We start from the raw sequence: 57,050 nt of genomic DNA, 5'->3' as shown, positions 1-57,050 counted from the left end.
GTCGGAACAATATCGACAACGCAAGTAGTTCCTTGCGTCCGGTCTCGCGGCTGCCAGCGTCCTCTGTTCACCCCGTCGAAACAAACCCGCGCTTCCTGGAGCTGCGTGAAGCTCACATTGTCCAGCCTCAAATCACTGCCAACAGTGAGCGGCATCCAAGCTCTTCACACATCAACAAATTGTCCTTGCGGCGTACCTTCGAGTGGATCGAAAAGGTCAAAAAAGGCTGGCTTCAATCTCCAGCAGGTCAAGCTTGGTTAGCAGATGAAGCCCGTGCGGGGCATGAGCTCAAATTTGACAGTCCCAATGAGCAGGAGCTTGCGAGTATATGGAGAGCTCGCTGTAGGCGCTGGCACGAACGCGTGAGTCGCATGTTGCTGCGTGCGGCACCAGACTCCGCCACTGCTAAGCGCTGGGCAGCGCTTACGGGGCGTGACCCTTCAAGTTTCACTAGGGAAGCTCTCGACCCAAAAGACCGCATCATTGGCACAGGGATCGTTCACCAGTGGGCTGAATTGATTGCGTTGTCGGCGAACGTTCACAAGGATGGCCTTGGGACACCCGTGGTTGTAAGGCCTGACGGAGCAGGATTTGCCATCGTGGGAGGCGAGCGGCGCTATTGGGCTTGCTGTCTGGCGAGCATTGACCATATACCTTGCGTAGGCGGCGAAGCTGACGAGTTGACAGCTTTCAGCCTCACTATTCACGAAAACCTTGATCGCGAGGACATCGCCCTCCGTTCCCAGGTGCGTGCCATGCGCAAATTCGTGGAAATGTCGACCAAGCAGCCTTGCGGCCCTGGCAACAAGCAAATCAAGCTTTCCTTCTTCCAGACGGAGTATGGCCGCTCGAAAAGCTGGTGCCATCGCTGGCGCGTCATCTGCCTGTTGCCGGAAGGGTGCGAAGTCCTAGACAAGGTGTATAACCGTGACTTCACCTCGATCATTGAGGTAGACCTTGCTGCTCGGGCATTCCTGAAAAAACTCAAGGACGCGCCCAAGGACCAGGATGAGGATGAGCAGGTCGACAGCAACTCTGGAACTCCCCCAGGCAGTGGTACCGGCCCCAGCACCCCTCCACCACCCCCGAGCACCCCTTCACCCCGACCAGCAGTTCAGCTGGCGCGTGCTAAGGTGCGACTTCCTGGCACTGAGGCTGGCAAACGAATCCTCTCTGCGCTTAAGAACACTGAGGGGTTGAATGAGCAGAGTCAGGAAGCAATCGATGTTGCTTTGAGGGGTTGGGCTGCAGCTCCAGAAAATCAGCGAAAAAAATACCTGGAGAGCGTTATCGAACAGATGGCCCAAGGACTCGACTACCTTGACGAGGTGGACGATTAATATGGCCCGCCAACCAGCATCTTCATCGAGACGACCGGTTGCTCCAGCCGTGCCTACAACTTCCTACCCGGTGTGGCTCCCTAATGATCAGTTTGACCTGATCTTCGAAGCCCAGCAGCAGTCGGGCAAAGAATGGCCAGTGTGGATTGCAGTTGCGATTGCAAGTTTCATGAAAGAGCCGCATGAAGAAATCACCTCTCTCCTCACCACATTCGTACGTGATCGGAAAAACAAAACCCGCACCAACCTTCGCATTTCTAAAGCAACACTCGAATTGATTGAGACCGTTTGCAAAGATCATGGCGTCGGGACCAAACAGGCCTGCTTGCAGCATGCCTTGTTCATGTACGCACTGCGGACTCATAAATCTGGAAACTGAACTTCTACCTAAACCACGCTGTCTCATGCTTTGCTATACTTGCAATTAGTTCTACGCCCCATCCTGTGCCTCTGGACAAGAGGTGTTTATCGAAGACGACATGCCCTCCCGTGTCGACCTTCAAATCCGCCGCATAGGCGGGTGAAAGGTGAGCTCCCTTTGGGGAGCGATCCTGACATACCTACTCTGCCGAATAGGCAGCAGTGTAGTCTTAAGCTGCCCCAGGCCCGCATAAGCAACAACGTGCGGGCTTGGTGGCGCTCTACCCTGCCGTTGCTACTAGCAACTGAGTGGTCTGCTGAATAAGCAGTATTCCAACCACTGAGAACAAATGCTGTGAGTCTTCGCTTTTCAACTACTGATGCTGTCTCACGCGGGATGATCACACAAGAGCAAGCCGATCAGATTGATCTAGCTGGAAAAGGGCGCCCGACTTTCGAAAGCCTTGGGTTAGCCAAGGGTAAATTAGCTCGAAAGAAAGTTAGTTTGCCGCCAGCGGCTGCACAATTGGCTGCGCTCTCCAAAGAGACGAATGAATACCCTCAGAGAAAGCTATATGAAGTCCTCTGCAAGGAGTTACCTGGTGTCCCAGTATGGGAGAAGAAAGGACTGATACCGGGTCGGAAATATAGGGCTGATATATACTTACCCCCCTCTTCTATAGTTATAGAATTTGACGGCTACCAGTTTCACTCCAGCCTGAGTGCGTTCCAATCCGATCGGTTGAGGTCCAACCTTTTTACGCTGCATGGATATCGAATGATCCATACCTTTGCTAGACAGGTGCTGGACGATGAACAGCTGCGAGATCTTGTTGATCTGATTGTTCAGGCGCACAACACACCAGTTCTAAACTCCCGATAGATGGTGACTAGAAATAGAAACGCCAGCTCCGAATGGAGCTGGCGCTAGCCACTTATTCAGCGGATGCTTTGATTTTTCTGCGCCCTTCGTGTGATGAAGGGAGAGCAAAACCGCTTACGCAGCGGATTTGAAAGCTACCGCATATTCTGCGGAATGACTCATGGCCACGAATCCTTCCTAGCCTGAGACAGATGCTCTTTCGGGGGGCTGTAGACATCGTGGATGTTTCCAGCGGCCAGCATGGTAACAGCCTGAGCCAAGATGGGGAACTGCTACGGAGTGCCCTGTGTATCAAAAACGGGGTATTGGCACGCCCAACCCGTAGGTGTTTGGCTCAGCAAAGTCTAAATCCAAATGGCTTGGCCTTACTCGCTGGATGTCCAGTGGAAAGTACATATCTGTTGTCAGCGAGAGGACCATGAGGGTGTGTGTTTCCAAGAAGACTGGATCGTATGTCTTTGGGGTTTCACCGCGGGCGATGGCGCGGCGCTCGTAGCGCCTGGCCTGTGCCTTGCTGCGTACTCGCTCGGTCTGCCTGTTACGCTTGAACATCCAGGTGGCTTTTGCCCCCTCGGGTACGTCCTTGACGAAGCCCAGTACAAAAGGTTTTTTGCCTTTAGCGTTCGTTACCTTGGCGACGTATGACTCCAGAGCGCTGCGCACCTGCGTCAGCTCGACATCGGTACCGAATATGCGCATGACTGACCCGAAGTAGTTGGAAGCGGAAGCCCACTTTGGCCAGTCGAGCGCGATTTTGGCGCCAAGACTGTTCAAGCTATGCACCACCAGCATGACCCGCCGGTACTCAGTGCGAGTTGTAGGACCTTCAAGGCTTTGAATTTCAAAGTACTTGGTCAGATTCAAGGGCATGGGCAAGGCTCGTTCAGCAGTGTAGTCGGGTGGGTGGCTTCGCCACGATCAGGGGAAAGCCGCTTAGTGCGGTTCATTTTCGATCAACCGCGAACAACGTGCAATAGCATTGTACGTTGTTATCTTGTCTCATGCAGAAAATGAGCCCCTCGACGAACTTTTATCCATCAAAGCCCAAAATGAGTCACATGACCTGGTTAAAAGCCATCGGCTATCGCATCATTGATACCCCTGACCCCTCCCCTGCCACCCTTCAGGCGGTGATGCCTGCGTTGACCACAGCAAGCCATGTTTGACAGTCGATCAAGCGACGATTCGTCGGGCATTTGAAGTTGCTTTGTAATAGCCATGTTCTTTACCATAAAGGGTAAAGCACATCATTCACACGTTCACACAAGGTTGATTCTCGATGGTTGATACGGATTCAGGGCTGATCGCGGGCAAGGTCGATCTCCGGCATTTTGAACTTCTTCTGGAAGGTACTTCCATTCGTGCTCCGGCGCTGATCAAGGCGCTGCGGGAGCACCTTGTTGAAGGCCTGACCGCCAGTGAGGCCTGGACAAAGCATGGTGTGAACATGAGCCAGTTCTCACGACGCCTAGACGTACTCCGGGCAGAGCATAGGCGCGCAGCAGCACTCACAGAATTTTACCTTTAAAGGTAAAGCAAAGCTTTGATTGCTTTACCATATAGGGTAAAATTACCTCATTGAAGCAAATCACTGAGGATAAGAAAATGTCACTCGCTCCCCCCAAGACGGTTTACCGCACCTTGCACCAGCTGACCACCAAGCTCCACGTTTTCAAGTCCCGCGTCGAGTTCGTTGTTCTCGCGTTCAAATACAGTCTGGTAAGCGAAATCACCAGCTACGAATTGTGGGATCGCGGTTATGAGGGGTTAGGTGAGCGGCAGTTTGATACTTGCTTTGAAATGGGTGACTCGGAAGAGGTGATTGCCGAGCTTATCCGAACGGCGCGCAAGGAAGGCTTTATCGATAACATCAAGAACTGGTGTGGCAATGAGAGCTTTGCTCGCTGGTGTTCGTATGCTGATCGTCAAGCCGAGCTGTTCTAACCAGATATCGGCACGGTTCGCGGGGCCAAACCACCAGTTCAAGGAAAACGCGGCGGATCTCCCACCCCAGGTACTCCACAAGCCCAGCCGTCAAACGCTGGGCCAAGTGCTTAGGAGCAGGGCGATTTTCGCGCCCGCGAAACAAGGAGCCGCCGATGGCCATCACCAGCACTACAGCAACTGCCGCACAACGCGCTTGGTTGCAGCAGTATGAAAACACGACAGGCTTTGAGCCGTTGCACCAGGAAGAACTCGACAGCGGTGAAATGACCTTTGCTGCTGTTGCTCGGGCCAATATTGACTGGTTTGAAGCGTGGTCGAACGATGCGCACCTTACCATCCAGAAGGACAACCCGGCAGCGTTCGACGAAGATGACACGCACGCTGACGGTTAGTAGGAAACGCGAACGTGAACGATGAAGGTCTGAAGAAAACGCTCCTTATCACAACGATGATCCGGAACGGCGCTCTTTGCGTGATTTCCATTGTTGCGCTTGTATGCACGCTTTACATCATCTTCTCGCCTGCTGATGAGTTGTCGGCTGTGAGGGGTACAGGGGGCGGCATTCCAGTGATCGACCTAAGCGAAACTCACAGCACTGATAGTTGATGGAACACGAAGATGAAAACACCATCTGTAGGTACGTTAGTCATTGGTGCGGAGTCACGATCCAGCGGCAAAGGCAAAAGCCCTTTGAGTTATGCCCAGGCGAAGGGCGAGGTAATGCTTTCCGAGTACCGGCATGCTTTGAATGACGGGCTCGGCGCGGCGGAGGGTGAAACGTTCGAACTCGCATGCCTGAAATACCTTGGCGACCACAAAAACGTGGGGGTTGCATGGAGTGCTTCGCAGCAACGCATCTATCTGCTTTTTGGAGGTGCTGATCGGCCCGAGCCCGAGTATGTGCCGATTTGGTTACTGGACATGGCCAAAGAGCTGACTCTGTACCTTTGCACGTTTGTGGTACCCGATCAGAAATCGGCTGGGAAAACGTTTTGGGGTGGAATAAATCACGGGCCGATAGTCGCTTATCGATTCAAACTGGCCGATTCACCGACAAGCGTTAACATCTAGGCAACCTGTCATGAGCAGCTGGAAAGGCATCAAAGTTAAGAACGCAGATGGCCGAGAGGGCATGGTTGCGACGGACTACGAAGGCTATGGTCACCGGGTTCTGACCGTGGTCATTGAAGGCAAGCCTGATGCCCATGTCCAACTCAATGCTTGGGGTCATGACTCTGGCGAGGCTGGCTGGTTTTGGCTCTGTGAGGACTTCCAGGGCGGCCCCAAGTGGCTGAAGTTGGGTGACCACAACGTGAAGGGTGGATGATCAAGGAAACCGCATCAGCAACATCCAAGCCTCGGCCTCTGCCGGGGCTGGGTCAGTAGAGGCGCACCGGTTAGGCCATGCGCGATGAGGGAACGAACAACCATGAAAGTTTGCATATCTCTGACGAACGCTGCGCTGGGCGTGTTTGCGCTTGCCGGTTTAACGCTCTTTATGAGCGCAGCAAATGCGAACGCTCTCCCTAGCGGCGTTCCTGATTTTGGCGTTGCTGCCGACCGCTACGTGCAGTCGGAAGTAAGTTGCAACGGTGGCCAAGCTCTCGCTGCTGTTCGTTCTCGCGTTAGCGGCATCGAGCAAGTTTCTTATGCGTCTATCAACGTCCGTCTTGGCAAAGACTCCAAGCCACTTCCGGTCACATGCAGCGACGGTGAGTATCGGCTAGACGGAAAGGCGCTGACTAACACCGAGGTAGCGACCTACGCGATTGCGAACCGTCCTTACACGGCTGATAGCAAGGATTGGGTGCTGATCCTCACTCCCCTCAATCAGTCAGCGACATACGTGCCTGGGTTCAGCTCTGAGGTGGCTTGCAAGCAGGCTGTCAACATCTGGCAAGGCCGGGGTCACGCTAAGAATGATCTGCCTGGCCATGCTGTTTGCGTTCAGCGTTAGGAATTCGCCTAGCTATGAACAAGGCCCGACGCAAGCAGCTCTATGAAATTGCCGAGCAACTGCAAGAGCTGCGTGAGCGCATCGAGCAGCTGCAGGAAGAAGAACAGGAAGGCTTCGACAACCTGCCAGAAGGCTTGCAACAAGGCGAGCGTGGGCAGGCAATGGAGGAAGCCGCCGAGCAGATGGGTACCGCCCTGGAATCAATAGACGAAGCCTTGCAGGCCCTGGAAGAAGCCCAGGTGTAATCCGGTGGCACTGGCCGCATTCGATCCGGCGAGCAAGGTTTGCACTATGGACTGCGGTCCGCACGGACTTGACCCGCGCAGTCGCGAGGAACGGAATTATGAGTCGCTTTGGATACTGGGCCTACAGGCAAGGGTATTGCGGAAAAGGAATCCCTAGGTTTGTCCGGAAACTCTGCGCTAAGACTACATTACACCGCGCATGGCTTTCCGGTCATAACTATTGCAAATGGGGTTGGAAAGCTGACAAACAGCTTGAGGCCGAAAGCTTTTTCGACCACATGTAAAATTGAGGGAATCGCCCAGGTGTTCATAAGCCCAGCACATGCTGGGCCGATGCTGTTGCTGCACAGCAGAATTTGGCAAGGAGCCCCGCCCATGGCCGAGTATTTCCGCTTGTCCGACCGCACCACCGGTCACCGCATCAAGCTGTACAACAGCATCACTTTGATCCTGGAGGGCGAAGCCCTCCCGCAGCTGATCAACATTACAGGGCACGACTGGACCGACGAGCAGTTGACCCGCATCGCCGAGGCTGCCGTGGGCGTTCGCCAAGAGTGGCATCTGCGCAGCATAGCGAGGGGTATGGTGGGCAAGGACCTCGCCTTGGCGAGGTGTGGCGGGAAGAGCAAAAGCAGCATCAGGCCTTTATAAGGCGGGCCCGACTGCCACGGTTTGGTTCGCAGGTACACCAGCTGCCGCTTCCACCTTGATCGACGGTGAAGCACCCACGAGCTTGGCCGCGACACGGTCGACAAGGTTGCGATATGCACGCATATCTTCACCCGTTCCTCGGTCCGGGTACACAGCGCCAGGGATCCTCACAAGCGGCGTATTGAAGTGTTTAGCATAGCAAGATTTTGCACCCTCTGACCCAGCCCGCAACGCACTCCAAATGCGGCGGGAGGGATCCAGTGCACCGCGTTGGATCCTGCTATTCAGGCCTAGGTGGACAGCGCCGCCTTCTGCTCGCAAGTGACGTAATCAACAAGTATCCGCAGACGTGCCAGATGGTTGAGGGCGGCCCAATTGTGGGCGCCCATCTCGGTTAAGAACTCTGCGGCTACTGCGCCGCATCGAATTCCGAGAACTCCCTGAATCAGATCGAGAGCGTCGTCCAGTTCATGAAGTTTTGCTGCTGTGCTCAACAGGGCAGGCGTGGCGTTGCTGCTGATGAAGGTCATTGGGGCTCAATCCGTTCAGCCTTGAAGACCAACATAGTACGCCTAGTAAGGCGTACATTCAATCCTAAATAAGGTTGTTCTCCTGTTGACTGTACGCCTAGGCAGGCGTACAATAAAACACATAAAGCAGCCACTATTTGACACGAGGAACCCAACATGCGCGAAGCCGAATTCACCTACGTTTCCATTCTTGAAGCATACACGCGCCTGCTGGCCGATCACCCAGGCCAAGCCCTGGAAATAGGTGAAGACTGCTACGCCGTCATGGTTGGCGAAGAGGTGCGCTGGGCAATGATCGACAGTAATGGCTCAGTGGGAACAGAGGTTACCTACCCATTCATCGAGGACTTCTGGGATCAGGAATGCGAGTGCTGGGAGGGTGATGTTTCCGGCACCGCCACCACATCCTGCGTTGCGAGCCCGAGCTACGTCAGGATCACTAGCTAGGCCCTCCTAGCATTCACCTCAGCCCCGTTCAGGGGCTTAGGCAGTACAAGCACATAGCCCCGGAGGGCAAGTCGATGATCAAAGAAACTACTCCAATTTCTAAAGCTGCCGAGCTGGAATCCTTGGCCATACAAGCGGTTGATGCCATGGCTCAGGCCGGTCAGTTCGATCTGAAGATCACCGCACCAGGTATCCGGTTCGCTGTATTTCTGCAGACGCAAGATGGCCGTGTATATCAAAAGGACAAACTCTCCGAGCACTGGACTACCAACAGCAGGGTGTTGGACATGACTCGCACCGAGGCTGATGCCGTTGTTGCTCACGAGCTGGCCAAGCACACCACCAGCACCTACGAGATCGTTGACCTCGATGAGCGGGCGCAGGTGATCAGGGTAAGAAGCGCGGCGGCAAGAGCAGTGTGCGCATCGGTTGGTTATGAGGACTGGACCAAAGAGAAGCGCTTTGGCCCCGAAGGTGAATTCATTCGAGCGGCATCGCGACTGGCTGCAGATCTCGCAGAAGCGCGTGCACGCACCTGATCCCACCCCTTAGAGCAACCCCCTTTCACTGGGGGTTTTGGCAGTACCAAAATCCTGTCGGAACTAGCCATATGACCACCCCTCAAGACATCAATGCCCAGATCGATACCTTGATCGCAGCTGGCGCCCTGTTTGTTGCCAACCACTCTGGTGGCAAGGACTCGCAAGCGCAGCTGATCCGCTTGTTGGAGCGCGTGCCTGCTACGCAGATGATTGTTGTGCATGCCTCCCTAGGACCGATGGAGTGGACTGGCGCAATGGAATTGGCGCGTGACCAGGCTGCTGAGGCAGGTCTGCCATTCATCATCGCTGAGGCCTCTAAAACCCTGCTAGAGATGGTCGAGCGCCGCTTCCAATCCCGTCCAGAAGTACCGAGCTGGCCATCTGCATCGACCCGCCAATGCACAAGCGACCTGAAGCGTGGGCCCATTCAGCGGGAGGTGAGGCGGTACGCCAAGGCACATGGCTTTAAGTTGATTGTGAACTGCCTCGGCCTTCGGGCGCAGGAGTCGCCTGGCCGAGCCAAGCGTAAGGAGTTCAGCCAGATGGGAATTAGTAACAGCGTCAACACCTGGTATGAGTGGTTGCCCGTGCATGACCTCTCCACCGATCAGATTTTTAGCATCATCAAACAGGCAGGCCAGCAGCCGCACTACGCGTACGCTCTTGGGAATGATCGCCTGAGTTGCGTCTTCTGCCTTTTTGGCAGCAAGGGCGACCTTCGAAATGGCCGCCGTCATCGCCCGGAGTTGTTGCAGCAGTACGACGCCATGGAAAAGCACACCGGCTACACCATGCACATGAGCCGCATTCCATTGGTCGAGCTGGTTGCATAACGAAAGCAGCGCCATGTTGGGATGACGCTGGGGTCATCCCTTACTGCGACATTGCTGACGATTCAAAGCAGGGAGCAAATAACATTGCACCACACCGCGCAATGGACAATGGCCGCCTCGGTACTGGCAAGGGGCGGTAATGCTCCAGCGCATAGCAGCAATAATTCCGCTTGCCCTTGATGGTTCGGGCTTTTCCTAACCTATCCGGAGTACAACTGATGTCCCAAGCTTTTCACCTCAACGAAGCCATGATCTGGACAAAAGGCGCGCTCAACTGTTTCCTGGCTGCAAAGCTCGATGGCCAGGAATACATCGGAGTGTATGTTGCTAGCCAGGTGCGGCTTGTGCGTGGGCATCTTGATGCAGCCAAGTCGCTGCCCAGTCCCCGCTTGCCCTGAACGGCAATCCCGGTTCGCCGGGGTGTTGTCGAAAGCCTGCTAGCACGAGCCGGTTTTCAACGCGATATGACGACCCATGTGGTAAAGCGCAGCTACGGCAAGAACGGCCAGAACCATGACTACCTGCACGATTGGTGCAAGCGCTGGGGCACCGCCTGCATGCACTCAATCCAGAAGGCTATGTCCTTCGACTCCCGAGAAGCTGCTAAGGCTGCCGCCCGCAAGGCTCAAGTCGAATGCAAAGGCCGCAATGGCCCTGCGGTCGGCTTCACGTTCACAGTTGTGTCCGTTTAACCCTTCACCATGGAGTAGCATCATGGCTACGCTTGGCAAGTTCGCTGTAATCAATGAGGCCGAGCTGAATCTGCTGCGCAAGGAGGCTGCCCGCTGGCGCTTCTTTGCGGCACGAGTGGCCGCCCAAGCGAGCACAACAGTGGAAGCAGTGAGCCGCGAAGTCGACGAGGCAATTGCAGCTGGTCATCAGAAGGAGGTGGCAATGGCCACCTCGGAAGGGAAGAACCATGAACAATGATGAAAGCGACGGACGACGAACTCTTGAAGTTAGCCGCCAAGTCAGCGGGGTACGAGTTTTACGACGTTTCGTTGCTTGGCGGGATACGTCTTTGGGGTTCAGGCCGAGGGCAGACAGCTGGCCAGGAAGGTCGGCCTGTCTTCTACTTCGATTCACTGCAGGACGACGGCGATGCATTTCGCATGGCCTTGGCTCGACCAGGCATCGATCTCACGATGGTCGTCACCGAAGCATGGCAGGCAACCAATGATGCTGAACAGCGCGCCAGTTTCGATCGTCGCGCTATCACAACCACCATGGCCAAGGTCGGCAAAGGCTTTCGGTAAGCTTTTCGGCTTAGGATCACCACCAAAAATCACCACCTCGATCCTTGAGCCTCAGCTTCGATAGCTGGGGCTTTTGTCTTTCTGGCTTGACTGTAAAATCTTCCAAGGGGTATCTAATTGTCTTGATTGTACTCCTTTGTAGACGTACAATTAATTCACAAACAGCACAGAAGCTAGATCCGCATTTACGGGCCTCCTTCTGCCCCAGAACAAACCACCAAAGGATTGAAAGAGTGAGCGCCAACGACGAGTTCCGTAGGATCGCCAAGCCATGCCCAAGCTGCCCATGGCGGGTGGATAAGGATGCGACCCACATCCCGAATTTCTCGCTCGAAAAGGCTGAAGGTCTCGCTCAAACCAGTCCTTGCGAACGTGGGTTTGGCCCCAGCTACACCGACAACATGTTTGCCTGCCACCACTCGAAGGAGGGTGAGGAATTCGCCTGCGCCGGTTGGCTCGCTACTGTAGGCAGCAACCATCCATTGGTGCGGCTGGCGGTTGCAACAAATAGGCTCCCCCACTGGTCGCTTCAGCCTGGCGAGGGGTGGCCAGAATTGCACTCTACCTTCCAGCAGGTTATTACCAAACTGCGCGCCAGCGCTTTGCCTGTCTGTGCTGGTGCAGGGTCTGGAGCCTGATCGCCCGGCCCCAGTCCGGGACTGGGGCAGCTGGCTGAATTCGGGTTATGACGTGATATCGAGGGAGCCATGATCATCAAAGGGAATATGACGCTTTTCTTCTCAGAGAAAGACCAGTTTTCCAACTGGTTCATTTCAGAGTTTGAAGTCAAAGGCATACGTTTCAGCTGCGTGGAGCAGATGATGATGTTGGCGAAGGCCAGGCTATTTGGTGATGCAGTTACCGCTGAAAAAATCCTGGCAGCCTCTCACCCTCGGGATCACAAGGCGCTCGGGCGGGGCGTCTCTGGTTACGATGATGAGGTTTGGAAAGAGCGGCGAAGCCGCATAGTGGCGCACGGCTGCTATGCCAAGTTCAGCCAGAACCAAGTGCTTCGTGAGGCGTTGCTTGCAACTGGAGATACACTCCTGGTTGAGGCAAGCCCGTTTGATTCAATATGGGGTGTAGCCCTCGGCCAGCATGATCCCAGAATCCTAGACCCACGCCAGTGGAGGGGGCAGAACCTGCTCGGAATCGCTCTCATGCAGGTCCGAGATAGGCTCCGAACTGAGCCGGGAAAGATCAGCTAGCAAGACAAAGTGCTGCAGTTGCTACTAGCAACCGCACCCTCAACCCCTTCGTCCCGACAGCGTTCGACGTGTGGGCAGGCCCCGGCTTCAATAGCTGGGGCCTTTTTGTATCTGGTGAAAACTCAATCAAATCACACCAGAAAGCCTTGATTGTACGCCTTCGTGGGCGTACAATTGGGCGCATGAGTAAGGAGATGTTACCTACCAGATTGAGGTAACGCCAATCAATGAGCGAGCCCGAAGGCCGCAGGTGGATTGGCTCAGGGTTCAACCTCGCTACAGGCCATATCCAATTTCCTCATATGGAAGCACAGCAATGTCCCGAATTGAAAAACTCAAAACACTCTTGTCCTGGATTGATCAGGTCGATAGCGAAGCTCATCTGGAGGCAATGCCGGGGTTCGATCGCGATCATGTGGATTCCCTGATTGATCTGGGTCAGGCAGCTGATCCCGAGGACCTGAACGAAGCACTCAGCATGGCCCGTGAATGGATCGCTACGGTGCCGGATGCGATCAAGGCTGACGTAGGCCCTGTACCTGCCGCGTGCTGGCCCATTTTCAATGGGCACGCCGAGGTCCTGCACACTATCATCGCGGCGTTGCGCTTCTGGCAGAGCAATGGAATGTGTGATCCCTACAAGCGAACCCCTGAGTTTCAGGACCTCGCCACAGGCGGCGATGAGGTGACATCGCTGTGCGCAGAAGACTTGGATGAGCTTATTGAGCAGCTCAATTTTGAGTCGGGGGTTCTGTGAGTAAGTGGGCACGTCAGCAAGCCATACGCACCTTCATAGCGGCGAATTACGTTGGGCTGGCTGCCAACCTTGTTCAATTCCGCAAGTCTCGTGTCTGGCCACAAGACTGCAGATTCCACGACCTAGCCTCACTGTGCGTGCCGCTGGCCGCTCCGGACGATGAGTACAAAGAGGCCGAACGTATGCTCGTGACTCATTTGCTTGAAAATGCTGCAACTATTCCCTCTGACAGGGGATTCAAAAAACCGTCGCAGCTTGATCCCTGTCTAGTACATCCCTCCCTGGACGATGCTTCTGAGGCAGCAGCACGGAGGTGGCCCGGAGTGAAGCTGGGTTACATCGGTACTGATCGAAAGACGTTCCGGCATCACTTTCAAGAGTTGGGCAATCCACGTCAGTTTATTCTGTAGTAGAGGGCGGCTGTGCCAGCATTCTCATGACTGGCACTGCGTCCACCCTTAAAGGCCTGACGCATTATTTCTGGCCTTCAGGGGGAAGTGTCATAGGCTGGCGCTGATAACGGTCCAAATCGGAAGAGGGAGGCCTGCATAGGGTCTCTACTTTTACTGTCCGATCATTCCTTGACCAATGACGCAGGCTACAGAAAGCCCCAGACCGTCGCGCACAAAAAGGCCTTCTACGGGGGCGGTCTCTTGGCACTCCGAATGGACGGTCGGTGTGCGGCTGGTTGACAGGATCAACGGGCTCTCTCTGATTCCAGGCTGTTCCCTTCCACAGGCAGGCTCTATCAGAACCCTTCGGCTTCTTCCTCAGGGATGTCCTGTAATGCGGCGCCGTCAAAGACCATCATGACGGGCTCGTGTTCTTTCTTATCGGTACCAGCACACAGTATCCGCATACCTGGCTTACCCCAGGCATTGCCTTTGCAGGTTTTGACCGTGCAGCTGTACTTGCTCTTGTTCGCTTTCTTAGCCGAAGCTCGGGGCTCAATACCGATCTGAGCGAGAGCCGCAGCTGGCGCTTGCGCGAAGACCTTCATGCGCGGGGCATCGTCGACGTTAGGATCAAGTTCAGGGGGCGTCTTGAAGGCGTTCACAGGCTTCGGTGTGATGGTCGTGCTACCACCATCAGTCTCGCTCCCCTCGTATGCGCCTCTATTGGCAGGAGCGACATCCCCCTCCATCAGTTGATCCAGCGGGTTTGCTTTGGCTTGTGCTGATTGAGCAAGCTGTGCCGCTGCTGCTATGTCACTGTAGTCATCGGCATCGCTATCAATGGCAGTAGCCATTGCTGGCACTTCAGGTGGAAGAGCTGGAGGGAAGCGATCGACCCAGGACAACTTGAATTCCGAGTCGACCAGCTTGGAGCTCGCAATGTCGAAGGCGCCGCCATCAATGATGTAGGTTTTGACATTGTCACCCACCCGCTTACCGCCAGGCTTACCAGTATCACTAGGCATCAGGCCGATGCTCTCGCTCATCTCAGCCCATTCTTTGTTGCGATACCGCCGACGCGGTGGTTTCCCTTCCAGAAGCTGCAACAGGCTGACCATCTCGCGAACCATGACGCTAAGGTTCTCGGGAATCGACCGAATAGCAAAGTACATTGGATTGAGGGTAATCTCGTGGCAGGTCAACCCTTTGTCGGCCCCTTCGAGATTTACGAACTGGTTGGCCGAGAAATAGCCGTCTGTGTCGTGCTGGCGCGATAGGGTAATCATGCACAGGGGCAGCTTACTTTCGAAAAGCTCCGCGTTGTAATGCAGATAGGCCTTGTGCAGCTCTTCGTAAGTATCAATCGTGGGATTCAAATCGCCCCTCCGTCCAGGCACCCTTGAGGGTCCCCATCAAACCATTTTTGCAGTCGTTTGTAGATGCCGTATCACCGGGTGAAGGCACAGATTTGCAACGTATAGTATTCTTGTACCGTGCGAATTATCAAAAGATTTGACCTTTTTCGTGACCTTTGGGGAAATTGAGCATGATCAAAACAACAAGCCAGCGGTTCTCCCTGCTGGTTGGCTGGCGCCTACTGGAAAGCCTGTGCATCGCATGGGTGATTGTTGGCCATAGCCTGGGCTGTCTTGCCTTTGGCTGGGCATTGCTCAAGACCGTCTATTCGATGACGGTCACAGTCGAGCATTTCTCGTTGGCCTACCAGGATGCGTTCACCTTCCTGGCAGTGGCAGCAGCTTGTTCGTTCTCAGCAATGGTGGCAAAGACACTGGCAGCGCTGGCTCGTGCGCGCCAGCACCAGATTGGCAAGCAGGCCTGCTGCAGGCCGTCACGCGTCGACCTGTTCCTGATGCTTGTGGTAGGGGTGGCTGGGGCTGTACAGGCGCCCGCACTGTTTGCCTACATCGGGAGTGACTGGGCGGGTGTGATCGTCTCTGGTTTGCTGGTGGTGGTTAGCATCGTCATTGTCGCGATGCTCCCCACCGCATTCCGCCTGCACGCGCCAGCACCTCAACACAATTGAACTACTTGCGGGTAACGCCCTGTTGCCCGCGCCCTCTCAAGCCCCTCCCCTGCTTACTTCCTACCACGCTGTATCTCGCGGCGAATGATGACCCTTAACCAGTTGTAGCCGCCGAAGGCGCGGACCTTTTCCCACTGATCGTCCGTAGTCCGTATTGTGGTGATGACTGTCGCGGGCTCAAGCTCCGTAGAATCTAGTCCCCGCTTTGCACGATTAATCCGCTGTCGAAGCCAGGCTGCGCCGCCGAGCGTTCTGAGCGCGTCCGCCTCATCCAGGGCAAGGCGGATTGTTCTGTTGCGTTGCAGCGCCGCCTGTTTGACAGGACGTGCGCCACGCCTTGCGAAAGCGGAGACCTGTTGACGCAAGATCTGCTCAGCCTGATCTGGACCTTTCATCCGCTGCCAAACTTTTTCGCCTACGGTCTGAAGAATGACTGTACCGAAGCTTTCCACCCTTAGAGCCTGCCGGATGTGGGCAAGGTCGTCGGTGCACTTGGCGCTTAAGTCGATGTTGGTGACCCCCCGCCTAGTAAGGACACCTACCGAAACCCCTAAAAGGGTGCTAGCCATGCTTGCAGACAATGCAGCCACTGCATGGGTGCCCGCATCTGTGAACAGCGCATAACCAGCAAATCGAGCGTGCAGCTCCGCCCTTGACCATCGAGCCAAGAGCTTCCTGCAACTGGCGCAGGACACCTCCTCGATCGACTTTTGCAAGGGCTCAACCCCATGGTTGGAGGCCCCACAGAGCAGCTGACCCGCCAGCCTGGCAAACGCGCCAAGCGAGAAAGCCTCGACAAGTCTGGCATGCACAGCGCTACCGCTGCTGGTGCCCCTAATCCTGGCAACAGGCTCGATAACAATTTGGAAAATTAAGCCTGATGAGTAAGTATGCGTCGTCATATCAACTCTACTTCCCCTGCTTGCAGGAGCCAATAAACGCGGAGGATACAAGTGTTCAAATGAAATGCGCAATTAAATTACTATGCATTGCTCTCACCCTTGAGATACCTCACCGCTCTGGCTAGAATCACCTCATTACAAACACATTGGAATCGGTCAATGTCCATCAAAGTTGTTTGCGTCACCAAGGTCGATGGCTTGCTCACCCGAAACGTCATCCTTGAGAAGGCCACCACCCCAGAGAACCTGATCCAGGTAGCTGATCGATTTATTCCACTCGCTCGTGAACACGGCATTGCCAATGGTCAGAACTTTGATGGCATTGAATGCCTCATTGACGAACGGCCCGTCCAGTTCCGCTTCTTGGTTGAGCAGGTAGCTACTGCCTTCTATCTGCTTAAGACTCAGCTCTACGGTAGCGCCGGATACGCGATGTTGAAGCATGAATCCGAAGCGAAGCGCTTTTTAGATGTCGTACTAGCTGGAAATCTGCCTACCTACCTGGTGCCTCCCAAGTGGAGAGGTCACCGACCCAAACCGTCCCAGATGCAGCGCGCCGATGAGGCTGCCCTACAAAGTGCGATCAAGAAACAACGCGGCAAAGGCTCTGGCCAGCTGGAGCAGTCGATCGCGCCTGATGCCGATAGTGTTCCAGTAGCCTCCAGCCAGCCATCCCTGGTTCAGGTTGAAACTACGGAGGCCTCTTCGCAGCGCAAGCGAAGAAAATTGACGGGTGCGAATCTAGGGCTTGGCATGCAATCATTTCGGGACTAGACAGAGGAACATTAAAAAACCCGCCTAAGCGGGTTTTTTTGTTGCTGCAGCAGTCATGGTTGGCGGAGAGTACTAGTCGTATTTATTCCCGCGCCATCCCCTTCCCGACCGTCCGAGACCACCACCTGGTGGTAATCCAATCCCCTGTCCAGTGCGATCTCTTCGATCACCTGAGCGGACACCTGGTCACCGACCATTTCCACCATTCTTGAGCGGCTTACCTTGCGGCCTAAGCGCAACGTCAGAAACCTGACCCGTTGAGACTGTAGGGCGTAACTGGTGAAATCCTGGCTTCGATTCGCCATAAGAATGGGTACGCCGCCCTCGGCAATTTCCCCACAGTGCCACCGTGTCAACATGGCTTGTCCGCTGATAAGTACGCTGATTCCGCGCCATCCTGTAGTGCACAAGACAGTTTCGGTACTCTCCTCCTTACGGGTAAAAGTGACTACCTCAATACCGAAGATCTGAAAGCCGAAACCGCGTCGCCTGGCGGTGGCGCCATGCTGTAGCACATCAAGGTCTTGATGTTGAGTCATGCTGCGCCTCCTGAATGGAACGGTGTATTAGGGGAGAATTGAGTACGCCGCATCAACAACGTTTCCTATTACGATACCTTACACACAAATCACGAGCACTGTTTAAATAAACAGTAATGGATCAGTCATTATGTGCGTTATCCTGCCCGGAATTGTACCACGCAGGACGTTTGATCGTACCACGCTGGTACGCGAACCAAGAGGGCCAGAGCCCCAGGTCGCAAGACTCAAGCGCTTTTAGCGGAGCGCTGTAAGTTCCAGTTTGGAACTTCTACATGGTGACCATAAGGTCTCATGCACATGACTATGCCGATTATTAATGTCGGCATGAGGGGGATGTAGGGGCAAAAAAAAACCGGCAGAACATTCAGGACCTCAAAGACGCTTGCAGGCGGGTTTAGGGGGTCGAAATGCAAAGCCGGATTATGCGATTCCCAGGGTTTTTAGCGAAACCCTGTAGGACGCATATTCCGCTATCGTGGAACTCTGGTCAATACCAATGCCACGAAAAATTGTCATTTCCCTCCAAAAAATTTCACTCCTTCGCTCTTTAGGTCACTGGTCGTTCAGCTAGGTGCTTATGAACCCCGTGCACCATGGCCTCCTCCAATCCTAAATCACCGCAAATGAGCGTTCTCGCCTTCAAGCAGACTCTCAAAGACCGTATCAGCCTGTTTGCCACTGATCCGACCGTGTTCACTGAGCTGGCGTTCTTGCGCACCGTTCGGCGCCTCCGCTGGGACGCTTCGCTTGATTACTACGGAAATCGAAAGCACGCCTCAGAATATCGAAAGATCCGAGAAGCGAAAGAGGCAGGGTTGCCAGTTCCACGCGGGAACTCTAAGTGCACAGACACCAGCTGCTATCCTTTAAGCTCCCGAATCAGGCTTGAGCGGGAAACCTTCGGCAACCACCAGATGCACGCCCAGTTGCGGCGTAGCATCGTCTCGGTACTCAACTACCTCGTCGACAAGCTGGACCTGGTGAGCGGTGTATGCGTTAACGTAAAAAAGAAGCGATACCGCGAAATCTATGTTCGTGAGATTGCAGTGGGAACTGGCCTTGGCAAACGGACTGTACAGCGGGCGCTTTCAAACCTATCTAGGCATCGTCTCCTCAACCGTGGCGTAGCGTTGATCGGCATCACGCCTACTCTCTATAAGGCGCTCGGACTCTATTCCCTGGCGCGAGCTATGGCAGCATCCCTCAAAGCCCTGATGCAGCATGGTGGTTATCGCGGGGCCAAGATCAACCCAGAGCACATAAAGCTGCACCCGAGTTTCCATCGCTTTATTCTCAGGTCACCTGCTACGCCGTCGCTAAGAAAGCTGCTTGCGAGCGTCAACCTAGCTACGGACGCGACAGTTGCTGCTGTCTCTGCGACGCCAAAAGTTCCAAGCAGGAACAATTACACGCAGCAGTCGGCTCCACCCCCCACCACGGGTCCGCCGACATCTAGCGAGGGCGCCTTTGAAGCCGAGCGCAGGAAAGTTGGCCTCGACGCCCTCAGAATGCTGAAAGCTAATCTCTCAAAATAAATTTGGTCGCAATGACCAGATACACCCCTGCCCCGATTTCAGCATTCTCGCTTCAATCTAAGATGCGAACCCGTTTCTTGGGCTTTAACTGCCCCTTCCACTCTTAGCTTTCCAGTCTCAACCGGCCATCTGCCCTTGCCGACAGGCAAATCATCCGCCTCGATCATTGAAATGCTGAACCTAGAGCCTTTGGGCTGCTTGAAATCAGGCACCTCGGTATATCAATTACAGGCACTCTATAAAGCGTAGCTTCAAGAGAATAGGAAGAAGGAATACCGGCTCAACTGCCACCTAACTAGACTTTACTTGAGTCTCCCCGCTGGCAATCGAAAGTGACGCAGGGCACCCATTCAAGTCAGCGCCGAGAATTCCTAGACGACTCTCAAAACGCCTGCAGCAACCACTCGGATTGCTGTTCTGAGTTAGCGTCTAAGGCTCTGTATGCACGCATAGGCTGCGTATCTCGATAAGATACGTTGCAGAGTTTACTGATTGCTGTGAGCCATTTTAGAGTCGCCCTAATCCGTAGCTACCCACAGCGCTACAGCACTGATCTCTCCCTCGCCGCTGTGCTCAATCTAAAAAGACCACTCGCTAGATCCCTCGCAGAGTCGACTGAGCACCGACGAGGCTATTCAGGGTTTAATCCACTCCCTACACCGATCCTTCGACTTGGCACCTGCCATCATCACCTCGATGGAATGCCAAGCAGGAATATTCAATTTGAATGATCGACGTGTGAGCTACTACTACTCCCTGTGCCGCTGATTTTTAAGAAGCCTAGCTATGGACCAGTCCCGCGATGAAATCCAACTCGACTTGTCCTGGCCCCACCAGAGGAATGCCTTTGCCAGCGCTTAGGCTGAGAAATTTGGGACTGGAGTTGCACATCATTTTGAGAGTTCGATTATTTGATCAATACACTCCGATGACTTGACGACCAGTGTCACTGTCCGCCATCAATCGCTTGGGCGCGCCTGCAGTCCATTGCTGTGCCAGTAGAGCAACAATGACTTCTGCTGCAGTTTGGGGGTAACAGGGCACTTGAAACATGTCACTGCATTGCCGCTCAGCGACAAATCTGAGGCATGAAGCTATGTTTCATTTTCGAACTCCGGCCGCTGAATTTAATCATTGAGTGTCTGTTGAAGCGTCGATTGCAGAGACTGCTCATTCACCTGACCCAGAAGTCTTTTTATAGCCTGTCACCAAAAGCGCGTAACTCTGCTTCTGCATCACCGCCGTCAATCTTGGCTGGCTTGCTTTGGTTCCGTGGTGACTTGCTTAGCGACGGCAGTTGTAGCAGGCGATGGCCACTCGACGATATCTGCCGCAGAGTTCCAGCATGGAACTTTTGTGCCTTAACAACGCAGCCTGAGTTCTTCACCAGTTGCGCAAAATTGAGATGTAGCAGGGCTAGCTCTGGTCAAAGCAGGCTGAATAGCTTCTTGGCTAGGTCTGAACATGCTGGGTCTTTCTACGCTATAGGCGCTGCAAGTTCCCATCTGCCCATTCGCTGACGCTAAGAGCTCAAGAATTCCATAGTTCCAGCTTGGAACTCATATGGGCACCACCGGCTTGATTGAATCCCTATGAGCAACGATCCATACTGCATCGAATCCCCCAAGCCTAGAGATCGGCCTTCGTCCCTTGAGGGTGCCGCCAAGCCATCGAGAGCGGGTTTCCAACCTAAATGTATCGAAGAGCTACCGTCCCGCTCGGCCTTCACATGAATGATATCCAGCATTCTGAAGGCTGACCTGGGAAATGGGCTCACCGATATGCGATGGCGTCACTCTTGAGTCGTCGTGAGAAGCTCGAACTAGACCCGCATGAAGTTCATGCCCCCTTCTCAAGGGACGCGCCAAAAGTTCCATGGTGGAACTCCGCACCCAACCTGAGTAAATGGGTGTACCTACAGACTGATTTCTCGGGCTGCTCAGGCTGGGCGGCCAGAAGTAATGCATTATATTTCGCGGTGGCAGGCTCCAAGCTGGAACTTCCATGCGTAGCCCTTAAAAGCGATCGTACGGCTATTTATAGTACCAGTGAGATGGCTTGGAACTTTCGTAAATCCAGATCCTGCCATCCTTTTTTTTAGCTTCATCCTGCAGGTATGTTCGTTTTTATCGAGCCCATTAAAGTTTTCACAATGAGGTCTTCTTAATCCGGCTCCAAAATCTTTCAATGGTGGGGTTCTTGACGGTCAAGCTGCTTAATTGAGCAGGGGGTTACTACGAGGCACACATCGGAGGTTAGGTTGGATTACCGAGTGAGCGAATGTAGGTAGCGATACCAAGACATCCATGACGCGCCCAGATCTATATAAAGGTCGCCGGATCGGGAGGGCTGCATCTTGCTTGAGCTACTGTGAGCTAGCAGGAGGTAGGAACTCAATTCGCCATTCACAAGCAGATATGGCTATTCAAGCCCCTTCAGGAAATACCTAGTCCCACCGTCATTGCTAGCGAGTGATGCTGGCGCTGAATTTGATTTCTAACGGGCAGGGGCTGGTTTGATCACGAACACTCAAGGGGCAGCCGTCCTGGGAAATACCCTCTCCGCAACGAATTTGCACATCTGCAGGGCACTTGCGGTAGGTGAGAGTGTTCGCCAAATTTATTCCTCCGGCCTCTTTCGATACGCCAGGCGTCATCCCCTGGTGTAGCGAATCAGGGATATCCGTTCCAGAAGGATTTTGATAGTCCTCTAGAGTCTGTATTTGCGCTGATTTGTGAGAGACCCCTCTGGGATAGATGACGGCACAGACGGATCCGTCCGTGGCAATGGTTAGAGTGGGGCTCATAGTTTTGAGGATCCATGTATAGGCTGTAGCACTTCTGTGAATGCATTAGCCCGTCAAGTCATCTACCTAGCGTAATTAGATGCGAGTTGCTGATCATCCAGCCACTGGGATTGGATGCTGGCGGAGATCGATGGTGAAGCTAGGACTTAAGTGAAGACTCTCGACGACAATTCAACATATCCTGGCCCGACCTGCACTTTGGATAAATGCCAACCCCGCAGCGATCGAGGCAAGGCATTCCCATACAGCTCACGCGTCCAACTATAAGCTTCCGCATGACTATGGTCATGCACCTTGGTTGGCACCGCATGAGCAACCGGCAGGACTCAGCCTAGCAATTCATAGAAAATGGAGCACTGGTTGCATACGCTGCAGGACCTCTAAGTGCAGACCAACTGACCTGAAGGGGCGCGTGCCTGTGGATCTCATCACTGTCATGTGTCTCCAGTGCATAACCCGCCGCTGCACTATGTGTCACGTATATCCCTGGTGATTCATGACTGAGGGCTGACCTATCATACGATCCGCAAGCGGTTGAGGTGTCATAACCACACCAGCCCCCCACGCCGGGTACAAACCTGACGGATGTGACCGTCAAACCGGCACCCGGCTTCGTACTTTATAGCAAGTTCCAACATGGAACTTTAGACATACGCAAAGATGCGATGCACCAAATACGCAAGGATTCGAAGGGGGGAACGTTCCACCCCGAGCTGCGTTCGTAACGATCACCCTGATCCCAGCAACATTCAGCGTTATCTCAGAACGGATGTTCGAGTCAACGCGTGGAAGCCTTTATCGTGTACTCAAAGAGCTTTTAGAGGGAACGCTTCAAAGCGTTTGGGCGTCAGCGCTGAAAGCCCTTTGACGACGACGCACTATTCTGTGCTGCGGGGCGTGGCATAGGGTCCAGCACTTAGAATGTGGGGTACCATCCAAACGAAAATCCTTGATGGATCGTACGATCCAGTTTTCGTTTAATTAGGATAGCTTGGAGGAGGGGGTATGCTGTGGATCGTACGATCCATTTCGGAAGGAGCCCTGTTTCGAGGGCGCTGGGGGATTATGCTGCAGCCAACGTGATAATGGAAGGGCCCTGCAGACCCCACCACTCAAACATCACAGACCCAGCCAGAAGCTAGATATACCGTCGACATCCTCACGGTTTCTGTTCCTTGTCTCCGTATCCAAGACCGACTGAGCGAGGTCGTCCCTGTTCATGAACCGTCCTCGCAACGGGTTTGCCGTCTGGTCCCACATTGCAATGGCGTCAGACTCCCCAGGCCATGGTTTGGGCAATGCATACCTATGCTCACGCTCCAGGTGCTCATTCCTTGGGCCGTAGTAGCTTTGGTTGGTGATCATCGAATGTCCAAGCAGAGCGGCAATGTCATACCTACTGAATGAACCACTGCGACGGGCCTCTTCGGCGAACACATGGCGGGCAGTGTAAAAGCAGAGGGGCTTGCCATCGAGTACGCCAGGGCTGCTCGTCGAAGCGGCCATCAGTTTTAGCTTGGCTTTATTCGATGGTGAGACTGCGACCCCGAGGTGCTGGATAGTACCTCCATGGAACTTTAGAACTCTGGCCCAGGCGCGCTGCAAAAGCTTCCTGCGCCGGTCGTAGAACTCGCCAAACTCATTAGCATCCTCGTGCTTGTAAACGATGTCCAAAAACATTTTCAGCACGTTGACCTGGTTGTCTGGCCAGTCATCCATAACCAGGTAGCGCTTGTCCTTGAGAGGGTTGTCCTCGCGTCTACCAGACTGCTTGAGCGTATGAACCTCCAGTACACGCCTCATGGACAGGTGCGTATCCGGATCGTAGTGATCTTGAAGGTAGCGGGCAGTTGGCCATTCGTGGGGACGCAAGCCGGTCCATAGAGTGCAAACAAACCACAGCGCGGTCTCCATGCCAGCAATCCTGTTCCTGGATGGGTTCTCTTCCTCCAATTTGGTGCGCGCTACCGGAAAAAGCTCATCTTTCAATAGCTCCCAAACGCTCTCGCTAACGTACGAGAGGTATCGCTGGTTCCTCTTCGTCAGCGCTACGAACAGCTTGGCATCGTCAATGCCATTGAGTAGCACGTTCTCGAGATTTTCGGCCGCCTCAACTTTTAAACGCTCACGCCTGCTGGGGGGGATCCACGCTCGAAGCTTGGAGGTTGACTCATGACCCTGCTCCTCAAGGTAGCTCGCCACCCATTTGCGATAACAAAGGGCAGTTTGCTCACCAAGTCCTTTCACGGCGATGCGGCGGTCAAGCCAGCGAGTAAAGGCTGCGACGTCAACGCTTTTGATATCGCTGGCGGAGGAGGGGGCGTCAACGCTGAATGCTGCAGAGGCGCCCCCCAGGCCTGGCGTCAACGCTTCTAATTCGGGGCGCTCGCTCTGGAACGAAGTGAGGATACCGATTGCTCGTAGTTCAATGTCGCTACTGATTGGCATAGATGGCGCTCGTAAAAGAGTTAACGCGAGCCTGATCTCAAGCTGACGTTTCCCACTGATTGCTGGCAAATGTAGCGCTGGCCGGACGTTTAACTATTTTCCGGTGTACCACCTTCAAACCGCAAAACGTAATAGATTCGGGACTTTTTGAGAGACGTCCGGACCCTGGTACAAGGGCAATCCTAACCTAGGTACAAGAAAAGTCCATCGCTAGGTACATAAAAGGTCCAAAGCCGGGTACAAGCGGCCCTACATCCGCCACGCAGGCCTGAATACGCAATTCGCTGGGAAGCTAATTGATGAGGTTAATCGATCTCAGGATCTCACCCTGGCGGTCCATGACTGGTCAATTGAATGATCCTAGGAACATGCTTGGTAGGCGCGGCGTGCGGTCCCGTCTGTGGAGCAGGCCGCAAAAATGCCTGGACAATGTCGCCGATACCAGCCTGGAACCCGCCACCACTGCCAGCCGCGCAGAATGCTAACCCGTCCTCTGTATGCCACGGAAACGCCACAAGAAATGTATTTAGCTGCCACATGATTTCATGATGCATTCCCGTGCCACAACAGCACCACGTAATTACCACCTTGTGTCGGCAAGTAAAGAGTAGGGTGAGATAGGGAATATCGTAGTCATTGCGTGGCTATACTGACACCATCCTAAAGCCATGCGAAGTGGTTGTTGTGGCACGGAATGGAGCAGGTAGGACCGCAAGCTTGCCATTTCGGTGGCACAAGAATTACTATGCTGTGGTACCGTACCACAGAGGTTCCCTTTGAAGGCTTACCCTTGAGGTGGGATAATGCCCACAGTGACAACGTCTAATATCTTGATACGGAGTTGATATGGTGGATTTTCCTATTGCTGAGATGCCTTCAGCTCAAATCCAGCCTTCAGTGGAGCTCAGGCAGATCGGCGAATTGAAAGGTCGCGATCAGAAGGAGCTATCTAAGGATGAGGGTGGCAAGTTGCGAACTGATGCGCTGCGCCAGGAAGGGCTGCGGGTTGGTGCCCAATCCGGTCTGGCATACCGGTACGGCATGATCACTGACTACCTCGATGCTGTTGAGCCCAAGCTGAACGTTGCGTTCAACTTGGCCCAATTCGTCCGAGATGGACACCTTCTAATCCCTGCCATCACAGAGACCCGTGACCAATTCACGAAGGAAGATGGCGCAGTCCATAAGGTGAAGGTCGCCTACACAGTTCAAGAAGAGGCAAAGATTGTTTCGTCAGTCCCCACCTGGCGCGACTACGTCTACCAGCGCTTCGAAAAGCCCGAGCTGCCACATGAATCGCTCTACCCACGGGATGACTACGAGGCATCCGAGTGGAAGAAATCTCTTATGGAAGGATGGAATGCTGGTGTGTATCAGGCGGATGAAATGTTTCACGATCGAGTGAATCAGCTGGCAAAGGCTGTCGAAGGGCGTCATCAGTACCTGACACTAGAATCGAGAGGCATGTTCAAACCCGCCGATCTGACCGTGGTGAATTCCAAAGTGACATTCCAGGGCCGCACCATGAATGTCGGCGAGCAAATCATTGGCATCGGCCAGTTGGGTAACTTCACCCAAAGCCAGACATGGGCGCCAATATGGACAAGGTAACCAGTCACGCAGAGGCCGCCGAGGGGCGCCGCGAAGGTGTAGTCGAGTCGTTGGTAGCCAACACTGTGCTTCAAGCTCCTCCGTTCCCGATGCCAGCAAAGATCGACCTTGATTACCTGGACAAGCTTCTCGCCTATTGCGTTGAGAAAAAGGTATCTGACCTCATCATTGTGACGGACGACACTATCGTCATGAAGACAGGGGCTAGCCTTTACCGCTTCGGGGAGCGCCCATTCTATCTATCCGAGGTAGAAGGCTTGTTGGCGGAAATGGTTAGAGATCCTAACGCCCCGCTTGAGGTATCGCGGGCAGAGCCTAGAGATTTTGCTTACGTGCTTGAGCGTGTGGTTACCAGACCAGTCCGTATACGCGCATGTGCCACAGCTTGCTTGGGAAGGAATGGAAGCAGTGGGCTAGAGCTGATCTTTCGACCAACGGGTAAGCCCATCCCTCCTTTGGACGCGCTCGAGGTAGAAGATTACATCAAGGATAATTCAGAACCCGATTCTGGAATCGTGATCGTCACCGGCCCCACAGGGTCTGGCAAAACAACGCTTCTAGACTCGATCCTGATGCGTAACCTTACACGCTACCCCGCGAAACGAATCGTCACCTACTACGCGCCGATCGAGAATGACCTAAACAATATTCCTGGTCGGGTGGGTCAGGCGGTCCAGTCAGAAATCGGGATACCGGGCCAAGGGGCTCACTTGAAGGACTTCGCACTGGCAGTTCGTAACATGCTGCGCAGAAACCCAGACCAAGTGGTTTTCGGTGAAGCGCGGGACCGCCCTACAATCGCTGGCGCTGTCCTCGCTGCAATGTCAGCTCACACCACTTACACGACATCCCACACGTCGAATGTGCATATGACGATCGCGAGGATGGTCGACGAATTTCCTGCAGATGAAAGGATTCGCATGACGAATGCCCTCATCGATAACTGCAGGTTGATCGTACACCAGCGCTTGGTGCGGCATAAGGATGGGATTGGCGTGGTCGCTATTCGGTCTGCACTGGCTTTCACCCAGAGCATTCGCAATGAGCTCCTTCGCTGTGACATTGAGAAGGTGCCACTGCTTATCAAGGAAGCAACGGAGCGAGAGGGAATCAGCTTACTCGAATCTGCAAAGCGTCAGTTTGAGCTGGGCAACATTGATGAGGCCACGCTGGGGTCGCTGGAGAGAGAGATGAAAGCGGAGATTTTCTGATGCTTTTAACCACATCCAAGGGGGAGCAGATCAACACGGCATTCTGCAGCAAGCAGTCAAAGATCAGCGTCAAGATTATGGAGGCTCACACGAGCGTACTCGTTCCATTGCTGATCCTGCCGTTAGCGCCGTTTCTGATCACACTGAAAATCAGCTCTTCCATCGTCCTAGCCTTAGTGCTCCTGGAGCGTAGGGGATGGACCGTAATGTATGCACTCAAACGGCTACGTCGCAAATGCGCAGGCTCGATGCGCACCAGATCGACTAAACGAAAAATGGCCCGAATGGCCAAATACTGAGATAAACCATGAAACCCATTGCTTCCAGAAAGGCCCCCGAAATGATCATCGCTGCTGACGACAACGGCTATGCCTCCCATAAAACCGCCTACTACAATGCGGAAGGGAAAATCGAGTGTACGAAGGTCGAAACCAACATCCAGGTGGGGGGGTCGACCCTCACTGGTGTGGGCGGTGAGAAAGAGGATTCCTACCACGTGTATGACGACGGCGGGTCTATCTTGGCCACATACACCTGTAGCCCAGCGAATACTTCCCCACTGGAACTCCGTAACTCGGACTATCCGTTTGTGGAGGCGAATCGAGTGCTGATGCATCATGCTCTGGTCGCCTCTGGCCTGGCGGGTAAGTCAGTTTCAATTGGTGTGACCCTGCCATTCCGCGACTACTACGGTCAGGATGGCTCGATCAAGACCAACTATGTAGAGCGTTCCCAGCTTAACTTCATGCAGAACAACGTTGTGGCAGAGAAGGGCCAGCAGAAGGTAAATATCATCTCAGCGAAGGTCTACCCTGAGGGCATGAGCGCCTTTTATGATTGGGCCATGGATGATGAATGCAATACTACGGCTGGCTATGACGACCTCGACGGGAACGATGGCAATGCATTAATCGTAGACATCGGCGGTTCAACAACTGACATCGTTTGCATCCGTATGGTCAACGGCAACATCAAGATCGACCAAGGGCATTCCGGTACTGAAAAAATTGGCGTTCACGATGTGCGCGAGCAGATCAATAGTGCCTATCAAAAGAAGTACGGCGGAGGGCACGAGTCTTCACTTTCGCCTCGTGCGATCGCCAGAATCATGGAGACTGGCTCTCACAGAGCAGGAGGTGAACCACGAGATCTCAAGGGGGATGTAGCCTTTATTATCCGTGGGGTGACTCAGCGAATCGTGAGCTATCTCCGTACCAAAGCAGGCGACATCAATAGCTTTGATGTGATTCATTTTGTGGGAGGTGGTGCTGTCTTGTTCGCCGAGGAGCTACAAAAGGAAGTCCCTATCGCAACGGTCGGCGACGAGTTCTCCAACGCTCGTGGAGTGTTGAAGTACATGAAAGCTCAAGAGGCTCAGCAGGCCTCGGCCTGATTTATTCCCACCTTGGTAGATGGTTAGATGACAGGACGTAGGAAAGTCGAATCAGCGCGAAAAGTAGTTGCACGCGTACAGGTCATGCTCCGTGCAACAGATCAAGACGTCGCCCTCAACACGGAGCGCAACCGCTTAATCACTATGATTGAAGGCATGCAGGCTTCTAACACACTCCTCGAATTCGTGATAGATGCACTCAAAAGCAAGCTTCGCCAGGAGGAGGGGCAGCCTGTTATCGGCTTTAGCGTTCAAGTACCAGGTGGGGTTGTACCTTCGCAACAAGCAGTCCAGCAGCATGCTGCTCATGTCGGTAACGGGGGGGAGTACCAGCAGGCTACCCTGGCGCCGCCGAGTATCACTGCTGCTCCAAGCGAACCAGCAACACGCAGCAACCAGTCCCGGACTTCCCAAAGTTCCAACCTGGAACTCTCTCACGCTGGGCAGCATGAGTTTAGCCATCCGGTTAACAGCGAAGATCGAGCGGAAGAGCAGGTCCGAGCTCAGCCAGCTTCCAACGCTCCGAAGCCGAGAAGGCCAATGGGCGGAAATGCATTGAGCGCGATGGGGCAGTAATAGACGCATGAAGGGGCCTTAAAAGGCCCCTTTTTTTACGCTTGTAACCAGCAGAGAGCTTCGCTCTGGGGGAGGATAGGACCCGTTGAGCAACGCCTGGTTGAGCTTTTGGCCAAACAGCTTCACCAGTAGATTCATTACTGCAGTGGGATTGAAGTCCATTGTCCAGTCCAAAGCTTGGCCAGCGCACTCAATTTTTCTGAGGATGATCCGATGTTCATCCGAAATTCTGAGGCTCACGCGGACAGCCCCGTCCGTTGGCTGTATCACTTGCGCAATGGCTGATGTCGCATGGGGGTTCCGAGCCTGTAGAGATGGGACTGGCTCGGAATCCGAATACATACCCCAACGCAGATTATCAATGTCGAGCTCGATCGAAGCGAACTCAATCAGCACTCGCAGCCAGTGCGCCCTGCTTGGAGATGGGGCTCGCTTTTTTGGGTGTAGCTCACAAATTCTCCGAGCCAGGACTGAGGCTCCCTCTATCAGGGTATCGAGCAATTCAGGTCTGATCTGGAAGGCGGTGGGAGAGACATGGGTGCCTTCAATGCTTGGTCTTGCCATGGGTAACCTTGCTAACGGGGTGGGCGAGCGATACCCAGTCACTTTAACAGGGAACTTGCCCTAAATATATATGATTCTAGGAATCATATATTGACGTTCTGGGGGGGTTGCCTGCATCATAGGATCAGGGCAAACCCAAGATGCTTTGAGGATTAAGGGATGAGTGTAAGGAAGCCACGGGGCTATTCTGTTTGCAATGAACTGCTGGATGAAGCGGCTCAGTCGGTCCACGTTGACCCGCATGCCCTGATCGTTGTTCCTTGGAAGGCTGGTGCCCTTGGCATAGAGTCGAAGGTTCTGGTCAGCCTGGCGCAGCGTTATGGCGCACTGGGCCTGACTTCGAAAGGGGAAGGTAGTCAGCGGAAATTCAGGTTCTATTACAACCGCACAAGCGCTGGTAACTGGTTCACAGAGGTGTGGCCCTTATGGAAAGTCTCAGCCTGGTTTTCTGCCCTTGTCTTTTTTGGTATAGGCTTCCAAGAAATGAAGGTCGGTATGGGCTGCTTTGTGGTCGGCGTTCTATTGCTACTGGCCTTTGGCCCTAGATCGATCGCAGCACTGCGCAACTCTGTTGTTGCTGGAAAGCTTTCGGCTTACGCCTATGCACGAGAGAGTTACCCTCTAATAATGGCAGGCGCCATCCTCGGTGTGATCATGCTTGAGTGGGCCTATGTGCTGCCTTGGCAGGCGGGTAGGGCATCGGAGCTAATGAGCGGGGTCATAGATGTTTTCACCCTGAGCTATGGGTTGGGTGACTTTATCTCCAAGGCCCTCAAGTGTGTGTCAGCGGTCGCGGTTCTGGCGGTAGTGTCTGTATTGGCCTTTCAGGTAGCTGGGATAGGCATGATGCGCTTCTGGCTTCAAACCGCAAGCAATGATGGGATCTTGTTTGACCACCCGGAGCAAGGGACCTGGTTCTACAAGTTGATGGTTGTTGGGTCCAATCCATTAGCAGGATTTTTCTCGTTCGGCTTCTTTGTGATGGCGGCATCGGGCCTTGCAGTACCATTCTTTCAATAGTTCTAACCTCATGTGGCAAAAAAAAACCAGCCCTACTAGGGCTGGTTTTTTTGTTCTTTTCTCCTTCTTCTATCGTCCTCCTTTTGCTTCCCCGGCTTTGCCAATCCCGCTTGGCGTATAGGACATGTTCATAGGTTTGGAGCCAGCATGCTCGCCCTTGGAAACGAAAGCCATGAAGTTGCCCCGAGCCTTCTCCTCGCTGTGTCCGTCACCCGTCACCTCTTGACCGCCGTTCACCCAGCGCAAGCCCTTCTCGAATAGTTCTGATGGGAGCCCAAACACACGGACAATGGCTGAGTATGCGAAGATAATGCAGATTACAACAGCACCTATTGACGAGAACAACATTACAAAGCCGGACATTAAAACGCCCTGAACGTAGTCAAAGAACCAGGCAACGAGGTATGCGATTGGTTTAAGAGCAATGAAAATGGCGAAGAACCCAGCTACGCGTAGAATTGGATTGAGGTACAAGCCAATCATCAGCATATACCCCTGACGGGTGTGCTCGGTGCCCCAGCCTTCCTTTTCTGCAGTGCCGTGAGCAGCAAGCCAGAATGGAGAAACCAGCAAGCATTCGATGTAAAAGAGCATCCAAGAGATCACGCCCATAAACCAGATGCTTAAAGGGATTGTTGGAAGGATAACGCCTCCCACAAAGCCAACACCAATTAGGATTGCAATCATCTGGTCAATCAAAGGAAATAGGAATCGAGACAAAGCTTCAATGCCTGCCGCTGCTACAGTCCCCACCCCCCCAGCTGCCTTCGCCCCCATCCCAATTGGTAGAATCCAGCTGAAGAGGTTAGAGGACACAGCTTCGCCTGCTGCTTCGGCTGCTTTAGCAGCCATAACCGCACCAACAAAAATACCGCCTTTAGTTAAATACAAAGCTTCAGCTGTTGAACCAATTACAGATGATATGTACTGAACATTAATGATCAAGTCATCAGGTGAGTTCATCTGAAGTGCGGCTTTAGTTATGGCACTCAGCCCGTTGTACAAAGCCATCTTAGCCTTTTCAAAAATATCTCCACCATCGGAACCAGACATTGCAATTGCCGATAATGATGGGATGGTGCCACCTGTAGTTTGGTTGCTAACAGAGGCCCCAGATGCTGCATAGCCTGTCTTCAATGCGTTGATGCGCTGCGAAAGCTCTTGCAGACGCTGATCGGTAGACCACTCACCATCAATCTGAGGGTCAGTTGTAGTAGCCTGCATGAATTGGGCCAGACTGTTGATTTGAGACTGGTTTTTGTTGATCTGCCAGAACACCGTTCCTAGGCAAGCCCACCCGCACTCGATGGTTTGCTTCTTCCAGTCATTACCATTTTTTGCAGCAGTGTTGGCGCTATTGACGGCTTGTGCGACGATACTCTGACGACCTTCATTGTACTTTTGAAGAATCGATTCCAAGTCTCTGATAAGTCCGCTAGATTGCCCCCTTGCTTCTTTGAGAGCTTTTTCGAAGCTTGATTGTGCTCCAGAACCATTAGACTGCATCGACTTGAGCGCGTTTTGGTCAGACATGATCTGGGACGCGACCTTGGCAACTGATGGTTGTAAGGACTTCATGAGTTCGAGCACTTTTGCTTGTGCAGCGGAGGATGTCTTTTGGGAAATATCTTCCTTCTTGGAAAATTCAAGAACACCTGTGCTGTCTGGAACTTCGCCCTTAGCAGGTGCTGCAATTGTGATGGAACCGCAATATTCGGTGCGCGGGTTGGCAGCGCGATATGAGCTGGTGGACTCGTTATATGGATAAGAGAACTTATTGACAAAACCAGTTGAAATGTTACCCGTGGTAGTTACCGCATAACCAATAGTCTGATCGCCGGTATATGAGTTAATATACTGACGGCAAACTTCAGACGCCACCCAGCTAAATACTACATCCTCGCCGTTAATCAGTGCTGCGGACCTATATACGCCAAAGTCATATATGTAGTTTAGTCCAGCTTCCTGCAATACGTTCGCATGCGTGTTGCCTGTCTCGGCGATGCTGGTTACGCCATATTGCAGTCCCGAAAAACCGGATGTTAGCGGAACCATTAGAATGCTTGCTACAGCCATTCGCAGGGGCATCCAGAACGACGAGATGACCTGACCCCCTGGTACCCCCTTGTTCGCAGTCTGAATGATGTAGTTGGCGCCACCCACAACAAGAAGTACGGCCATCATGAAAGCGCCGATCGTGTTCAGGGTCAGCGATAGGACAGATAGGAGAGACTTCTCGCCGTGGGAACCTGTGTCTGCGCCATACGTGATCCAGTTGATGACTTTCTGCCCGAAGTCATAGGTGGCATTTGACGTGGCCGATAGCGAGCTGAATTTGAAGGTGTCGTCCGCCAAGGCCATCTGGGCCGCAACCAGGCAGCTGACTCCTATGATCAATGTAAGAGTTTTCAGAGAAAAAGCCCTCGTACTACTCATTGGGCTCTCCTGACTCTCCTGCTCTACGTCGAGCATTTTCCTCATTCAGGGCTTTCAAAACCTTAGTGCTCATCATGAGTCGCATGCCCGAGTAGAGAAGCAGTGGTACACCTAAAAACAGGTTGGAATTCATCCAGTCACCAATCTTCAGCCCCATGGCAACGCCACGAGGTATCAAAACCAGCCCATAGATAAGCGGGATTGTGACTGCGGCCACCATCAGGCGATGGCCGATTATCGACTTGGCGATCAGATGATCACTGATCACCTCCGTGGGGATGATGACCCTGTTTGAGACAACGTTGTTATTAAGGACGGTGCGCAGCAGGGGGAAGGATCCTCTTTTCTTAAGGATTGACGCCTGGTTGGACCAGGCTTTGGTGGCAAGCACAAACTTGACCGATCCCATGAGCGCGCCCGACTTTTTGGGGGGTGGTGGCTGTGCAACCTTGTCTTCATCAGCCTCAAAAGGCTGCGATTGATGCTCGCTTCTTACCATGATCTATCTCACTGGGGGCGTTTAGGCTAGCCTTGCGATTATGGTATAAGAATACGATACATTGTTAAACGTCTTGAGGTGGTACCTTGCTCGACCAACCCAGCACCCGAGGAGGCGGCTACGAACCAAGCGTTTTGGACGCTTCGGTCGTGGCTACAAGATGGCAGGAGGTCGGCGCGTCGATTGCCCGACTTATGACCTGGATGGATCACCAAGAGGTGTGGTTGAGCCAGGATGGCGAGGCTGAACTCATCCAGATGCTCAATCGCCTCATTGAGCTAAGCGAACAGGAATCATGGGTCAAGGATGTGCACAAGCCCCAGAACGCATCGGCCTTAGCCGAGCTGCTGGCCTGGGTGACGTCGTCAAGATTCTTTAGGGTGCTCGAAGTTATGGATCGCAACTCTCCAAATTTCGTTAACCGCCTTGTGCTGGCCCTAGGTCGCATTGGTGGTGATCCTGGCCGGTACGTTGATCTGTTCTATGAGCGGGTTCTGGTGGTTCATCGTGGCGAACTTCTTGGACTAGTTTTTGGAAATAGCCGGTCCAGTGCAATTACAGAAACCATCCGAACGATTAGGAACACGAGAAATGTCTAAGTTAAAGCCAGCTGCATTTTTGCTGTGCGCCAGTTTGGCTATGAGCGTGCAGGTGGCTGCTGCAGCAGACGAGGCGATGGTCGACTCAGCATGCGATATAGATGAGATGATGGCGGCTAATCAAAAAAAGATGAACGAGTTGGCAGTAGGTATTTACAAGGTTAATCTTGAAGAGCCGCTTGCCAAGCAAATTGAAACTGCTCCCTCTGTAAAAGATGCAAGCTGCCTTCCGATTCTAGATACTTTGGATACATTGTTACGCATGCGGATTCCCTCTACGGGTGCGATCATGAGCGGAATCATGGCGAAGATCCGAGACATGGCTTGCAAGTACGCCAACGATTTCATCGGTGGCGTGGTAGGGAAAATGCAGTTTAACGTATCTGACCCCTACGGCATCGCCTCAGTTGGCATCGGTGCTACCACTGGCGAGGGCGGCACTCAAGTCGAGCAATACGACTTTGGTGCTGTCGTGCGGGATAAAGTCATGGAGGCAGCTGCTGCAAAAGCCCGTGAGGTAATGAACGAGCAATCTCGCGGTGTTGCTGACAAGATCCCAACTGTTACACCCGATCGACTCCCGCGTGTTGAAAACAGTGTTAGGGACGTTGTTAAGGATGCTGCGAATGGCCTCTAAGTGTTTACTCAACATTGCAATTTCTGCGGCCTTGCTGGCTGGAGCTCAGTCGGTAAGTGCAACGGGCATTCCTGTCTACTGCTATAACTGCCAAGATGCAACATTCAACGCTGCACACAGCATCATTGATGCTATACGTATTCAGACTGAAGCTCAGATGAACGCTGCCGATTACGTGATGCGCACGGAGCTTGCCCTCCAAACAGCGATCGCAACTGCAGATGGCGTTACCAAGCAGCGCATCCAGAACGCATATGTGTCTGATCCTTCTATCGCTAAACCTCGTTTGGCCTGTGCACAAACCGCAACTGCAAACATCCGATCGGGCGCTAAAGGAGCAGCAAATACTGTTCGCAAAGCCTTGAGCAAGAAATCCTTGCAGTACAATGAGCGTGGCGTAAACCTACCACCTGGCGAATCTCGAAAAGAGTATTCGGTTACCAAGGTAATCGAAGTTTTTGCAAAAGACGATACGGATCCTACGACGGTCATTGATGATGCTCCAATTGCCAATGATGCCCAGGCAATTGCCAAGCACAGAGAAATACGGGACGCTACTACCAATCCGTTCCCTGTTGAGCTCCCTCCCGATGAAGAAGTCAAGCGCATCGAGAAAAAGGGCTCGCAGGGTGAACGGGAGGGGCTTTCCCAAATGAAAGTCCTGGCTGCGCGACAGCAAGCCGCACAGTTCATTTTAGACAAAGACGAGAGTAATCGCATTCAGTACATCAATTCAGGCTCGTTTAAAGAGCAGTTGGATTATTTAACTGAAAGCATGGACCCTGACACCAAAAAACTTTGGACCACAGGGAAGCTCTCGAAATACCAAGTGGACGAGCTAGGCTACAGCTATCGCGCTTTGTCTCAAACTTGGATCAAACAACAAAGCGCAAGCGTTAGCCAAATTCAGTTGCAAAAAGAACAGTTGCTCGCCACAGCAGAGCTTCTGCATCAGCAGGGTATTGCGAATAACCTAGCTTACGAACGTAATAAATTGATGGCTATGAAAGAGCTTCGCGAAGTTTCTAAAGACGGTCTGAAAACACGCTAAGGGGCGTTGAATGAGTGTTGAAAACGAATTGGCAGCCAGATTATCTGAGCGAATGAGCACTGAGCTTTCGGCAGATGAGGAGCTCGACGCTGTCCGAGAAATGGAATCTCTTTCTCGCGAAGATGCAGGTTCCCGCGTTGAGCCGACCCTGGACCTGAACGATGTCGAATCGCTGTTGGATCGGGCTTTTGAAAGCGCCACTGAAGAGTCGTCCGATCACGCTGGAATGGACTCCACGCTCTCAGAAGACGATTTGCTCGACTCTGCATCATTCGGAGAGGACGATCTTTCAGACGATGCTCTGCCAGGGGCAGACTCCTCTGAGGAGATCGCGGACGAGACCACGGCAGGACCTGGTCCAAATGAAAGCCTGATGGAGCGACTCGGAGAATCATTCGGGGACAAGTCTAAGGGTCCGGGCGGAGAGCCCGATGTTGCAGAAGATGCTCATGGGATGAGCCTCAACGCCAAGGATGCCTCTGTCAACGCTGCAATTAATGCTGCCATGACCCAACTGGGAAACGACACCGATGAAAGCGTCAAGCGAGCTATGGCGCAGGGAGACCGAGCAAGTCCGCAGGTACAGCAGGCTCAGCAAGCTCAGTTCGGCATTATTCAGGGCATGAGTTTACTGGGTGGGGCTGGTTTGATGGCGTTGGGGAACATGGTCAAGGCTGGAAGTGCTAGCATTTCCAATGGTGTTGCCAGCAACAAGTACCACCGCCTGTCAGGCGAAATCAGTACGCTGACCGGCGACATGGATACCATACTCAATAATCTCGACAGCGCTGGATTCACCTCGGCATTGAATGGGCTCAAAGACGAGCACAAAGTAGAATTTGTTAAGGAATTCATGTCGAGGCCTGAGAACAAACAGCAAGTTGATAACCTCGTGCAATCTGTCGGCAACCTTTCGACGAAGGCTGAGAAAGCACTTGTCGCTGGCGCAGCTGCAGGCTTTTCTGCAGACCAGCTTGATGTTGAAGTTGGTCGGAAAATTAAGAGCCTCAATGACAAGCACAAGCTGATTCTTGACTCGCTAGAAGATCACAATGGCAAGAAACTCAGCGAACGCTTGGACAGCGTGCTCAACAGGATCGGCGAGATGCTTCAACAACTGTTCAGAGCTGTGACGGACAAGCTTGGCTTCAACCAGCGCCCTGGGATGTAACCAATGGGCAAGGTTATGCGCGATGTCTCTATGCCAGCAATTTGGGGCGTACACCCGGAGGCTCAGTTCAATCCCATTGTCGTCAGGGGACAGCTTGTAACGACGGTGGAATGCGCACCCGCTGAGTGGGGTGCGCGGCTCGATGATCTTGGTTTTAAGAAGGGGAGCCGTGCATGGCTGCGTCTTGGCCCGATTACTGAATCCGAATTCCAATACCTCTCGCCTGCAATCGTCCTAAAAGGTTTTCGGACTGATGACCTGGTTGGCGATGGACTGGAACTCGTTGAACGAGCTGTACCAGCAGCCCTGCAAGACGAAATCGCCAATATCTGGCAAAAAAATATTGACGCCATTCTATTTGAGCTGAGCTTTCATGGAGTCAAGTCAAAGGCCGCTGCCTGGTCGCATGTTGAATCTGCCATAGAAGGCGACACAACCCCCGAGGCCGATTCTGTCGTTGAACTCGCGTTTGCGCGAATGCTTCACGAAGGACGATTGACGGGTGACTCACTAGAATATGCTGTGGCTATGAAATGGGACGGTGTGCCTGTCGATGAGCTGCTGCCTCGCGGTAAGCTGATTCTTGGTACTGGTGACTCAGTAAACTGGAGTGACGCATCGGATATCATAAAGTCTGGCCGCCTGGCTTCTCCCATGCGTGCTGGGGATCAAGAAGCGTGGGTGTACGAGAATGGTCCTCGATTCGTAGGTGGCATATGCGTGTCTACCCTTGGCAGAATCGAGAGGCACCAAATTCAGAACCTCGACATTGAACAGCCCGTAATCCTACCGATCGAGAGGCCCCAAGTCGAAGGACCCACAGAACCAACAGTTCCAACGAGTTTGGACTTCTCCAGCTTCACAAATGAGGTCCGGAGTTCTGCGCTGGCATTTGTGTGCAATAGCATCTACTTCCCAGGAGACCATTGGCGGTCCGATCTAGCTATAGCGGCTAAGGATGAACCTGAGCTAGCTGAGGTAGTGGAGTCGGTAGAGCAGATGCTCAATCAAATTGAAGGCGCCATACAGGCACTCTCACAGCATTATTACGGCTCAATAGGGGTTGGATTTTGTCTAGGGCGTTCTCGACATGGTCTGGACGACAATGAGGTCATGCTGCGGCTAGGAAACTTCAATGAGCATGGCTTTTACATGGTTGCCAGTGGAGTGAAGTCAGTGCCCGTCATGGATGGCGCTGTAATGGATTTAGGGAAGTCGGCGAATCTAGTCGACATTGACCTTCGAGCGACCCTGAGAGCATTCGAGGTGCAATCCAAAGCGCTAGGGCATGCAGTTGGTGTAGAGCGCGCTGTGCCGCTGGCGCTTTGCAAAGGACACAGGTTCACCAATGCGCTTACATACGTTAGCGAGGCCGACCTCGGCGCAGGCGTATCCGCTGAACAACTGATGTTGCTCGCAGCCGTAGCAAGTGCCAAGTACGGTGTCGCAAAAACATCCATCCATGGTCCAATGATGGAGTCGGATACCGACCTCAAGATTTTTAGCCGACCTGTACCCAGTGACTCCGATGGTGTTGCATACAGTGAGCTCAGTCTTGGCCTCACCCGTACAACTCTTGAATTAGTAGACTTTAGCCAAATACTGACCCAGATCCAGAGCGGCTCAGCGAATGGATCCATCAGCATTCTTCGAAAGGAGTTGTCTTTTGCGCACCTCACAATGTGGCGTGAAAGCAGCGGAATAGCCGAGGTTATTAGGACTGCAGAGGGTATTTCCAGCGTGTCAGGCGCCCACCTTCGCTTTTCACCTCATGTTGAGCATGAGGCAGCCGCGAAGGCCATGCTCCATACCATTGAAAAATTAGCTGTGAACGGCCTAGCCGGGGATAACGATAGCGAGCTACGCCTGGCGAAAAGGAGAGTTGAGACATTTACTCTACTTCCGCGCCTACACAAGGCAATTGAAGCCACACGTCAGGCGGACAATACTTCGCTCGTAGAGTGGGTGAGAAACCAATTAATGCGTTCCTACCAGGGGCGTATTTCTGGGTGGAGCGAAAATGGTTTGAAGCGAGCATGCACCACTGTCGCCAATGAGATCCGAGGCGGTCAAGGAGTGGTGGTGGCAGTTGGCATGGGTGACGGTCGTAACAAGTTGAAATGCTGGCAGGTCCGGGTTAGTGATGACGCGGTGCTTGAAAGTCGTGACGCCACTCTCGGTAGGGCTCTTGTGGAAACGAAGGAGCGGTACCGACTGAGGGCAAAGTTTGCCGTTTTCGATGCTGTAGCATTCTCAGACCCTGACTTATGTACCCTCCTTGCGGGAGAACGATCCAGCATCGAGAAGGTGATCGAAAAATCAACCGGCGTCTACCAGGATACCGGCGTGGTAGCCGGCTATGCGCGGAAGGACATTCGGGGCTTCAGTCGCGTTGACCTGCTTGCGCATGCTCTAGAAATGAGTCCTGAGCAGAAAGCTATTTACATTAAGCGGGAAATGATCTGGCCACGCGTAAGTTTTGAGGAGATGAAAGAGCAGGGGATTCACCTGCATACTGCCATCGCAATCGACACCCTTTGGAAGGCCATGCCAAAGACACCAAAATCATTGTCGTCGCAACATGTCAGGGCCTTCGCTGACCTAGTAGCATCCATTCGTGACGGGGTCTTTGAGCTAGTTGGGAAGATAAGGCGAGGTGAGATAGAAGATAGCGATCTTTATGACACTAAGCACATTAACGGCGCCCAGCTCGATGCAGAATTCAGGTCGCTCACTCAGCGAGCATGCTTCGACGAGATTGTTCGGGGCACATATCAAGACCGTGACCTCAAAATTCGAGGAATGAACGGCTTTAGTCTGAAAGAGTACATGCCTTTCTCTGGCTCACTTGCCATGCGAGAGCTGCTTGACAAGGCTAATTGGGATGACTTCCTGAAATCTAAAAAGGTGACCAGGCTAGCAACGGGATCCCGAGTTGCTAGGGATGAGGTGGTGCGGGTTGGAGAAGATCACCGCAAGGGAGTGTCAGTAACTTCAGAAGACTTCTTAAAAACCTTCGGATTTAGCGGAGTTGAATACGGGAACTGGACCAATCAAAAGGAGCGCGAAAAGCACCTCAATTTCTCCTATGACTCTATGATGGATTTTGCTCGGCTTATGAATTGGGAGCCTATGGCACTGAGCCTGGGCGGCCGTCTGGGGCTATGCATTGGCTCGCGAGGCCAGGGAGGTAGTGGTGCCGTTGCGCATTTCGAACCCGCAAATTATGCAATGAACCTCACACGAATGTCGGGCGACGGCTCGCTCGCTCACGAGTACTTCCATGCCCTCGCCAATCACTATGGCCACATACACACCGGCAAGCCTCAGGATCTACTTGAGACATTCGGGTATGCCCTGCAACGCAAAGGGCCGATGCCTGTGACTCATCACTCCAACCTCCGTGAGTCCGTGCGATCTGCGTTTCGAGATCTGCAAGTGGCCATCATGCGTAAGCCAGAACCAGGGGCGGACGCTTCTGTCATCGACAATTATACTGAGCTCTCTGACATGATGCAGGTCTCGCTTGACACCTCAGCCTACTACGCTGAGCCATGTGAGATGTTTGCACGCGCCATGGAAATCTGGTTCGCCGATCAATTAGCATTCCAAGGAAAAAGGAATGATTATTTAGTGCGAGACGGGATTGGGGGCGAGGTATATCCAGATGCTGAGCACCTGCAGCGGATCAACCGTTGGGTTACGCCGTTACTAGAAGCGATCGAGCTTGAAGTGAGAACTGTTTCGCACCCGATGATGGGTGACATCCAAATGCCCGTATTGCACAGTGAGGACCGATCCTACAGCCCTATTACCTCGAAAGATTTGGTAGAGCTTGCAAGTCACGAGTTGAACCGTCTGTTCGCTCGGTCGGCACCTAAGCTCATGCTTTTTAGTGAAGAAGGCGGTAAGGCTGGTTATTATCGAGCCGCTCTAGATGTGGTCGGGCTGAACGAGCGTTATGCAGATAATGAAACGGTTTACCACGAGGCCTGGCACGCTTGCGAAGCGAAGCTGTTGACCGCCATGGAGCGAAATTATCTGAGGGAAGCGTTCAGCCCAAATAGCGCTCTTGGAGGTTACGTCGTTGACGCGATGCGCCAAAATGAGTTGCCGGAACTGGCTATAAATGCTGCGCTATGTAGTCCTGCTGAAATGCAGGCCTACGCCTTCCAGCTCTGGGCTGTTGGCAAGCTCGACCTGACAGAACAGCGCATCAGCGAGTTCTACAAGGTACGGGGATTTGTAGATGACGTCAGTACTGTAGCTTCGCTACTGGGGGTGGGAAGAGCAGAGGATCTGTTCAAGGCATTCATGAAGGGTGAAATGGCAGTCAGAAGCGAAAACCAGGCTGCTGCAAGGGTAATATCAGTACACATCCCTCTGCCGTCAGATGATCAACTAGATAGATCGGCGGGAACGCCTGCGCCCAGCTATAGGGGTATGCGATAAAAAAAGCCCTCGTGAGAGGGCTTTTTTAGTTGGTGGCCTACTGCCTTGCCTTCAAGCTTGCCCAATCATTAGCGAGGGGGACGCCACCAAACGCCTCAATCACGCCACTGGAATTTTTGAAAGTCACGAATGGTGTCCCCATGCCAGGAGATGCTTCCCCGATGCTGTAGAACACAGCGCCAGCAGGTTTGACTTGCTCATAGTCCCCCTCAGTCAGAGATGCGATTTCCGTATGGTGGTCTTCCGCTCTCCACTGCTTATTGAGCACTTGGTCAAGCATCTCCAAGCCTTTAGCGTGGCTCTCGCTGTAGGTCTTCTGGATCAAGGCAGAGATGGGGTAACTACGAGCGTCCAAGAAGATTGGGATCCACCGGAATTCGACATCATAGGCAGCAGAGATCGCTGACTGCTGCTTGTACAGGCGCTGGCATGCGTGGCAAAGGGGGTCGAAAAGCACATAAACAATATTCGAACCTTCCGTTGTGCTGATGTAGTTCAACTCAGAAATGCCAGCATAAAACTGTTTGCGCTGATATTCGGCCTTTGTGGCCTGCGCCTTGAGGCCAGGATTAGGGTCGAAGGGGTCAGCCTGCGCTGAGCTTGGAACAGCTGCAGGCCCTACTGCTGACGAATCGTTAGGAGTCTGAGCCGTCGGAGCGGATGCCATGGAAGGCTGTGGCTGGGGTGCAGATTCGGGTTTCTGCATGACACGGCTTCGCTTATCCATCAGCGGTCCATTCAGGAGCTTAGTACCGTCAGCAGACAGGTACACAAACCCAGACGTCGCGGAGTTGTCTCGGTCGACCAGCATGTCAACTTCCCATACGAAGGTACCCAGGCCGAAATCGAGCTTCTCAACACTGCGCACGGCAGATCGCGGCATTAGTCGAAGGATGAGGGACGTGTCAGCGCCACTAGGATGGATGACAGCCACATCTGCAGGATGATCTCCGACTCCAGGAGCAGGTTGGCCAGAAGCGGGATCCGGTGAAGCAATAGCGTTGGTCTCAGGGGCGCTGCTTTTACTCGATATCAGGTACCAGCCTCCTGCAGCAGTGCAGGTAAAAGCGATGCACGCAATGGCAAGGGCGAGCCGATTGAACACTGGTTGACGTTTGACAGCGAAATCTTGAGACATTCATTGCTCCTGTGGGAAGTCGTGAGGCACGAACACGATCCATGCGTGGGCGCGGAAACGGTGCTCGGGACTAAAATTAACATCGTATCGTGATACTACACGGAGTAATTGAATCCTGCTAGGATACGCCGAAGCTGGGGTCGAGAGGGCGCCAGGCTGAACTGGAGCAAGGCGTGTCAACCTCGAATCCCACCCAAGCGACCCAACGCACTAAACCCGCGAGCGCGTCCAGATCAAAAGTGAGGCCTGCTGTTGCAGCGGATGAGCTCGCTGATTTGAACGGGCTTTTGGCAATGGCCCAGGTAGGGCTCAATGCCCGCGATGAGAAAACGATCAAAAATCGAATCATTGCTGGACTCTTTGGGTTGATGCTCGTTTCGATGACTGGGAATGTTGTTCAGTACGTATACCAGCCTGAGCCTAAATTATTAGGCGAAACGAGTGATGGGCGGATTAGACCTCTGCCACTCTTGTCGGAGCCTATGTATTCGCATAAGGAAATTCTGGCGTGGTCTCAGAAATGTGTCGAAGGCGCATATCGACTATCTTATGTCGACTGGAAAACATCGCTCAGCAATAACACGTTCTGTTTCTCGGATTCAACGCGCAAAGGATTTTCGGACAGCTTGCAAAAAATTGGCGTTCTAAGGTTTTTAACCCAGGAGCTTCAAGGGAACATTTATGCGAAATCGATGCAGCCAATCATGCGTTCTTACGCGATGAACAATAAAGGCTATTACGAATGGGTGGTAGATATCCCCTATACCATTTATATCGATGGTCGTGAGCGCGGTACATTGCCAGTAGTAATGACGATGCGTATCCGCAGAATGTCCCAAACAATCCGTGAAGATGGGCTCTGGGTTGAATCCTACCGCGTAGTGCCTGCGGGGCAAGGGCGTTGACGATGAAATCAATCGCTTTATCAGTTGCCCTATCAGCAGTTGTAGCATCTGGGGTTGCCCTCGCAGATAGCGAAAGCGCGGTAGTGAATCGAACTGAAGCCGCTGATGAACAGCGGAACGAATTCGTAAGCCATACTGAGACGATTCTGGGGGCCGATCCGCGTTCGATTATAAAAGCTAGACGTGCCATCATCCAGAACAGTGCGGCTCAGCGTGTCCCGATCGTGGAGACATTTGAGGATTTGAGCGAACCTCTTCTGGATATTGAAGAGACCTTCGAAGTCAGCAGTGAGCCTTCAGCTAAAACACCAATCATTAACATTGCGCGCTACATGAGCTCAAATGTTAACTTCGTGGACGCCTATGGCAATCCCTGGCCAGTCAGGAAAGTCCAGAGTTATTTAAGCGGGCTGGTCGATATCCAGAAAGCATCAGATCCGGCACCACAAACAGACGGAGATGCCAAAGGCGGTAATAACGGCATAGACCCGATGGACCCCCAAGCGGGCTCGTTCACCCTGACGGCACTAAAACATGGCGCAACTGGGAACATTACAGTATTTCTTGTAGGCCGTAGCCGCCCAGTGACGATCATGCTGGAGGGGCAAGCAGGCGTATTCCATAAAGAAGCGACAATGAAGCTTTTCTCGGAGGTTGGGCCACAAACCGACCTGGCGAAAGTCAGCCGGGGTGATGAGGTAACCGTTGGTACCCGTGCTGACGCAGATCTCAATAACACGCTATATGGAATTGGCCCGATCGGTAGTCAAGCAATGGTAGTTGAAGGTGGCGAGGGGCGAGCATGGACCATAGGCAAATGGATGTATTTACAAACACCTCTCTCGGTATTCTCACCACGGGTTGAAGGCGCAACCCATGCCAATGGGAAGTATCGTGCCTATAAGTTGCCTGCCAGTACTGTAGTCATGGCAAGCAATGAAGAAGGCAAAACGGTAACTCTCAAAATTAAGCGCATCGCCCAATCAGATGCCTTATCCGAAACTATGAATGGAAGTGGCTTCTAATGGCGCAGAGTATTGATGATGTCGAACTGGATAGCGTCGACGCGAATCCAGATGACCGCATTTCTGCGCGGAATCAAGTTGAGATTCCTGGTGTTGGCGGCATGGGTGCAGTTAAAAGCATCTTTGGACCTCAAAACCGGAAACGACTGTTTGTTATTGGAGGTCTCGCTGCAGTTGTTCTAGGCAGCTTTGGCTGGAGTTACTACTCAATCCAAGAGCCCCTTAAAGGTGGGGCTGGCGAGGTGACCGGTGGGACCGCTCGCACTCAAAAGAACGCCCAGCCGACAGATATGCAAAGGGAGGAAGCTACTCGTTATAACGATGAGGAGCTACCAAGAATTCAAGAGGAAAATCCTATGACTCACCCGATGGTGGTGACTGAGGATACGGGTGAGTTCAATCAAACGCGAGGATTCACACGGCCAGATAAAATCACCAATGCTGGCGATACCACTTCGGACCGGCGCTCAGATCAGGCGAGCCAGGACGGTAGCAGGGTACAGCCAAAGCAGGTGGTACCTCCCTCGACTCAAAGCGTCGAATTAATAAGCAAGCTCATGCTTGCTGAAGGTACAAATGTTCCTCAGTCCGAAACAATATCGTGGGCTTACCAGGCTCCAAAAAGAGCCACTTCGACTTTGGCCAGTGACACTTCGACTAGGACATCATCTGAAGCATATGGGAATAAAAGCTACGACAGTGCAGGTCAGGTGACTGGAGAGCTGCCAACCAAGTGTCAGAATCCGATCATTAGGGCTGGACATCAGTACGTTGCGCGCTCGACGATGGCGCTGAACAGCGATGTTGGCGGCCCTGTAATTGTAGAGCTTGTGAATGGCCCGTTGCGGAAGCACCGACTTTTCGGTGGGTTTGAGCGTAAAGATGAATGGATGCGGATGGAGTTTAGCTCCGTCGGTGGTATCAAAGATCCAGTCAAAGTTAATGCAATCGGCTTGGATATGGAGACAGTCCTAAATGCTGTAGGCGGCGATGTCAACTACCATACTTTATACCGATACGGGTGGTGGGGCTTCGGCACAGTTCTTAGCGCAATCGGTAAAGCTGCAGAAAGAAACTCAGATAAGCAAACCATTTTCGTTGGTGACAGTGTGGTAACCAACACAGCAAGTGACACAGCGCGTGAGATAAAAATGGCAGCAGGGGATCTGGGGCAATCACTCGGAGATGTGATGAAGGACCGCATTAATCGGCCTCTAACAGTGTCACTTGCAGTAAATGACTTGGTAGGCATCGTCTTTATGGAAGATGTGTGCGGCGATAAATAATTCAGGAAAATTGATATGGCTAACACAAACCAGCCTCCAAGAGACGATTACGGTTTTGACGAGGATGAGCTCAGTCGACCAATCAGTGACTCGGATCGGGATCGCGAATTCTTCCGCGATGATGATGATTCGATTCGAGATGACGTGGATAGAGACGATTTCGATGACGGACCAGAAGCGCCCTCAACGTCCTCTATGCAGAGTGCGCCTGAAACGGCAGAAAACTTTTTTTCTAAATACCGCCTGTATCTGATTGTGGGTGGCTGCGGTCTAATCATTTTCGGAGGGTTGGTTTGGGCCGCCATGAGAATGATGGCCCCCCATCCGGTTACCAGGAGTAGTGCTCCAACAGACTTTTCATCCCAGGCAATGATGCAGCGTACTAATCCTGCGACTTCTCCTGCCACCGATCCTGTTTTGATAGATGAAGAAGTAGTACCTGGACCGCAGCGGGCTTTTCCTAATGAGGACCAGGTTCAACCATCACCAGTGGGTCAAGTCCAACAACAAGTAGCCCCCATCACACAGCGGACCGTCCAGGAGCAAGACGACACTTTTTATGATTCGCTTGTACGAAGCTCTGACCGTGGCTCGGCAGAAGAACAAGTACCTAAGGTGCAGGCTGGCAGCGTATCCTCGCGAACGGACGACAAACTGGAGGCGTTGTCTAAAGCAATCACCGATAGCAGTCGAGAAATGGGTATCGTGTTGAATGCTGTGAAAGTATTGAGCGAGGACGTTAAAAGTCTGCGTCAACAGGTCGAGGCAAATAGTTCTAAATCCACTGCGCTTGAAAGTCAACTCGGGAAAGTGAGTGCTGGCCTGGACGACCTATCCAGGAGAACTGAATCGAGGCTCAAAGAAATTTCAAAGAATGCCGTTGGTGCGGCTATTGCAGCTGTAGCTAAGGATCAGAGACCAAAGCAAGAAAAACTGGTGCTTGTGGGAGGTAAGAGAGAGTCCGACTCACGGCCTTTACCCAAGCAGTCGGCCTCTGTTTCCAATACTGCTCCTACGCCTATCGTGCAGAAAACACCTGTCCGCGCAGTTGCTGCATCAGCACCGCAAGAGAATAAAGGAAATCAGGGACAGCAGTGTCAAGCACGAACTGTCTCGCAAAACTGGAAAGTTAAAGGCATCACCAATAGCGGCGCATATGTGCGACGAAGCGATGGCGAGGCGGCTATGCTTAGGCTTGGCTATGAGGTCTCTGGATTCGGGCGTGTCGTAAGTTTCGACCCCGTATCGCGTACCGTATGCACCACCAATGGCTTGATCGCGCGCTAGTCGGAAACACCAAATGGATTTTACAAGTATCTTCATGAACCTAAGTGCTGAATACCCTGTATTCTTGAGCACGATTCTCTACCTTTTCGCTGCGATAGGCGTATGGATTTCGGCAACCGGGATCTTGGCGATCGTTAAGCTAGGCAGGAGGGATACGGGTCTTGCTACACCAGGTTCCCATATTATGTGGCGAATCATTGGTGGGTCTTCACTAGTGGATCTGTCTCTCTGGACGAAAGCTTGGAGTGGCACTTTATGGGCAAATGCCGACCCCTTGGGTATCTCTGAGTATTCAGGTAGCGGAAATGGCGTGTATGACTCAGCGATCATGGCAGCTATCGGGATCATGGTTTTGACTGGTTATGTAACTTTGGGTCGCGCTTACATGATGGCGGCTAAGCTTGGAACTGTTTCAATTGAGTCTCGTGGTGACTTGGTCGGCAGTATCTTTGCAAGAATCGTCGCAGGTTCGGCATTGGTGTGTACGGTACATGTCGCGATGGCAATCCAAGCCTCTACAGGCTTGGGGTTTTTTAAATAAGCTGGAGAAATACTGAATGATCGTTAATAAGGCAGTTGGAATTCGTCTGGCTATGGTGGCCGCAGCGGCTGTACTTCTCACGGCCCCGTGTGTAGCTTCTGCGGCATCCGGCCCGTTGCTTTCTACATTTATGGAGGGCTGGAAAGATGAAACCAAAATCGGGCTTCCAATCCTGTTGCTGCTGATCGGTGGCCTCGGTGTTTTGTTTGCCTCGTGGGGCATCATCTCAGCCATTTCCACCAAGAAGCAGAACCAGCCACTGACCTGGCAGCTCTTTGCGATTCTTGGAGGCGCAGCTGCAGTTGTAGGCCCGATCTTCGTACTGGCAACGTCTGGTTCCCTTACCTCGGGCCAAGGCAACGGTTCTAGCCAATTTGACGATTTGGGCATCAAGTACTAAGGGATTTCTAATGATTGGAACGGTTGACAATCCCGAGCTCGCAATGAAGATTATTTGTGGGCTTTGGCATGAACATGATCGATTAAAACCTATTGGCATGAAAGTGCTCACCAAGGCGAATTTCAAATGCTCGCAATGTGGTTTTGTCAGTCGTTCCAGCAAAAGGATTCCACACGGATTCATGGTTCCAGTAGACCTAAATCACCCAGGCTTCGCAGCAAGCTCGATCGATCGGGCAATATGTCTCTGTCCGTTCTGCGCGGCTGCAAAGGCTATCAATTGGTCCGCAGTAGAGCATCCCGCGCATCATGGCGAAATCCTCCCAGTAGCTGGGTCTCTAATCTGGTTGCCTGAGATGCCCCAGGCAAAACTCAACCTGATTGCAACTTACATTGCCATTAGCCAAAACTGCATGGATGTGACTCATCCATTGTTTGAGTCCCTGCACCAAGCAGACTTGTCTTTTCGAGGACGCAAGGCACACCTAGCAAGTAATATCCCTCTTTATAAAGAGGACTGTGATTCAGACTTTGCTCGTGCCCTGGCGTTGCTTCCAAACGAACTTATGGCTTCGCGTGACAAAGTTCTGAAAGGTGTCAGGTTTTGGCCAAACGTAGTTTATTGGGGGCCGCAAGCCAGATACTGGGCCCAAGCGACATACAAAGCGATAGAAGAAAAAAATAAGTTTTTTAGAGGGGTTTAGGATGGCTCTGAAGATTGGTGTCGTTTTGTTCAAAGACGCTTCACCCTTTAGCAGGGAAGGTAATGTTGCCTGCGCTTATGGTGGGAGGCCTTTTTTTTTTAATGCCACAACAGATCTTCCCTCCCAAACCCTTTGGGTCACAAACGCTCCTTCAAACTCGTTGTACGAAGCAGGGCTTAGTCGAAGCCCGCATATAGCGAGCGACGGGTATTTCCGCACAAGGTTGAGTCAAATTGCCCAAGAGCTGGGCTTGACAGACGATATAATCAGTATTGAGCAGCAAGTTAAAATCATGGCAGAAGTGCTGGGCTGCGCAGCAGACATGCTTAAGACACAGCTCGGCCTAACGCAGTATCCTGCCTATGGAATGCCTCAGGCAGTAGGGCAGATGTACGGAGGAGTTGAGCATCCAAGGAACACCTTGACGCATAACGTAGCTGAACTTGCGTGCCAGCGCTTCACAGCATGTGAAAGGCAGCGAATATACGAACGAGCCGAGCTTTTCAGCTACTGGGCTCCGCGAATGACTTGGGCTAATCAAATGCTCGAACTGCCTTTGCCGGATGGTAACGTTGAGCTAATCGCCAAACACAAACTGCCTGATCTGGGCCGTAATCCCACCTCGATTGTTGACTGGGCGTACGAGCGGGAGGCACCCCTTCCTCTATTCGCCAAGATTAAGCTTCATGGCGTTCAAGAGCGGGTAGGGCGTCTGATGAATTATGGAGCTGGGGCACTCGGAATATCCAGTCAAACAAAAAACGGCCAGGATTATGAAGCGCGTAATTTTAGGGACTGGACTGCTTTGCCAGAGCTTGCTTTCCTCAGCAACTATGGTGAAGTTGAAATTCTCGATGTTGCAATCGCTGATCGCTGGCAGAACACAGGTTTGCGCACTTTCAAAACCAAGCATTCAACTGTCTCGTACGCTTACGGGATAGCTGCTGAAAACCTCTGGGTGGGTACGCTCAGAAAGAACAGCGGAAGATTCAATATCTCAACAACTCTTTCAACCGCTTGGCTCCAAGCAGAAGATCGTATGCGGTGTCTCAAAATCGCTCTAAATCTCCAGAAAGCTGGTATGGAGATTTTAAATTATGGGAACGGGCGTATCTCCGTGGTCTGCCCCCAATCTGTACGTGGCCTGATACCTCAAGCGGCTTTAGAAAATGGACTATTGTATCCTGCCAGCTTAGAGGGGCTGAACCCATACCCGGCAAGTAGCAAAAATGCTCTTTGTGTGCAGCAGCGACTAATTACTGACAGAGAATACCTGACCAACATCCGCATAGACCGTGAATGTAGAGGGCAACTGGAGTCGGTATATGCGCCTAAACGACCAGCAAACTGAGATTGTTGAATTTCCCTCCGACCAGTCCTGCCTGGTCATCGCTGGTGCAGGCTCAGGTAAGACTACAGTAATTGCCCAGAAATCGTTGCGGTTGGCAAAAGAGCTTCCTGCAGGAAAGAACTTGCAGATGCTGACTTTCAGCAACAAGGCAGCTAAAGAAATGAAAGCCCGTGTCCAGCGGGTTAATGGAATCATCCCTCAAAATGTCACAATCGATACATTCCACAGCTTTGGAATGAAATTGATAAAAGACGACCCGCATGGATTCGGCCTGAGTCAAGAATTCAGTCTTTTGAATGAGACTGACGTTAAGCGCTCATTGCGGTCGCTTGCCCACGCCTACGGCCTGCCAAAGAAATTGGACCCTTCTGATAAGAAGCGGTTGAATCCAATACACTGGTTGAATACCTGGAGCTTGAAGCGACAAGCCGGATACGATGTGAAGAACCACGTTAAAAATAAGGATTTCCTCTGTGAGTCTTTACTCACTACGCACAAGCTTTCTGTGTCAGAAACTGAACTTGCTTGGAAGACACTTTCAGGGTTTGAGGCATTAAAGGACCATACTAACAGCGTAGACTTCGACGATCTGCTCTATCTGCCATTGTTACGGGTAAGTCGAGAGGAATGCTTTCTCGGTCGAGTTCGAGATAAGATTGGCGCTTTATTGGTCGATGAGGCCCAAGACAACAACAGAATTCAGTATGGGCTGATCGCCAAAATCGCACGAGGGCACTGTGCGGTGACTGTTGTTGGGGATGATGACCAGTCCATTTATGGCTGGCGTGGTGCCGAGGTAAAAAACCTCAAGCGGTTCCAGAGCGATTTTTCAGCTACTACCCTGAGGCTTGAGCAAAATTACCGATCGACACAGGCGATCGTAAATGTCGCCCGTGATTTGATACAGCACAACGATGAGCGAATCTCCAAATCACCGTTCTCGGAAGGGTCCGTGGGTGATGAGCCCACGCTGAACGCTTATCCTGATCACTGGCAGATGGTGCGCGAAATTGCGGAGGGAATTTCCCGACAAATCCATGATGGCGTCTCAGCCAGTGACATAGCAATATTGTATCGAACGAATCGGATGGCTGCTCTTTTAGAACCGGCGCTTCGCAGGGAGAGGATCCCGTATCATGTAGTTGGTGGTATGAGTCTCTTTGATCGCGCTGAGGTAGCTGCCATTACCAATGCCGTGCGACTTGCTCGTAATCCACAAGACTCACACGCATTGAAGTCTCTGGCGCAGTACGTTGATGGCTTTGGCGATGCTTCATGTTATGCGGTATGTGACTGGTTAGAAAATACGCCTGGATCTTCTTTGTATGAATTGCCTGAGTCGATACCCAATCTACCCAAGAAGGGGGCAACTGCCCTTCGCGCCTTCATTGGCGATCTGCAGTCAGAGGCTCTGCTATGTCACACGGCTGTCGACTTCGTCGAGTGGGCAATCGTTGGGCCGATGGCTCTGCTTGATCGAGAAAAAGATGATCAGATCAGGGAGAAGAAAAACCAATGTCTTCGTGTGTTGGCTGATAATATCCAAGATGAATTATCCGAACGTCAAGCTGCAGGAGAGTCACTTTCGTGGCGTGACATTGCGGTTGAGATAGCTCTCAGAGAATCAGGCCAGACGGAAGGCACCTCTCAGCAAATTACGCTTAGCACGGTCCATAGATCAAAAGGTCTAGAGTGGCCGCATGTTTTAGTTGTAGGCTTGAGTGAGGGCCTGATGCCCTTAGATGCCCGAAGCGATATCAGTGATGAAGACGCTGGGTACTCGCATATTGAGGAAGAGCGTCGGTTGGGATATGTGGCCATCACTCGGGCCAAAGAGACCTGTGTGCTCTTCCATTCAGCCAGGTACGCATTCCCTGGTTCTGACGATAATAAGGTTTACGAGCCATCTCGCTTTCTCAGCGAGATGGGGTTCTCTTGTGAATCTTTAATGCAACCTGATCTTAAAACTGTGCAGGAAACGCATCCCGGTTCGTATAACGAAGTGCGTTCGGCAATGAATAAAGCAATGGGAATGGTATTCTGATGTTTATCGATCGATTTCTTGACAACATTGAAGACTTATACGACGGCTGGAGGGGGTGGACTGCCTCAGATCCAACTCAATATTTCCCCATCGCCTGTGCCCATGACGACAATACCATGGCGCTATTCAACGGCTCGCTCATGAGCGTGATTCGGGTGAACGGTTTCATGGGGCAGTATTTTCCAACCCAATTTGAACGCTTGCGTGACGAATGGATCAAGTTTATTCGTATGACTACGAATGGAAAAAAACAAAAGGGCAGCGATTTATTTTGGTTTCTTGAGTTTGATCCAGACGGCATGCGTGATGAGATTTTGCAAAGCCGTAAGCTGATGATCGAGGCAGGCAAGCGACGGGGGCTGAATACCGAAGACGTACTTCTGGAAGAAGCTGAGGTCTATGGTTCAATATGTGCGCGAGAACGACAATATTTACTGGTCGTAACGCATATTGATGCCCTGCCTAAAGCAGATCAAAAGACCGCTTTGGAAGAGCGAAAACGTGACATCAAGGTCGCAGCCAAGGGTCGCAACAGCATGAGCCTCAAGGCCGGTGTGCGCGCTTTGGAGGCTCTCCATGAGCAACAGGTTAACAAGGTCAAGCTGTTTATGGGTCGCGAGGCGAGCCGCTATTCATATGAGAGGCTGGATAGCTACACAGCTTTGAAAGAAATGCGATTTGCCATGTTGCCCGCTGCAACCGGTCCTGGATGGAAAGCCTTGCTAAAGCCCAAGGATATTCGCTCCCGTGGAACGGAAGAGGTACGTCAGGCATATAAGGACGCGCAGAAGTCAGATGGTAAGCCCAACGACTGGTCATTTAAGCTGCCACCTAAATTATCGCAGCAGATGATGGAAGACTGCATAGATCTGGGGAAGTTTGCTGTCATTGGAGATCGCGTGTATGCGCCAATGTACGTTTCTGAGCTTGCTTCGATGCCAGAACACCTTGAAAGCTTCCTTGCTACTTGCTACACCCGGAGGTTGCCAGTCCGTCTGGCCTATAGCTTGATGACCAATTCACACCAAGCGAATTATTGGAATCGCCTTTTTGCCTCAGTGTTTTCGTTCGCTTCGCAAAGCAATCGTCAGATATCCAAAGCTGATCAGGCCCTGTCCCTCTATGAGGAACAAGGTGGATCTGTTTTGGGATATGGTTTGGCAGCTGCGACCTGGGCAAAGGTAAATGTTACCTACGACGTGCAAGGCGCTCCACGTTATGATGTAGAAAAGCTGCAATCACGTGCACGAGATGTTGAAACACTGCTCCAGCAATGGGGCGGGCAACAAGTAGAGACTATGTACGGTTGTTCGATTGAGGCAACGATGTCGTCCACCCCTGGGTACGCGATTCCACCCATTTGTCCGAAGGCGCCGCAAACTGAATTTGATATTATTACCCAACTCCCCCTCATGCGACCAGCTAAGATATGGGATCCTCAACTTGGCATGTGGTTCAGGACTGGTGACGGTTTGTTGATGCCTCATCAGCCCAAGAGCAAAAAACAAAATGCCATGATATCTCTTATCACTGGGGGGATGGGATATGGAAAGTCTAACTCCATCTCAGATCATATTTTTTATTTTGCCAATCATCCCTTGGCTCAAGAAATGGCTTACATTCGAGTCATTGACTTTGGTGCTTCCTCTTCTGGCGTTGTGGACATGATTAAGGAGTCCTTGCCCAATGATAGAAAGCACGAGGCTGTTTTCTCTGAATTCAACAATACCCAAGATGGTATTGTAAAAAATCAACTTGATTTGCGCCTTGGTTTACGGGTGCCTTTGGCCGATCACAAGGCATATCTTAAGAATCTTTTTAGCGTTGTATGCCATGAGCTTCTTGCTTCCGCTGGCGTCGCTAACGTTATGAGCATTCTCAGCGATGTGATCGATGAAGCCTATAGTTCTAAGAACCCACAAAATCGTGGCGCGCAGCCTAACTTCTACGAGCCCTATGGGGCGCACCCTAGCGTAGTGCAAGCCCTTGAAAAGATTGAGTTCAATTATCGAGGAGACGATACCTACTACGATATTTCTGACGCTCTGGCCGAGTACGGCATCAAAAATAAGGACGATGGGGTCATCTATGCTGCCAGGGTCGCTCAGCGTTATGCGGTTCCCACTTTATCTGATGTTATTCGTGCTGTTGACCGTGTGGCGCCGAGCCATGAGCGCTCTCAGCATAACGGCAAGCCCTTAACTAACGCGATCGGGGTGGCGCTCTCCTCCGCGAATACCCTGTTCCCATGCATGCAGGGTGTGACCAACATCGATATCACTGAAGCGCGTGTGTGTGTCTTTGACATGACTACCGTTTTTGGTCGAGGAACAGAACCCTTTGATGATTGGATCAGGACCATTCTCTTTTCCGTTGCGATGCGTCTATTGACAGAGGATCTATTCATCAACCTTGAGTATACTGGCGCTGAAATCAAGAAACTTCGCAAATCCATGCCAATCCCTGAGCATGTCATTGATTACCACCTCCGCTATCTGCAGATGCAAGATGAAGTGGATAAGGTGTTTATTGCTGACGAGGTGCATCGCCTAGGCAAGGTTGCTGGAGCCCATGACCTTATAAATTCAATGGGTTTTGAAGGTCGAAAATACAGTGTTGGGATCCTTCTTGGTACTCAAATGATCGATCACCTTCCAGCGGATTTGGTCAGCCTCGCATCGACGATCTTTATTTTTGGCTGCAGTCAGGATATGAAGACTGCCAAGCGGATCCAAGAGGTTTTGAGCCTGAATGATGATGAGCGGGAGGCCATCTTCAATATCACAAAGCCTACTGCTAATAAGGGGGCGATGGTGTTTGTACAGTTCAAGACGACGGACGGCGTACAGAATCTGCTCTTGCACTTCCAGATGGGCGGAATTAAGCGATGGGCTTTCGCAACGGAGCCTGATGAGCGAGCACTTCGTGGTATCCTATACCGCGATGGACCATCACCCTCGTGGGCACGCGCAACTCTGGCAAAGCATGTGCCAGACACCGAGGCCGCCATCAAACAAAAGATGTCCAGTGTTGGTGATAAAAACTTGAGTCGGCAGGACGCAACAAGGCTGATTGCGGCTGATCTGCTCCGAAGGCTGCAGTGACACGTGGTAGGTTAAGACAGGAGACGGTGCTTTGATTTTGTGTGAATATCTGGTAGGCGTTGGAGGGGATAATTTGCCCACCATCATTTTGGATGGTAAAGCTGGCTACATAGGCGATGACCTCACCCTCGGTCGGTGTGATTTAATTACCAGGCTGGGACGCAAGGACCTCATTTTGGAGCTGGTCGATGAGGACGGCGTGCCGTGCGAGTGGGTAAATCTGGTTAAGCTACCCCAGAGCGTAACTGAACTCCTAGAGACTGGACGGGTCGTAGGAGTCATTGACGGCCATCGTGAGCTGGGTATTGTCAATCCGGCACGAGGCGAAGAATCAGATAATGGCGTGGTAAATTATGCAACTTGAGCAATCCAGAATTTCTGTGACAGAGCTGATCGACTCCTTCGACTCCTTCCAGTTGTGCGGGCCTAAACATGTGTCCGCTGTACGCCTGCGCGGTGAGGATCAACAGGTTGAGGTGCTAGCGGAAAAAGCGGATTGGTCTTACATCATCAAAGGTCGTCCTGTTCAGGACTGTCGTGCCGATAACCTGCAGGATTTGATGCCCAAATCCCGCGCTATTCTGTATAGCTTGGCTGAATACGGCGACGAGAAGAAAGCCTATTCTCCGCGCATGGGCTAGGCCCTAGCTTATAGCTAGGTAGGCTCCTTTGCGGAAAGGCAAATCGACTATCAGCTCACCTGCAATCTTCCCATGACTGTTTCGGGATACCTCCTTAGGCAGATTGAATTTCAGTTTTTTCGGCCAGGTTGATTTCTCGATAATCACTGGCATGCTCGCGTGAAAGGTCGCGTTGGAGCGATTCCCATCAGCGTCAAGGTATGAAAGGTTCACTCGTGTGAATTCCGCCACAGGCTCAACCCAGCGAACGGATTCGCAGCCTGCAAGACGTGCGCTCTCAATCTCCTCCACTTCCTTGTGCGATTCCCGTCTAGCAAGCTCAGCGATCGCGTCTTGCACTGACAGGGTTCTGCTGCTGAATGACTTTTTGGCGGTGGTGAAACCTGCAGTGTTGACTGGTGCGCCCAGGAACAGCTTTATTTCCCTCCAGCACTGAATGGGATGGGCTCTAGCCATTCCTTGCTTGGTCAGTATGCCACGCGCTAGCTTCTGTCGTTCCTTGCTGTCCTTTGCTGCGATGGTAGAGACAGCTTTTTTGAAGGCATGCTTTGCATCGTTCAGACCCTGTAGCGCGAAAATCACAGTCGAGCCAGCCTCTACCAGGCCGATATGCCGAGGTACGCTACCGCTGATGCAGCCTTCCATTACTTCCCAGTCAGTAAGCGCTTTAATCAATAGTTCGGCTGAGTCCCCCTCAATGGTCCCACCAATCGAGTCAAAAAAAACGCATTGCCCGAGCGATCCTGGCTTCAGAATCGCTCGTTTACAGTTGTTTAGCGAGTCAACTAGGGAGGACAGCGCATCGGCAGCTACAACAATGCTCTGATCAATCATCTCAGTCTTTCCATATAATCTGCTTTTTGATCTTGCCTTGCTCCGGGGCGGTCTCTGAGTTCTTTTGGCTCGACCTCGGCCCTTTTTTTATACCCGTAGTCTCTGCGGACTCGGATTCGTGTTTATTCCATTTACCTTTCACCCAGATCTCACCAACAGGAACTCCAC

At 52.5% G+C, this 57,050-nt stretch carries 56 protein-coding genes (2 of these 56 cut by a window edge); 45 read left to right on the top strand and 11 right to left on the bottom strand.

Going from position 1 to position 57,050, the window contains the following annotated elements; genetic code table 11:
• Positions 1-1,340: the 3' portion of a ParB/RepB/Spo0J family partition protein gene (locus tag SJI00_RS21115; RefSeq protein ID WP_322463623.1), read on the top strand. It extends 64 nt beyond the left edge of the window; only the last 1,340 of its 1,404 coding nucleotides appear in the window; the start codon falls outside the window, past its left edge; its stop codon occupies positions 1,338-1,340.
• Position 1,341: 1 nt separating this feature from the next.
• Positions 1,342-1,719 (top strand): hypothetical protein, encoded by a 378-nt coding sequence (locus tag SJI00_RS21110; protein ID WP_322463622.1) that lies wholly within the window; start codon positions 1,342-1,344, stop codon positions 1,717-1,719.
• 1,155 nt (positions 1,720-2,874) lie between these two features.
• On the opposite strand, the gene SJI00_RS21105 is transcribed toward SJI00_RS21110, so the two are convergent.
• Complete coding sequence (locus SJI00_RS21105; protein ID WP_322463621.1) at positions 2,875-3,453, bottom strand: type I-F CRISPR-associated endoribonuclease Cas6/Csy4; 579 nt, start codon at positions 3,451-3,453, stop codon at positions 2,875-2,877.
• A gap of 409 nt (positions 3,454-3,862) precedes the next feature.
• Here SJI00_RS21105 and SJI00_RS21100 point away from each other — a divergent pair, with 409 nt between their 5' ends.
• From SJI00_RS21100 to SJI00_RS21060, 9 genes are all read left to right on the top strand, one after another.
• Positions 3,863-4,111, top strand: a complete 249-nt coding sequence (locus tag SJI00_RS21100) for a PapB/FocB family fimbrial expression transcriptional regulator (RefSeq protein WP_322463620.1) — start codon at positions 3,863-3,865, stop codon at positions 4,109-4,111.
• 77 nt (positions 4,112-4,188) lie between these two features.
• Positions 4,189-4,527 (top strand): hypothetical protein, encoded by a 339-nt coding sequence (locus tag SJI00_RS21095; protein ID WP_322463619.1) that lies wholly within the window; start codon positions 4,189-4,191, stop codon positions 4,525-4,527.
• 155 nt (positions 4,528-4,682) lie between these two features.
• Positions 4,683-4,922 (top strand): hypothetical protein, encoded by a 240-nt coding sequence (locus tag SJI00_RS21090; protein WP_322463618.1) that lies wholly within the window; start codon positions 4,683-4,685, stop codon positions 4,920-4,922.
• Positions 4,923-4,936: 14 nt separating this feature from the next.
• Positions 4,937-5,137 (top strand): hypothetical protein, encoded by a 201-nt coding sequence (locus SJI00_RS21085; protein WP_322463617.1) that lies wholly within the window; start codon positions 4,937-4,939, stop codon positions 5,135-5,137.
• A 12-nt stretch (positions 5,138-5,149) separates the two neighbouring features.
• Positions 5,150-5,602 carry a hypothetical protein gene (locus SJI00_RS21080; RefSeq protein ID WP_322463616.1) on the top strand — a complete coding sequence of 151 codons (453 nt, stop codon included), beginning with the start codon at positions 5,150-5,152 and terminating at the stop codon, positions 5,600-5,602.
• 10 nt (positions 5,603-5,612) lie between these two features.
• Positions 5,613-5,858, top strand: a complete 246-nt coding sequence (locus SJI00_RS21075) for a hypothetical protein (protein ID WP_322463615.1) — start codon at positions 5,613-5,615, stop codon at positions 5,856-5,858.
• A gap of 102 nt (positions 5,859-5,960) precedes the next feature.
• Entirely contained in the window at positions 5,961-6,488 is a 528-nt protein-coding gene (locus SJI00_RS21070; RefSeq protein ID WP_322463614.1) for a hypothetical protein, read from the top strand.
• A gap of 14 nt (positions 6,489-6,502) precedes the next feature.
• Positions 6,503-6,733, top strand: a complete 231-nt coding sequence (locus SJI00_RS21065; RefSeq protein ID WP_322463613.1) for a hypothetical protein — start codon at positions 6,503-6,505, stop codon at positions 6,731-6,733.
• A gap of 375 nt (positions 6,734-7,108) precedes the next feature.
• Positions 7,109-7,384, top strand: coding sequence for a hypothetical protein (locus SJI00_RS21060; protein ID WP_322463612.1), 276 nt, complete (start codon positions 7,109-7,111; stop codon positions 7,382-7,384).
• 290 nt (positions 7,385-7,674) lie between these two features.
• On the opposite strand, the gene SJI00_RS21055 is transcribed toward SJI00_RS21060, so the two are convergent.
• The gene (locus SJI00_RS21055; RefSeq protein ID WP_322463611.1) at positions 7,675-7,914 is read right to left on the bottom strand and encodes a hypothetical protein; all 240 of its coding nucleotides are present in this window, start codon (positions 7,912-7,914) and stop codon (positions 7,675-7,677) included.
• A 156-nt stretch (positions 7,915-8,070) separates the two neighbouring features.
• On the opposite strand from SJI00_RS21055, the gene SJI00_RS21050 reads away from it, so the two are divergent.
• The 9 genes from SJI00_RS21050 to SJI00_RS21015 all read left to right on the top strand — a co-directional run bounded on the left by SJI00_RS21050 (position 8,071) and on the right by SJI00_RS21015 (position 12,957).
• Positions 8,071-8,361 (top strand): hypothetical protein, encoded by a 291-nt coding sequence (locus SJI00_RS21050; protein WP_322463610.1) that lies wholly within the window; start codon positions 8,071-8,073, stop codon positions 8,359-8,361.
• Positions 8,362-8,435: 74 nt separating this feature from the next.
• Complete coding sequence (locus SJI00_RS21045; RefSeq protein WP_322463609.1) at positions 8,436-8,900, top strand: hypothetical protein; 465 nt, start codon at positions 8,436-8,438, stop codon at positions 8,898-8,900.
• Positions 8,901-8,971: 71 nt separating this feature from the next.
• Entirely contained in the window at positions 8,972-9,736 is a 765-nt protein-coding gene (locus SJI00_RS21040; protein WP_322463608.1) for a phosphoadenosine phosphosulfate reductase domain-containing protein, read from the top strand.
• 218 nt (positions 9,737-9,954) lie between these two features.
• Positions 9,955-10,134 carry a hypothetical protein gene (locus tag SJI00_RS21035; protein WP_322463607.1) on the top strand — a complete coding sequence of 60 codons (180 nt, stop codon included), beginning with the start codon at positions 9,955-9,957 and terminating at the stop codon, positions 10,132-10,134.
• Between the two features lie 316 nt (positions 10,135-10,450).
• Positions 10,451-10,666: a hypothetical protein gene (locus tag SJI00_RS21030; RefSeq protein WP_322463606.1), complete on the top strand. Its 216-nt coding sequence runs from the start codon at positions 10,451-10,453 to the stop codon at positions 10,664-10,666.
• Positions 10,666-10,992 carry a hypothetical protein gene (locus tag SJI00_RS21025; protein ID WP_322463605.1) on the top strand — a complete coding sequence of 109 codons (327 nt, stop codon included), beginning with the start codon at positions 10,666-10,668 and terminating at the stop codon, positions 10,990-10,992. The genes SJI00_RS21030 and SJI00_RS21025 overlap by 1 nt, the downstream gene beginning before the upstream one ends.
• Before the next feature lie 233 nt (positions 10,993-11,225).
• Positions 11,226-11,630: a DUF6283 family protein gene (locus SJI00_RS22695; protein ID WP_416221072.1), complete on the top strand. Its 405-nt coding sequence runs from the start codon at positions 11,226-11,228 to the stop codon at positions 11,628-11,630.
• 69 nt (positions 11,631-11,699) lie between these two features.
• Complete coding sequence (gene ybiA / locus SJI00_RS21020; protein ID WP_322463604.1) at positions 11,700-12,200, top strand: riboflavin biosynthesis intermediates N-glycosidase; 501 nt, start codon at positions 11,700-11,702, stop codon at positions 12,198-12,200.
• 316 nt (positions 12,201-12,516) lie between these two features.
• Entirely contained in the window at positions 12,517-12,957 is a 441-nt protein-coding gene (locus SJI00_RS21015; protein WP_322463603.1) for a hypothetical protein, read from the top strand.
• Positions 12,958-13,705: 748 nt separating this feature from the next.
• Here the strand turns inward: SJI00_RS21015 and SJI00_RS21010 are convergent.
• Positions 13,706-14,728 (bottom strand): hypothetical protein, encoded by a 1,023-nt coding sequence (locus SJI00_RS21010; protein WP_322463602.1) that lies wholly within the window; start codon positions 14,726-14,728, stop codon positions 13,706-13,708.
• Between the two features lie 170 nt (positions 14,729-14,898).
• Between SJI00_RS21010 and SJI00_RS21005 the strand changes: the two genes are divergently transcribed.
• Positions 14,899-15,396 (top strand): hypothetical protein, encoded by a 498-nt coding sequence (locus SJI00_RS21005; protein WP_322463601.1) that lies wholly within the window; start codon positions 14,899-14,901, stop codon positions 15,394-15,396.
• Positions 15,397-15,449: 53 nt separating this feature from the next.
• On the opposite strand, the gene SJI00_RS21000 is transcribed toward SJI00_RS21005, so the two are convergent.
• On the bottom strand, positions 15,450-16,298 hold the full coding sequence (locus tag SJI00_RS21000; RefSeq protein WP_322463600.1) for a hypothetical protein: 849 nt from the start codon (positions 16,296-16,298) through the stop codon (positions 15,450-15,452).
• 159 nt (positions 16,299-16,457) lie between these two features.
• On the opposite strand from SJI00_RS21000, the gene SJI00_RS20995 reads away from it, so the two are divergent.
• The gene (locus SJI00_RS20995) at positions 16,458-17,072 is read left to right on the top strand and encodes a hypothetical protein (protein ID WP_322463599.1); all 615 of its coding nucleotides are present in this window, start codon (positions 16,458-16,460) and stop codon (positions 17,070-17,072) included.
• Between the two features lie 53 nt (positions 17,073-17,125).
• On the opposite strand, the gene SJI00_RS20990 is transcribed toward SJI00_RS20995, so the two are convergent.
• Positions 17,126-17,611, bottom strand: a complete 486-nt coding sequence (locus SJI00_RS20990) for a hypothetical protein (RefSeq protein ID WP_322463598.1) — start codon at positions 17,609-17,611, stop codon at positions 17,126-17,128.
• Positions 17,612-18,207: 596 nt separating this feature from the next.
• Here SJI00_RS20990 and SJI00_RS20985 point away from each other — a divergent pair.
• Positions 18,208-19,149 (top strand): hypothetical protein, encoded by a 942-nt coding sequence (locus SJI00_RS20985; protein WP_322463597.1) that lies wholly within the window; start codon positions 18,208-18,210, stop codon positions 19,147-19,149.
• Positions 19,150-23,074: 3,925 nt separating this feature from the next.
• On the opposite strand, the gene SJI00_RS20980 is transcribed toward SJI00_RS20985, so the two are convergent.
• Positions 23,075-24,403 (bottom strand): hypothetical protein, encoded by a 1,329-nt coding sequence (locus tag SJI00_RS20980; RefSeq protein WP_322463596.1) that lies wholly within the window; start codon positions 24,401-24,403, stop codon positions 23,075-23,077.
• An 846-nt stretch (positions 24,404-25,249) separates the two neighbouring features.
• Here SJI00_RS20980 and SJI00_RS20975 point away from each other — a divergent pair.
• The 5 genes from SJI00_RS20975 to SJI00_RS20960 all read left to right on the top strand — a co-directional run bounded on the left by SJI00_RS20975 (position 25,250) and on the right by SJI00_RS20960 (position 30,778).
• A complete protein-coding gene (locus tag SJI00_RS20975) occupies positions 25,250-26,014 on the top strand; it encodes a type IV secretory system conjugative DNA transfer family protein (protein WP_322463595.1) in 765 nt (254 codons plus the stop codon).
• Positions 26,002-27,225, top strand: a complete 1,224-nt coding sequence (locus SJI00_RS20970) for an ATPase, T2SS/T4P/T4SS family (RefSeq protein ID WP_322463594.1) — start codon at positions 26,002-26,004, stop codon at positions 27,223-27,225. Before SJI00_RS20975 ends, SJI00_RS20970 begins: the two co-directional genes overlap by 13 nt.
• On the top strand, positions 27,225-27,524 hold the full coding sequence (locus tag SJI00_RS22725; RefSeq protein ID WP_491630671.1) for a hypothetical protein: 300 nt from the start codon (positions 27,225-27,227) through the stop codon (positions 27,522-27,524). Before SJI00_RS20970 ends, SJI00_RS22725 begins: the two co-directional genes overlap by 1 nt.
• An 8-nt stretch (positions 27,525-27,532) precedes the next feature.
• Positions 27,533-28,618: a ParM/StbA family protein gene (gene parM, locus SJI00_RS20965; protein ID WP_322463593.1), complete on the top strand. Its 1,086-nt coding sequence runs from the start codon at positions 27,533-27,535 to the stop codon at positions 28,616-28,618.
• Between the two features lie 1,299 nt (positions 28,619-29,917).
• Positions 29,918-30,778 carry a hypothetical protein gene (locus SJI00_RS20960; RefSeq protein ID WP_322463592.1) on the top strand — a complete coding sequence of 287 codons (861 nt, stop codon included), beginning with the start codon at positions 29,918-29,920 and terminating at the stop codon, positions 30,776-30,778.
• A gap of 69 nt (positions 30,779-30,847) precedes the next feature.
• Here SJI00_RS20960 and SJI00_RS20955 read toward each other — a convergent pair whose 3' ends face one another.
• The gene (locus SJI00_RS20955) at positions 30,848-33,214 is read right to left on the bottom strand and encodes a DotA/TraY family protein (protein ID WP_322463591.1); all 2,367 of its coding nucleotides are present in this window, start codon (positions 33,212-33,214) and stop codon (positions 30,848-30,850) included.
• A complete protein-coding gene (locus SJI00_RS20950) occupies positions 33,207-33,713 on the bottom strand; it encodes a hypothetical protein (protein WP_322463590.1) in 507 nt (168 codons plus the stop codon). Before SJI00_RS20950 ends, SJI00_RS20955 begins: the two co-directional genes overlap by 8 nt.
• A gap of 86 nt (positions 33,714-33,799) precedes the next feature.
• Between SJI00_RS20950 and SJI00_RS20945 the strand changes: the two genes are divergently transcribed.
• Genes SJI00_RS20945 through SJI00_RS20925 form a run of 5 tightly spaced genes read left to right on the top strand, consistent with a single transcriptional unit; the run spans position 33,800 to position 41,623 of the window.
• Entirely contained in the window at positions 33,800-34,312 is a 513-nt protein-coding gene (locus SJI00_RS20945) for a type IVB secretion system protein IcmW (protein WP_322463589.1), read from the top strand.
• Complete coding sequence (locus SJI00_RS20940; protein ID WP_322463588.1) at positions 34,305-34,949, top strand: hypothetical protein; 645 nt, start codon at positions 34,305-34,307, stop codon at positions 34,947-34,949. Before SJI00_RS20945 ends, SJI00_RS20940 begins: the two co-directional genes overlap by 8 nt.
• Positions 34,939-36,000, top strand: a complete 1,062-nt coding sequence (locus SJI00_RS20935; RefSeq protein WP_322463587.1) for a hypothetical protein — start codon at positions 34,939-34,941, stop codon at positions 35,998-36,000. The genes SJI00_RS20940 and SJI00_RS20935 overlap by 11 nt, the downstream gene beginning before the upstream one ends.
• Positions 36,001-36,010: 10 nt before the next feature.
• The gene (locus tag SJI00_RS20930; RefSeq protein WP_322463586.1) at positions 36,011-37,171 is read left to right on the top strand and encodes a hypothetical protein; all 1,161 of its coding nucleotides are present in this window, start codon (positions 36,011-36,013) and stop codon (positions 37,169-37,171) included.
• A 3-nt stretch (positions 37,172-37,174) separates the two neighbouring features.
• Positions 37,175-41,623 carry an LPD1 domain-containing protein gene (locus SJI00_RS20925; RefSeq protein ID WP_322463585.1) on the top strand — a complete coding sequence of 1,483 codons (4,449 nt, stop codon included), beginning with the start codon at positions 37,175-37,177 and terminating at the stop codon, positions 41,621-41,623.
• A gap of 37 nt (positions 41,624-41,660) precedes the next feature.
• On the opposite strand, the gene SJI00_RS20920 is transcribed toward SJI00_RS20925, so the two are convergent.
• Positions 41,661-42,761, bottom strand: coding sequence for a DsbA family protein (locus tag SJI00_RS20920; RefSeq protein ID WP_322463584.1), 1,101 nt, complete (start codon positions 42,759-42,761; stop codon positions 41,661-41,663).
• Positions 42,762-42,934: 173 nt separating this feature from the next.
• Between SJI00_RS20920 and SJI00_RS20915 the strand changes: the two genes are divergently transcribed.
• The 12 genes from SJI00_RS20915 (at position 42,935) to SJI00_RS20860 (ending at position 56,048) form a co-directional block, all read left to right on the top strand.
• Positions 42,935-43,666, top strand: a complete 732-nt coding sequence (locus SJI00_RS20915; RefSeq protein ID WP_322463583.1) for a DotI/IcmL family type IV secretion protein — start codon at positions 42,935-42,937, stop codon at positions 43,664-43,666.
• 2 nt (positions 43,667-43,668) lie between these two features.
• Positions 43,669-44,691, top strand: a complete 1,023-nt coding sequence (locus tag SJI00_RS20910; RefSeq protein ID WP_322463582.1) for a DotH/IcmK family type IV secretion protein — start codon at positions 43,669-43,671, stop codon at positions 44,689-44,691.
• Positions 44,691-45,977 (top strand): DotG/IcmE/VirB10 family type IV secretion system protein, encoded by a 1,287-nt coding sequence (locus tag SJI00_RS20905; RefSeq protein WP_322463581.1) that lies wholly within the window; start codon positions 44,691-44,693, stop codon positions 45,975-45,977. Before SJI00_RS20910 ends, SJI00_RS20905 begins: the two co-directional genes overlap by 1 nt.
• Before the next feature lie 15 nt (positions 45,978-45,992).
• Positions 45,993-47,264, top strand: coding sequence for a hypothetical protein (locus SJI00_RS20900; RefSeq protein ID WP_322463580.1), 1,272 nt, complete (start codon positions 45,993-45,995; stop codon positions 47,262-47,264).
• Positions 47,265-47,277: 13 nt separating this feature from the next.
• Positions 47,278-47,805 carry a hypothetical protein gene (locus SJI00_RS20895; protein WP_322463579.1) on the top strand — a complete coding sequence of 176 codons (528 nt, stop codon included), beginning with the start codon at positions 47,278-47,280 and terminating at the stop codon, positions 47,803-47,805.
• Positions 47,806-47,821: 16 nt separating this feature from the next.
• Positions 47,822-48,205, top strand: coding sequence for a hypothetical protein (locus tag SJI00_RS20890; protein ID WP_322463578.1), 384 nt, complete (start codon positions 47,822-47,824; stop codon positions 48,203-48,205).
• Between the two features lie 43 nt (positions 48,206-48,248).
• Positions 48,249-48,908, top strand: coding sequence for a hypothetical protein (locus SJI00_RS20885; protein ID WP_322463577.1), 660 nt, complete (start codon positions 48,249-48,251; stop codon positions 48,906-48,908).
• A gap of 1 nt (position 48,909) precedes the next feature.
• A complete protein-coding gene (locus tag SJI00_RS20880) occupies positions 48,910-50,259 on the top strand; it encodes a hypothetical protein (protein WP_322463576.1) in 1,350 nt (449 codons plus the stop codon).
• Positions 50,234-52,303, top strand: a complete 2,070-nt coding sequence (locus tag SJI00_RS20875) for an ATP-dependent helicase (RefSeq protein ID WP_322463575.1) — start codon at positions 50,234-50,236, stop codon at positions 52,301-52,303. The genes SJI00_RS20880 and SJI00_RS20875 overlap by 26 nt, the downstream gene beginning before the upstream one ends.
• Positions 52,303-55,407, top strand: a complete 3,105-nt coding sequence (locus tag SJI00_RS20870) for a hypothetical protein (RefSeq protein WP_322463574.1) — start codon at positions 52,303-52,305, stop codon at positions 55,405-55,407. Before SJI00_RS20875 ends, SJI00_RS20870 begins: the two co-directional genes overlap by 1 nt.
• A 73-nt stretch (positions 55,408-55,480) precedes the next feature.
• Complete coding sequence (locus tag SJI00_RS20865; RefSeq protein WP_322463573.1) at positions 55,481-55,771, top strand: hypothetical protein; 291 nt, start codon at positions 55,481-55,483, stop codon at positions 55,769-55,771.
• Complete coding sequence (locus SJI00_RS20860) at positions 55,761-56,048, top strand: hypothetical protein (RefSeq protein ID WP_322463572.1); 288 nt, start codon at positions 55,761-55,763, stop codon at positions 56,046-56,048. Before SJI00_RS20865 ends, SJI00_RS20860 begins: the two co-directional genes overlap by 11 nt.
• Before the next feature lie 3 nt (positions 56,049-56,051).
• Here the strand turns inward: SJI00_RS20860 and SJI00_RS20855 are convergent, their stop codons facing one another.
• Together SJI00_RS20855 and SJI00_RS20850 are read right to left on the bottom strand one after the other, a co-directional pair.
• Positions 56,052-56,882 (bottom strand): hypothetical protein, encoded by an 831-nt coding sequence (locus SJI00_RS20855; protein ID WP_322463571.1) that lies wholly within the window; start codon positions 56,880-56,882, stop codon positions 56,052-56,054.
• 1 nt (position 56,883) lies between these two features.
• On the bottom strand, positions 56,884-57,050 hold the 3' portion of the coding sequence (locus SJI00_RS20850; protein WP_322463570.1) for a hypothetical protein. The gene runs 496 nt beyond the window's last position; 167 of the gene's 663 nt are visible here — the last part of the coding sequence; its start codon lies off the right edge, out of view; the stop codon is at positions 56,884-56,886.

The organism is Pseudomonas gebzensis (assembly GCF_034427815.1).
In the GTDB taxonomy this organism is placed as follows: domain Bacteria; phylum Pseudomonadota; class Gammaproteobacteria; order Pseudomonadales; family Pseudomonadaceae; genus Aquipseudomonas.
Note: the sequence above shows the minus strand (reverse complement) of the source record. Positions and strands in the feature narration are given on the sequence as shown.

What these genes read in the sequence shown, in the direction of transcription:
- SJI00_RS21110 (WP_322463622.1), top strand. Translation starts at nt 1,342, where the DNA reads ATGGCCCGCCAACCAGCATCTTCATCGAGACGACCGGTTGCTCCAGCC.
- SJI00_RS21105 (WP_322463621.1), bottom strand. Translation starts at nt 3,453, where the DNA reads ATGCCCTTGAATCTGACCAAGTACTTTGAAATTCAAAGCCTTGAAGGT.
- SJI00_RS21100 (WP_322463620.1), top strand. Translation starts at nt 3,863, where the DNA reads ATGGTTGATACGGATTCAGGGCTGATCGCGGGCAAGGTCGATCTCCGG.
- SJI00_RS21095 (WP_322463619.1), top strand. Translation starts at nt 4,189, where the DNA reads ATGTCACTCGCTCCCCCCAAGACGGTTTACCGCACCTTGCACCAGCTG.
- SJI00_RS21090 (WP_322463618.1), top strand. Translation starts at nt 4,683, where the DNA reads ATGGCCATCACCAGCACTACAGCAACTGCCGCACAACGCGCTTGGTTG.
- SJI00_RS21080 (WP_322463616.1), top strand. Translation starts at nt 5,150, where the DNA reads ATGAAAACACCATCTGTAGGTACGTTAGTCATTGGTGCGGAGTCACGA.
- SJI00_RS21075 (WP_322463615.1), top strand. Translation starts at nt 5,613, where the DNA reads ATGAGCAGCTGGAAAGGCATCAAAGTTAAGAACGCAGATGGCCGAGAG.
- SJI00_RS21070 (WP_322463614.1), top strand. Translation starts at nt 5,961, where the DNA reads ATGAAAGTTTGCATATCTCTGACGAACGCTGCGCTGGGCGTGTTTGCG.
- SJI00_RS21065 (WP_322463613.1), top strand. Translation starts at nt 6,503, where the DNA reads ATGAACAAGGCCCGACGCAAGCAGCTCTATGAAATTGCCGAGCAACTG.
- SJI00_RS21060 (WP_322463612.1), top strand. Translation starts at nt 7,109, where the DNA reads ATGGCCGAGTATTTCCGCTTGTCCGACCGCACCACCGGTCACCGCATC.
- SJI00_RS21055 (WP_322463611.1), bottom strand. Translation starts at nt 7,914, where the DNA reads ATGACCTTCATCAGCAGCAACGCCACGCCTGCCCTGTTGAGCACAGCA.
- SJI00_RS21050 (WP_322463610.1), top strand. Translation starts at nt 8,071, where the DNA reads ATGCGCGAAGCCGAATTCACCTACGTTTCCATTCTTGAAGCATACACG.
- SJI00_RS21045 (WP_322463609.1), top strand. Translation starts at nt 8,436, where the DNA reads ATGATCAAAGAAACTACTCCAATTTCTAAAGCTGCCGAGCTGGAATCC.
- SJI00_RS21040 (WP_322463608.1), top strand. Translation starts at nt 8,972, where the DNA reads ATGACCACCCCTCAAGACATCAATGCCCAGATCGATACCTTGATCGCA.
- SJI00_RS21035 (WP_322463607.1), top strand. Translation starts at nt 9,955, where the DNA reads ATGTCCCAAGCTTTTCACCTCAACGAAGCCATGATCTGGACAAAAGGC.
- SJI00_RS21030 (WP_322463606.1), top strand. Translation starts at nt 10,451, where the DNA reads ATGGCTACGCTTGGCAAGTTCGCTGTAATCAATGAGGCCGAGCTGAAT.
- SJI00_RS21025 (WP_322463605.1), top strand. Translation starts at nt 10,666, where the DNA reads ATGAAAGCGACGGACGACGAACTCTTGAAGTTAGCCGCCAAGTCAGCG.
- ybiA (WP_322463604.1), top strand. Translation starts at nt 11,700, where the DNA reads ATGATCATCAAAGGGAATATGACGCTTTTCTTCTCAGAGAAAGACCAG.
- SJI00_RS21015 (WP_322463603.1), top strand. Translation starts at nt 12,517, where the DNA reads ATGTCCCGAATTGAAAAACTCAAAACACTCTTGTCCTGGATTGATCAG.
- SJI00_RS21005 (WP_322463601.1), top strand. Translation starts at nt 14,899, where the DNA reads ATGATCAAAACAACAAGCCAGCGGTTCTCCCTGCTGGTTGGCTGGCGC.
- SJI00_RS21000 (WP_322463600.1), bottom strand. Translation starts at nt 16,298, where the DNA reads ATGACGACGCATACTTACTCATCAGGCTTAATTTTCCAAATTGTTATC.
- SJI00_RS20995 (WP_322463599.1), top strand. Translation starts at nt 16,458, where the DNA reads ATGTCCATCAAAGTTGTTTGCGTCACCAAGGTCGATGGCTTGCTCACC.
- SJI00_RS20990 (WP_322463598.1), bottom strand. Translation starts at nt 17,611, where the DNA reads ATGACTCAACATCAAGACCTTGATGTGCTACAGCATGGCGCCACCGCC.
- SJI00_RS20985 (WP_322463597.1), top strand. Translation starts at nt 18,208, where the DNA reads ATGGCCTCCTCCAATCCTAAATCACCGCAAATGAGCGTTCTCGCCTTC.
- SJI00_RS20980 (WP_322463596.1), bottom strand. Translation starts at nt 24,403, where the DNA reads ATGCCAATCAGTAGCGACATTGAACTACGAGCAATCGGTATCCTCACT.
- SJI00_RS20975 (WP_322463595.1), top strand. Translation starts at nt 25,250, where the DNA reads ATGGTGGATTTTCCTATTGCTGAGATGCCTTCAGCTCAAATCCAGCCT.
- SJI00_RS20970 (WP_322463594.1), top strand. Translation starts at nt 26,002, where the DNA reads ATGGACAAGGTAACCAGTCACGCAGAGGCCGCCGAGGGGCGCCGCGAA.
- SJI00_RS22725 (WP_491630671.1), top strand. Translation starts at nt 27,225, where the DNA reads ATGCTTTTAACCACATCCAAGGGGGAGCAGATCAACACGGCATTCTGC.
- parM (WP_322463593.1), top strand. Translation starts at nt 27,533, where the DNA reads ATGAAACCCATTGCTTCCAGAAAGGCCCCCGAAATGATCATCGCTGCT.
- SJI00_RS20960 (WP_322463592.1), top strand. Translation starts at nt 29,918, where the DNA reads ATGAGTGTAAGGAAGCCACGGGGCTATTCTGTTTGCAATGAACTGCTG.
- SJI00_RS20955 (WP_322463591.1), bottom strand. Translation starts at nt 33,214, where the DNA reads ATGAGTAGTACGAGGGCTTTTTCTCTGAAAACTCTTACATTGATCATA.
- SJI00_RS20950 (WP_322463590.1), bottom strand. Translation starts at nt 33,713, where the DNA reads ATGGTAAGAAGCGAGCATCAATCGCAGCCTTTTGAGGCTGATGAAGAC.
- SJI00_RS20940 (WP_322463588.1), top strand. Translation starts at nt 34,305, where the DNA reads ATGTCTAAGTTAAAGCCAGCTGCATTTTTGCTGTGCGCCAGTTTGGCT.
- SJI00_RS20935 (WP_322463587.1), top strand. Translation starts at nt 34,939, where the DNA reads ATGGCCTCTAAGTGTTTACTCAACATTGCAATTTCTGCGGCCTTGCTG.
- SJI00_RS20930 (WP_322463586.1), top strand. Translation starts at nt 36,011, where the DNA reads ATGAGTGTTGAAAACGAATTGGCAGCCAGATTATCTGAGCGAATGAGC.
- SJI00_RS20925 (WP_322463585.1), top strand. Translation starts at nt 37,175, where the DNA reads ATGGGCAAGGTTATGCGCGATGTCTCTATGCCAGCAATTTGGGGCGTA.
- SJI00_RS20920 (WP_322463584.1), bottom strand. Translation starts at nt 42,761, where the DNA reads ATGTCTCAAGATTTCGCTGTCAAACGTCAACCAGTGTTCAATCGGCTC.
- SJI00_RS20910 (WP_322463582.1), top strand. Translation starts at nt 43,669, where the DNA reads ATGAAATCAATCGCTTTATCAGTTGCCCTATCAGCAGTTGTAGCATCT.
- SJI00_RS20905 (WP_322463581.1), top strand. Translation starts at nt 44,691, where the DNA reads ATGGCGCAGAGTATTGATGATGTCGAACTGGATAGCGTCGACGCGAAT.
- SJI00_RS20900 (WP_322463580.1), top strand. Translation starts at nt 45,993, where the DNA reads ATGGCTAACACAAACCAGCCTCCAAGAGACGATTACGGTTTTGACGAG.
- SJI00_RS20895 (WP_322463579.1), top strand. Translation starts at nt 47,278, where the DNA reads ATGGATTTTACAAGTATCTTCATGAACCTAAGTGCTGAATACCCTGTA.
- SJI00_RS20890 (WP_322463578.1), top strand. Translation starts at nt 47,822, where the DNA reads ATGATCGTTAATAAGGCAGTTGGAATTCGTCTGGCTATGGTGGCCGCA.
- SJI00_RS20885 (WP_322463577.1), top strand. Translation starts at nt 48,249, where the DNA reads ATGAAGATTATTTGTGGGCTTTGGCATGAACATGATCGATTAAAACCT.
- SJI00_RS20880 (WP_322463576.1), top strand. Translation starts at nt 48,910, where the DNA reads ATGGCTCTGAAGATTGGTGTCGTTTTGTTCAAAGACGCTTCACCCTTT.
- SJI00_RS20875 (WP_322463575.1), top strand. Translation starts at nt 50,234, where the DNA reads ATGCGCCTAAACGACCAGCAAACTGAGATTGTTGAATTTCCCTCCGAC.
- SJI00_RS20870 (WP_322463574.1), top strand. Translation starts at nt 52,303, where the DNA reads ATGTTTATCGATCGATTTCTTGACAACATTGAAGACTTATACGACGGC.
- SJI00_RS20860 (WP_322463572.1), top strand. Translation starts at nt 55,761, where the DNA reads ATGCAACTTGAGCAATCCAGAATTTCTGTGACAGAGCTGATCGACTCC.
- SJI00_RS20855 (WP_322463571.1), bottom strand. Translation starts at nt 56,882, where the DNA reads ATGATTGATCAGAGCATTGTTGTAGCTGCCGATGCGCTGTCCTCCCTA.